This is a genomic window from Nostoc sp. S13, from assembly GCF_029379315.1.
Lineage (GTDB): Bacteria > Cyanobacteriota > Cyanobacteriia > Cyanobacteriales > Nostocaceae > Nostoc.
This window is the reverse complement of sequence record NZ_JAQYWQ010000031.1, coordinates 1-57,671: the sequence shown is the minus strand read 5'-3', so window position 1 is coordinate 57,671 and position 57,671 is coordinate 1. Positions and strand designations below refer to the sequence as shown.

Below are 57,671 nucleotides of genomic sequence, written 5' to 3'. Positions count from 1 at the left end.
TGTTCTTCATCCACATTGCTTCCTGAACCAACTGAAACATATAATTTATTGCGATCGGGCGAGACAACGACATTGCGCGTCCAATGATTGTTATAACCTTGAGCAGGCAAGTCGGCGATTTTTTCCCCCTTACCTGTAATCTTGTTTTGACCTTGAGTATAGGGAAAACGCACCACAGCATCTGTGTTCCCCAGAAAAAAGGAATTATTTGCAAAAGCCATACCAAAAGGTCTATTGAGTCCGTTGTCCCCGCTAGCAAAAGTTTCTCGAACGTCAGCTATGCCGTCAGCATTGCTGTCACGCAACAGACGAATCCGATTTTGCCTGGTTTCAGTCACCAGGACATCACCACTGGGGGTTAAAGCTAGCCAGCGTGGGGCATCTAAACCTTCGGCAAAGACGTTAACTGTGAAGCCTGGTGGTACCCGCAGCACTGGGTTTTGCGGAATGGGCACAACCTCTGGTTGCTTGGAGGCGCTTTCTGTTGCGAAGGGTGCTGGTAAATTCTTCAGATTTATCGAGATGGGTTTAGGTGAAAATGCTTCAGTACGGACAATATTTTTTGGCTGTGTCGGATTGTGTGTCAGTTGAGCAGAAGGTAGAGATGTTTGTGCTGTGGGATTATCTGAGGAAGCGCGAATCTGGTTACACGCTGCTGCCAAGATCAGTAAAAAAACTGGCAGCAAGAAACGTGCAGAGACTTTCATGGCGGTAGACACTATAGACAATTTTTCTACTCTAGACTTGAGACTTAATAATTGTCGCCAGTCTAAAGTTTGATTTTTCTTAGTTAGTCAAACATCTAAGCATTAGTTAGTTAACAAAAGATTTTCAAATTCTGCTACTGGTAATGGAGGACTAAATAGAAAGCCTTGCATAGAATTACAGTTGTATTGCTGCAAAAAAGCCAGTTCGGCTTCCGTCTCTACACCTTCAGCAACTACATCTAGATTGAGATTTTGAGCCATTTGAATTAATGCCTTGGTAATCGCTGATTTCTGGGGATTGTTAGCAACATTATGGATAAAATAACGGTCTATTTTTAATGTGTTAATTGGAAAGTTTGTTAGATAAATTAAAGAAGAGTAGCCCGTACCAAAATCATCGATCGCAATTTTTACACCCAAGGATTGCAATTTGTTCATAGTAGCGATCGCACTATTTACATCTTGCATAATCATACTTTCAGTGAGTTCTAGCTCTAAGTAATGTGGTTCCAAATCATTCATAGCGATTAAGTTAACTATTTTCTGAATCAAATCTGGTTGATTAAATTCCATTACTGACAGATTGACAGTAACAATAAAGGAATAAATTCCGGCATCACGCCAGCTTTTTATTTGTTGACAGACTCTTTTTAAGACCCATTTCCCAAGTGGAACTATTAAACCTGTAGACTCTGCTAACGGAATAAATTCTGTTGGGTAAATCATCCCCATTTCCGTACTTTGCCAGCGCAATAAACTTTCAACAGCTACTATTTTTCCAGAATCAATATCGACTATTGGTTGATAATAAATTTCAAATTCTTTAAAATTATGTTGATTGATAGCCCGATGTAAGCTAATTTCTAGCAACTGCATTTTCGGAGACCAGTTGTTAATTACAGTCTGAGGATATAAATACCTTTTTAAAGTAGCGTACTTTTCCAACCTATTCATGATGGCACTTAATAACTCAGCACGAGTGAATGGCTTAGTTATATAGTCATCGGCACCCATATCCATACCTTGACGGAAGTCAGATTTAGCAGATTTTGCAGTGATAAAAATAAAGGGAATTGTTGCCGTTGATGGATCTTGTCGTAACACTCTTAGCACGCCATAACCGTCAATTTCTGGCATCATCAGATCACAGAGAATTAAATCGGGAACTTCGGAGATAGCCAAATGTATCCCGATTCTGCCATTAGCGGCACCAAGAGTTTCAAAATCCTCAGCTTCTAGTAAATCTAAAATGTTTTCACGAACTGCTTCTTCATCTTCTATTATTAAAATCTTGGGCATAATTTACCTCAATTTATAATGACAAAATAACAACAAATTTTGTACTAAATCCCCATTAGTTCTGGCAAATTTTTCAGCTAAGTAGATATCTATATACTTTTTTCAAATGTACTATTCACAGCAACTCACTCCAATGAAGCGACCTAGTTTGTCGTATCTGTCAGTACCATAGTGCGTGTTAGTAACCATTTATAGTCAGCAAATTTCTTTCACCGAGAATCTGATGTGCTACCTCAAAGGAACCAATACTAGCGTTCCCTCTGGTTTTCTTTGTTTTTTGCGCTAGTGCTTGACAAATACTTTCAGGGTTGACAAGACCAACAACTTGATATTGGTTGTCTATAACTGGCAATAGATATAACTGCTGCTGGCGCAACAGTGATAACACTGATATTCTATGTAAAATTATTGGCAAGTTTAATCTCATGACCGAGGTATGGATAACTTCAGAAATATTGGCTGTTTGCAAACTACTTCCTGAACCTATAAGCAGTACAATATCATACTTGGTGAAGCACACCACTACTTGCAAATATCAAAAAAATAAGATAATCTTGCCCCGTGCTGCCATCAGTGCGTAGGCGTAGCCAGTCGTAGACATTCCATCTAATGTATTGTTAATAGTGTTTCCAGCACAACTATCCGCGGTAAACGGTCAATTATTCACTCTCAGCTTTGTAGCCTTAGAAGTTGAGGTAAGGGTTGCATAGATTTTTACGATAGCTATTATAAGAAAAACTTATATAAAGCTTATTACTTAAGTATTTACCCTTATTGTGACACCAAACAAGTAATAATATTTGGGTTATAAACACAGCAAAAAAGTGTGTTAAGAATTACAAACTAGCTTATATCCAGCTAGTTTGTAATTGGGTATTGGGCAATTCAATTTTGGATTTTGGATTGACGATAGCGCCACGGAGAGCGAGTCCGTGTCCCTTGCGCGTCTGGTAGAGAGCGTCTTTTGGATTAAATTTCAATTCTTTAATCCAAAATCTAAAATCTAAAATCTAAAATTCTTGCTTCCCCTGCTCCCTCACTAAGGACGCAACTGTACGCGCCGTTCGCCGTAACGCAATAGCCTTTCTATAGTTAAAAGTCGATTTTCCCAAACTTTGACTTGATAGGAATTTGACTTAAGCTCTTGGCTCATCAATACCCGAAATTGAGACTGGAACAGAGTTAGAGAGGCTCTGGCCACTACTAAGTTACTCCCAGAAGGGGAAGCAGCAAGCTGATTTAAAGCACTGCGTAAAACTTCTGCCTGGTTGTTAAAATCTGATATTGTCTGAGCAGGTCTTTGTAGTTGGTCATTTTGGAAAACAAATTTCCATTCCCGTTGCAGCGCGGTGTAACGGATGGCGGCAGTTTGAAAAGGCTGGCGGTGAGGAGTCGGTTCACTTGTTGTGGATTGAACCCTACCTTGGGTGCTACTAAAGAGTTTTTGTAGATCGTTGTTAAAATTATCTACAGCAAAGAGTGCATAACCACTAACTGGTAAATCCCTTATCAACTGGAGTTGATCGAATGCTCCAACTGTTGGCAAAGAAAGTAAGCGAATTCCCGGTACTAATAAGGTGGCTCCCAATTGTTTAGAGGCAATCCAGGGTTGGGCTAGTCGTTGAAAGCGAGGAGTATCTAGAGCATAAGTCATGGGAACGATTAAATCTACATCTCCCCGCCTTGCCCAAGTTTCCCAATTTTGTTGAATTTTCTGAATCCGCTCTAGTTCTGGCAGAGGAAATACTGCAACCGACAAAATCAAATTCGGTCGTTTTTGTCGCAACTGCTGTGATACTTGGGCAACAAAGCTATCAATTTGCGCGGTGCGAAATATCGTCCACTTTTGCCACAGTTCTGGTTGGCTAGGGGAAATATTTATCGGATCTACACCAGAAAGTTGCTGAAACTGCGCTCTTGCAGCTTTGCCATAGCCGTAGCTTCGACCTGCTGATGGGTCTTGAAAGGGGTAGCGAATGTAGTCTAGCTGTAGACCATCGACGTTATAGCGAGTGACGATTTCCTCATACAGCTTCAGCAAGTACTGCCGCACTTCGGGGTTGGCTGGGTCGAAGAATGGCTTAGTCTGCCCAAGGGGAATCATGTTGCCAAGGTTATCGTAGTTTGCCCAATCGGGATGAGCTGCCAGTACTGGCCCTGGATAATTAGGATTAACGTTGATAATTTCATTGTGCCGTTGGTTCCCAGCAGCAAAAGTCCAAACCCAAGCGTGTAATTCCATGTCTCGCTCATGGGCTAATTTCACTGCTTCTGCCAGTGGATCCCACCCACGAATTAATGGGTTTTGTTCTTTTGCGACTTGGCTCGGATAAATGGTATAGCCAGCATTAACAGTTTCAAAGAAGACGGTATTAATCCCAGCTTGGGCTAGGCGATCAAAAATCTGTGCCAGTCCCGCCTTGCTAGCCGCACGAACAATCGTCCCCCGATCTAACCAAACTGCCCGAATTTCTGGTTGAGCCAGCCTTCGATCAACAGGAAACTGCTGCCACAAAATCGTCTTCGCTACTAGCCACTGCTGACGAGCTAGAGCGTAGTTTTTTTGTGCAATCAATTGGGGTAAGTTTTTGGCAATTACCCTTACCTGTGCGAAGGCTTGGTCTTTACTTCTCACTAGCCCCCCCAATTTAGTTGAGGCCAATTGTATCGGCTGCTCTTTGACAGATTGGGGGGTGTAGGTGTGCAGATTCCTAGAGGACTGCTTTTGTTCAGATATCCCAACGCCTTCATTAGCCGCATCGGCTGACACCGCTAAATTAGCACTTTCTACCCGACCAATCAGATTATCTAACTCTTGCTGGAGAGCGATCGCTTCGTTGTTGTCAATCGGCTGATTTGAGTTGGGTGCAACATCCAGACGCACCGCTTGTTCCAATTGGTCTATAGCCTCGTGAGAACTTGGGGGTTTGACTATAGTTAGCGGTTTAGGTATGGGAGCGGTGGCAGTTTTAAGAGGAGGGGATGAGGGGGATGAGGAGGATAAACTGCCTCTCTCCACCCCTGCCCCTGGCGCAGCCGCCACTGTTGTAGAGCAGTTTTGGGAACCTCCTGTTACTTTTTTCATCCGATTCGATGGTGCTGGCGCTGTCAAATAGTGATTGAGGGTAGCTTTTAACCAGGCATTATCTAACTCGGCTGCTGAGGCTGTATTTGTTCCCCAGCGCCAGCCCAAAAGAGTGGAACGCTCAGTTGTCAATACTGCGGCAGGATTATCTTTGGAATTCCAAACAGCAGGAGATTCACTGCCCATATCATTAGGAATCATAACGCCGCCGCGTACTTCGCCAAAAAGTTCAGTTTGATTTGCCCATTCTGGGATATTGGTTTTTGTGGGTTTGATCTGTTCTGTATCACTGAGGCTGAATCCCCAATAACCTCCCAAAAGCGATCGCAATAACTGGCGCACTCCTGGCGCTGACAGATTACCTACAGGCCCACTGGCAATCAAGCGCCCTCCCTTACTCATCCATTCTTCTAGGGCGATCGCTTGGGTTGGAGTTAATGTTTCAACATTTGGCAAAAATAATACTCGGCGATCGCCCCAATCTGCCGCACTCTTGACATCATTTAGAGGAATTACACAATATTTCACCCCGATTGCCTGTAAGCGATCGCTTATCCCTGTCCATTGATTGGCATTCTCTTGGCCATATACTACGCTCAATACAGGTTCTTCAGTCGCTGCCCTGACTGGCAAAATACTAAAACTATTTAAAATTAAAAAATTAAAACTTAAAATGAATAATCCAGCTTTTTTTATTTGTAATTTTGCGTTTTTCTGATATTCTTCCTGATACTTCACTCATGACTCCTCAGTGGATTATTTATTAAGCATTACTTCTTCTTTATCATCCAGCATAACCATAAATTACCTCCGAGAAACAACTGAACTTTGATAACTAAACCTGAACCGAATTCAAAAGACACGTTTTGATTAAATCTTCAACTCCTGCTACTGGCAAAATTCGTGTATTTAGTCTGCCAGCTAATTCCTCAATACTCATATCATCTAAAAACACTAATTCACCATTTTTTAACATGATATTCGGTAGCAAAATCCCATCACCTAAATCTTGTCCTTCTAAATTTAAAAGCAAATCATGACCAGTTAACAATCCGGTTACACTGATAGTTTGTCCCCAATAATCACTACATAAAGCACGCATTTTGACTTCTAAACCTTCAACAAAATTTAAGCGTTTCAAAATTGGTTGAAATGCTTTTTCTACGGCGTTGCCTACTACCCAAGTTAATTTTCTTTGAGGATAAACTTTTGGCGGTAGTAATTCTGCCGCAACGATAGCAAATTGCTTGAGAAATAATTGAATCGAACCAACTCCGTTATCAATTTGGGGATATTCTTCATATTCAGATTCGCTGGGTAATTCCTCACCTGCAATCAAAAACCACTCATCGGCTAACCAAACAACGCTAGAACCGAATTGTTGGCGAAATTGCTGTGAGAGCATTTGCACTTGGGAAATCACTTCTTGGGCTTTTTCCCTAGTTACAGGTATGAGTTCATCTTCTTGGGGGCGAAACCGTGTCAACCCAACTGGCACAACTGCCACCGATGCCACCGCCGGCACTTCACTAGTATGAAAGGACACTAAATCTTTGAGAGTTTGTTCCAGATGTTTGCCATCATTTATACCAGGACAAACAACTACTTGAGCATGAATTTGTAGTCGCCTTTGTTGAAACCACTTGATTTGTTGCAAGATTTGTCCCGCACGCGGATTTTTTAGCAGTTTAATTCTCACTTCCGGCTCCGTAGCATGAACAGAAACATACAACGGAGACAAGCGCATTTGTTCAATTCGCTGCCATTCTCTTTCTGGTAGATTCGTAAGGGTAAGATAAGAGCCGTACAAAAAGCTCAGGCGGTAATCGTCGTCTTTTAAATACAAGCTGGTGCGCTTACCTGGTGGCTGTTGGTCGATAAAACAAAATGGGCAACGGTTATTGCACTGAATTAAGCCATCAAATAGGGCAGTTTCAAATTCTAGCCCCAAGTCTTGGTCGTAATCTTTTTCGATTTCCAGGCTATGAGTTTTACCAGCAGCGTCTAAAACTTCTAATTCCAAAACTTCATCAGCACACAAAAACTGATAATCAATTAAATCGCGGGGACGTGTACCATTGATAGCAACGATCGCATCCCCTTCTTCAAAGCCAATCTCTGCGGCTATTGAGTCTGGAAGAACCTTGGTAATTCGGGCAGGATGAATAGTCATGGGGGATTGGGCATTGGGCATTGGGCATTGGGCATGGGGCATTGGGCATTGGGCATTGGGCATGGGGCATTATAGCGCTTCTGTGTTAAGTCCAATACAGACCTAACCCCCAGCCCCTTCCCTACAAGGGAAGGGGAGTAACATTCAAAGCCTCTCTCCTTTTAGGAGAGAGGAATGGAAGTGAGGTCAGATTATATTGCATACAAACGAGCAATCGCTATAGTCATTTGCTTTGGACAAATGACAAATGACAAATGACAAATGACTAATGACTAATGACTATTATCCCTTCCAACCTGCTGCGATCGCCAGTAAGATAGCACTACCGAATGCTAATCTATACCAAACAAAAACTAAAGTGTTTTTGGTTGCTAAGTATTTAATCAAAAATGCAATTGATAGGTAGGAAAAAATAAAGGTTGAAATAATCCCTACAATTAACAGTCCAACAATGTTATCTGGCAACTGGTGGGCTTGAAACAACTTGAATATTTTCAGACTTTTATACAGTGTAGCAATGGTAAGAGTTGGAAACCCTAACAAAAATGAGAATTTCGCTGCTACATCGCGTTCTAATCCTAAAAATAAGGCAGCCGTCAACGTCGAACCAGAACGAGAAACGCCCGGAATCAAAGCAAGTGTTTGCCCCAATCCAACTAAAATCCCATCCCGAATCTGCAATGACTCAAAACCTCGCTTGCGAGTGCCAATTTTTTCTGCCAAACCTAATATAAGTGCCATGATGATTGACATGATGGCAATAATTAATGCACTCTCCGGTAAAATGTCTTTCAAAAGAAAGCCGAAAATTAAAGCAGGCATTGTTCCTATTACAATACCGACCAGAATTTTCCACTCCTCACGTTCCCAGTCTTTATCTTTTAGTGCTTCGATTCCACCCTTGACAATACTGTAAATTAGTGACCAAAAATACCCCAAAATTGCGATAACACTGCCAAATTGAATTGCATCAACAAAATCTTTAGAACCTAGTTCTTTCCAACCAAATATCTTTGTCACAATCAAAAGATGTGCAGTACTGCTGATTGGCAAAAACTCTGTAATGCCTTGAACAATACCCAAAATAAAAGCTTGAATAAACTCCATATGTAATTAATACCTTTTTCTTGTTCTAGACATGATTATGAACATTGTTTAGCTGATGATGTTGTTTTATTGAAAGCGACGGGAAACTCCAACCCAAGAGTGGGTGGAGACGGATAGTCGCCCCGTCGCTTGGGGCATTGGGCATTGGCCAAACAGGTAACTTCTTCCCCATGCCCCATGCCCAAAAACTCCATCCCCTTGTGGGTGGAGTTTTTTATATACTCTCCACTGCACCCAATCTTGTAGAAAATTCAATTTTACGGATCAATAACATCATCGAAGACGCTGACCATGTTCTTACACCCATCTCAATAAGTCAACGCCATTTTGGCAATTCATCAAACTTTAATATTTAGCGGACTGATGCCAGTTCAATTTTTAACCGTTAAACTTACCCTCACCTCTCTGTAGTCCCCCATTTACAAGGGACTACAAAGCTGTAGAATGTGTTACGGCTGACGCAGGACACCATTATCAGGTTTTCAGTGCCGTCCTCTGGCGATAACACACCCTAGACCATGTTCTAATTATTTGCGCCTACTTACTTAGCGCAACTTTAATGGATTAATCTGGCGCAGCATGTTTGGTTTGCGCTAGCGCTCCCCGAAATTTCAGTATAATTAGAATGCCCCGGGGGGGGATTTTCAAATGTGATATATTAAATAAGATAAAGTTTAGTAACAAATATTAAAAACTTTGATTAATAATACACTATCCTCCTACACTGCTTCTAGCCCTTTGATTGATACCGAGTTGAATTTAGCTAATACTGGGCAGAAAGGTATCAGGCAATTGGAGTCTACACTCTCCTTTTCTCCCTCTTCACCCTTATCTATTTCTGCCCAACAAAATTGGTTAGTGTTTGCGGCGGCGGTGTTTTTGGTAACAGTGCCAGTATTTGTAGAAGCACCAATAGTGCGATCGCTACCAAGTCTAAGTTTAGCGCTGACAGGATTTTGGGTGTGGCTAAGTTTTAGCTTAATGTCACGTCCTGCAACTTATGTATGGGGCGATTTGCTCTTAGGGTTTAGCTGGAGTTGGTTAGCAGGAGCGATTTACTGGGGCTGGTTACGTTGGGAACCTTTATGGCATCTGCCAGTGGAGTTTATTGGTTTACCGTTTGCTTGCTGGTGTTTGGCGAAGAATTGGGGCAAGGTAGGTAACTGGTTTTATTTAGGTTCTTTACTCGGTACAGTTTTAACAGATGTATATTTTTATATAGTAGATTTGATGCCCTCTTGGCGGCAAATTATGAGAGTAGATGCAGATTTAGCACCGCAAATCTTACAAAATGCCCTGATGCAAGTACAAGCACCTTGGGGACAAACTTGGGCTATAATTCTCGCCTTAGTGCTGTTAACAGTCGGGATTTTACCTTTAGGTCGAAATCAAAGACACTGGTATGCCTTTAGTGGCGCAGTTTTAAGCACAATTTTGGTAGACAGCCTATTTTTATTAGCTGCGATCGCAGCGTGAAGAAGGCAGGAGGTTACATCTCTTGCCAAAACTTTTCCCAGCCCAATCTACGGCAGATCAAAAATGATGCTGTAGATGATTAATTTAGTTAAGAAATATTACATAACAGTCCATCACCATCAAGTCTTTTTTGGTAGAGTTTTCGGTATTAGACATCGCCAGAATCAGCCACCCCAAAAAGATTTCCTTTACCTGGGAATGCTACCAGGATCATAGATGCAAGGCTATTGCAGCTATGCAGGCACTCTTACCACTATGAAAAATGAAAATTTTTGGCAAAAGTACAGTCAAACCCAGTAACGGCAAATATTGTGGATATTAATACGCTGTATATTAGTTTCTGATGAGTGCTGTGTTGATTAAGCTATCAGGTTTTGTCCAAAGTCCAATTGTCTTTGGCGCTCTGACTAATGACTAATGACTGCTGACGGCTGTTAGCTTAAAACTTTTGTTTCTGTTTGATGGAAAGAGGTAGAAAAATCGTGAAAAGATTAGCGCGTTTATTAACAGTGTTTAGTTTGTTACTTAGTTGCTGGGGATGGTTGGGAACAACTCAGATAGCCCAAGCTGCTAGTTTCAACAGTTTTGCTTTTCCCCAAGTCCCAGTTTTGGCAATTGAGCGGCAGAATCGGGCAGACGCTAAACTAGGAACGGAATTTGGTAAAAAAATTGATTTGAATAATACCAACGTCCGAGCTTTTCAACAGTATCCAGGGCTTTATCCCACCCTGGCTAAGAAAATCATCACAAATGCTCCCTACCAAAAGGTAGAGGATGTATTGGATCTTCCCGGATTGAGCGATCGCCAAAAACAAACCCTGCAAGCCAACTTCGATAAATTCACCGTGACAGAACTAGAGCCTGCCTTCAACGAGGGAGACGATCGCTTTAACAACGGCATCTACAGATAGCTGCAAAATGCAGTTAATGTAGCAAATAGCAGCCCACTCCTGATTTTAAGGAGTGGGATACGATTATGAGTTAGGGGTTATGAGTTATGAGTTAAAAATTCAAAACTCCTAACTCCTGACTCCTAACTTCTAACTTCTCCCTCCTCACTTCTGATTTCTCACTCTCCCCTGTGCTTTTACCTTGCCTCAGATAGATATTCCTAGCCAATTTGATGTCTTAGTAGTCGGCGCTGGTGCTGCTGGACTATACACAGCGCTGTGTCTACCAGAGTCCTTGCGAGTCGGCTTGATTACCAAAGAAACTGTTGCTTTGTCCGCCAGTGATTGGGCGCAAGGTGGCATTGCCGCAGCTGTTGCCCCGGAAGATTCTCCCACACTGCACATTGAAGATACGATCCGGGCAGGTGCGGGTTTATGCGATCGCACTGCCGTAGAATTTCTCGCCCAACTTGCCCCTAACTGCATTCAATCCCTAGTTAACTTGGGCGTTGCTTTTGACCGTCATGGTCAAACCTTGGCTTTAACTTTAGAAGCTGCCCATTCTCGCAACCGCGTTCTCCACGCCGCCGACACCACAGGGAGGGAAGTTACCACCACCCTCACCAACCAAGTATTACGTCGCCCGAATATTCAAGTCATTCAGCAAGCTTTGGCTTTGAGTTTGTGGATTGAACCCGAAACTGGTCGTTGTCAGGGAATAAGCCTGTTTTATCAAGGTAAAATCACCTGGGTAAGAGCTGGTGCTGTGGTATTGGCAACTGGTGGCGGCGGTCAGGTATTTGCCCAAACCACTAACCCGGCTGTGAGTACAGGTGATGGGGTAGCGATCGCAGCTCGGGCTGGGGCGATCCTCCGCGATTTGGAATTTGTGCAATTTCACCCCACTGCCCTGACTAAACCTGGTGCCGATCGCTTTCTAATTAGCGAAGCTGTACGCGGCGAGGGGGCGCACCTTGTCGATAACGAAGGGCGGCGTTTTACCTTTGACTACCATCCTGCCGGTGAACTGGCACCCAGAGATGTGGTCAGTAGAGCAATTTTCAGCCATTTACAACGTACCGCCCTTGATCTGGCGACTGCCCATGTGTGGTTGGATATGCGCCCCATCCCCGCCGACAAGATTCGTCACCGCTTTCCCAATATCATCAAAGTTTGTCAGCATTGGGGTATTGATGTCTTCCATGAACCAATTCCTGTAGCGCCAGCTGCCCATTACTGGATGGGTGGGATTGTCGCGGATCTGATGAATCGCACAAATATCAAGAGTTTGTACGCGGTGGGTGAAACCGCTAGTACCGGGGTGCATGGGGCAAATCGCCTTGCCAGTAATTCCCTGCTGGAATGTATTGTGTTTGGGGCCCAGATGGGCGAAATTGAGTTGGAAAATATTTGGCTGCCATCAGAAACACCAGTACTGCCATTACGGAAATTTAGTGTTGATGCTAGTGAGTGGCACATCCAGCAAGCACAGCTAGAAGCACTCAGAGAGAAGTTACCACGTCTAGTCTGGGAAAGTGCTGGTATTTGTCGGGAACAATCAGGGTTGGAAACTGCGATCGCCACTGTTGAATCTTGGCAGCAAGATTTCGCTATCTTGCCTTTAAGTCAATTCTTGCTTGCGTTACGTCCCGCAGAACCAGCTAGTTTTGACCTACCAGATGTTGAACGGCAATTGGCACTTTGGGCAGAAACCCGCAATTTATTAGATGTGGCTAATTTAATTCTCAAAAGTGCTGCTTTTAGAACCGAAAGTCGAGGCGGACACTACCGTTTAGATTACCCTCAACCAGACCCCACTTGGCAAGTCCACACACTTGTACAAACAGATCATTGGTGGAAATCTCCACTATTGACCGATTAGTTTTTCAGGGTGATGGTTAATTGTTGTGTTCAAGTTACTGGAAATAAAACTTTTGAGCATCGGATGATGAGCATTTGAGAGAGAATAAAGGCTGAAAGTGTTGATTTTACGATGGTTAGTGCGTTCTTCGTGGGGGATGGTAGCGATCGCGATCGCTACTGGATTCTTGAGTGGCGGTAGTAGTGCTGGCTTGATTGCCTTAATTAGCCATGCTGCTAGTAACAGTTCGGCTTCCCGGCTGACATCGATAATTTGGGGTTTTGTCGGGCTAGCAATAGTTGCATTGATTACCAGTATCATTTCCCAAGTGATGCTGATTCGCCTTTCTCAGAATGCAGTTTTGAAATTACAGATGGGTTTGAGTCGCCAAATTCTCGCTTCAAAGTTGAGTCATCTGGAACGCTTAGGGAATCCTCGATTATTGGCAACTCTCACAGAGGATATTCAGGCGGTTGCTAATGCTGTTTATCAGATGCCTTTCATCTTTATTAATTTAGCGATCGTCCTGGGTTGCATAGCATATATAACCTGGCTCTCTTGGTTAGTATTGCTAATGGTTTGTGGTATTTCCGTAGTGGCGATCGCTAGTTGTCAGTGGCTACTCAACAAAGGAGGGAAATTGCTGGCTCTAGCTCGTGAAGATGAAGATCATCTATTTAAACATTTTCGCACCATTACTGAAGGAGTCAAGGAACTCAAACTAAACTACAGGCGGCGTGAAGACTTTTTAGAAGAAAAACTGCAATCAACTGCTACCGAGTTCCGTCATCACAACGTTAACGGTTTAACCCTTTTTGCCATAACTACAAGCTGGGGTCAACTTGTATTCTTTTTTGCCCTCGGTTTTGTACTGTTTGTGCTGCCTAATCTGCTTGCCATCAATAGCGAAACTCTTTCTGGCTACATTTTGACTTTCACTTACTTGGTGTTACCAATGGATAACATCATCAGCAAACTTCCCCTATTAAGCAAAGCCACCATTGCCTTGCAAAAAATCGACTCACTGGGTTTATCTCTAGCTAGTCGAACTGAAATATCTACTGTTCCACCGGCGATTAAATCTGACTGGCACAGCTTGAAATTTCAAAGTGTTACCCACACTTACTACACAGTTAAAGAAGACAATAGTTTTATTTTTGGCCCCATTGACTTGACACTCTATCCTCAAGAATTAGTCTTCATTGTCGGCGGGAATGGTAGCGGTAAATCTACTCTAGCGAAACTAATTACTGGACTTTATATTCCTGATAACGGCGAAATTTGGTTTGATAATGAGTTAATTAGCGAACAGAACCGAGAATGGTATCGCCAGCATTTTTCTGTAGTATTTTCCGACTTTTATTTATTTGAAGAACTTTTAGGATTAAAAAATTATCACTTGGATGCTCAAGCCACAAAATATTTAAAGCAACTGCAACTAGACCATAAAGTGAAAGTTGAAAATGGGCAACTTTCTACCACTGCTCTTTCTCAAGGACAACGGAAACGGCTAGCTTTACTCACAGCCTACTTGGAAGATCGACCAATTTATCTATTTGATGAATGGGCAGCTGATCAAGATCCAGTATTTAAGGAGATATTTTATACTGAACTTCTACCAGAACTGCGATCGCGGGGCAAAACAGTGCTGGTGATTAGCCACGATGATCGCTATTTTCATTTAGCAGACCGAATTATCAAACTTGACTATGGACAAATAGAGTATGACAAAACTTAACCTAAGCGTATTGGGTTAAAGCAGGGTTGTTTCATTTTTCATTTAATTGAAGCACATATGTGTAGGGGCACAGAAAAAGCTCATACGTGTCAACTTAATGTGAAAGTTAGTTTAGAAGCAGCATTTAGAGATTGTCTCGTTCACAGTCTCCGACTGGCAATGTATAATGGGGGCTGCCGCCTCAAGACTAGCGGCAGAGCCGCAATTGAAGAGCATTTCCAGCTAGAGGCTGGAAACGAGATTTTAAAAGGGTTTTGCCTTAAGTTGACACCAATAAGCTTTTTCTGTGCCCCTAACGGGTGGTCTATTTAAGACGAAAAGCGATCGCCACAGCCTATTCCCTAGCAATAACTATATCGTTGGACTTAATAACGGCATAAGCCTCTTTGCCTTCAGACAAATCTAACTCTTCTACCGATACTCTGGTGATAATCGAAGTTAACACAACTTTGTGAACAATCTCCAGCGTCACCTCACTATTAACGGCTCCAGTGACAACTCGTTTAACAACACCCTTCAGAATGTTACGAGAGCTAACTTTGAGTGATTTCTTTTGAATACTAATTTCTATCTCGGGCTTTTGAGCGTAGATATTTTCCTCTTCTGTGTTTATAGTTGGTAGCGAGTTGGATGGTGAAGAGTGTTGATTAAGACCACGTACCAATTCCCGAAGAATCTCGGTCTTAGTTCGCTGAGACTGGTCACAAAACTCTTCCAAAATCTTTCGCTCCTCTTCTGAGGTTTGAAATGTGACCCACCCTTGTTCTTTTCTAGGCATAATTTTACTGATATAATTGGGCAAATTTTGGTATTATTGTTACGATTCTACCTAGCATCAATTTTAGAAAAAAACCCCTCAAACACTTTTTCTATGAAAAGAAGACAAATTTTTAGCTTCCTGGGTATAGCGGTTGCTGGCTTGATGCTAGCAATTGGTTTACCGTTGATTACTCCTTCTCCTGTAATAGCACAGTCAAACACCAGCATACTCGTGTCCGCAGCCGCCAGCTTAAAAGAGGCACTTGAAGAAATTAAGCCTTTGTACCAACAAAGTAAATCAGATGTCAACATTAGTTATAACTTTGGGGCTTCTGGTGCTTTACAGCAACAGATTGAGCAAGGTGCCCCAGCAGATATCTTTATTTCAGCTGGCAAAAAGCAAATGGATGCCTTGGAAGAAAAAGGACTATTGCTACCAGGTAGCCGTGCTAACCTGGCAAATAACCGTCTAGTCTTGATTGTGGCTCAGGATGTTGTTGGTATCAATAGCTTCTACGATTTAAAAGATAGTAAGATTAAAAAAATTGCGATCGGTGAACCCAGAAGTGTACCCGCCGGTCAATATGGGGAGCAAGTCTTAAAAAAATTGAAACTTTATGAGCAGGTCAAGTCAAAATTGGTTTTTGCTAACAATGTGCGTCAAGTTTTGGCAGCAGTAGAAAGTGGTAACGCCGAAGCGGGTTTAGTTTATGCCACTGATGCCAAAATTTCTAACAAGGTAAAAGTCGTAGTCGCTGCTGATGATAAGTTTCACTCACCGATTGTCTATCCGGTAGCAATAATTAAAAGCAGTAAAAATACTTCTGCTGCCAAAGAGTTTGTTGAGTTTCTATCTGGCAGTCAAGTCAAAACTGTACTCAAAAAAGATGGTTTTATTGTGCCTTAAAGAGGAATGCAGATATAGCGGTTTCCAGGTGTATGAAGTACATATCAAAACCACCCTCTCTCCGTGAGTTCGGACAGGGGAAATAAACCACAGCTTTACCGGGGTGAGGTTAAGCTGTACCTCATTTTTATTAGGAAATGCTATAACTTGGGGCTTAAGCCCCAAGTCTTGTTAATTGAGGTCTAAGAAGCTGTGGACTGTAATTTTTCTAGTCGTGTCAGCACTTCTGAACTGTGAATCGTTGGGTTGACTTTGAGAAAAGTCTCGCGCAAGACGCCCTGAGGATCGATGATAAAACTGTGACGCATAGATAAAAAGCCGAGCCACGAACCGTAAGCTTTACTTACTGAACCATCAGTATCAGCCAACAGGGGAAATTTTAGTCCCTCTGAATCACAAAATTTGGCGTGAGAATCAATGTCATCAGCACTTACGCCAATAATCTCGGCGTTTTTTTCGAGGTATTGGGGTAAGTCTTGCTGAAAACGACGAGCCTCTATAGTACAACCAGAGGTGAAGTCTTTAGGATAAAAGTAGAGGACTAGCCACTTACCGCGCAAGTCAGAGAGGGAAATCTTACCATTACCTGTGTTGGTTGGCAAAGTAAACTCTGGTGCAGGTTGATTAATTGCAGGAAGTTTACCACCAAGAGCATCAGCAGTAGGGGTAAAATTCAGCCAGCTGATGACAGAAATACAGCTGGCAAATAATATGCTTAAAAAAGTGCGGCGGGAAATCATGGTGCAAACCAGAATCACAACTTTACACAAGTTTACAATTGTTAGTTACTAGTAATCTCACTCTAAATGAGATTCGGGTGGGGTATCTGTGCTTTCGATATATTGGCTATCTAGGAGAAAAGCTCCTCTAGTAAAGCGAATACCCCAATATCCACCCGGTCTACGGTCAATCACTATACCCTCTTCGCCAATGTGAATTACATTAGGTGGGCGTAGCATCGGCATAGGTTCAGCAGTTTTGACGTAGGCTGGTAGTGCCACGACACGGACTTTACTACCAATTGCGAATTCTTTGGACATCTTGATCAAGCTAGGAGTTTTGAATTAACTCATAACTCATAACTAGCTTGAAAGTCTACTAAATTGGGCATGGGAATAAATAGGGAAAGGGAAAGGGGATGAAGTTTTTCCCCTTTCCGCATCTTCTGCAAGAAGTCTATTAATTTTTTAGTATGGAAAACAATGTCTGGACATTAGTCAAGGGTGAGTGCCAGAGTAATTCTGCTTGGCAACTATCTCGGTCAAGGTGCGAGTGACGACCGCGTTAGTATGCTTGCCAAATGTCTGCCCCAGGTAAATTGTTGTTATATCTTCGGATGAGATGGGCGGCACTGCCCACCCCAGATTTATTAACTATTTTTGATTATTGGGGATTGCCTTGTTGACGGCGTGAAGGAGCATTTTGACGGAATTGCTCTAGTTTTTGGCGCTGTTCGGGGGTTAAGACTGCTTGAACTTGTTGTTTTTCAGACTCCCGAATTTGTCGGATTTCGGTTTTTTGTACTTCACTCAAATTTAAGTCAGCAAAACCACCTTTTCGGCCACGATGATGCTCACCTGGTTGCCCTTGACCTTGACCTGCTTGCCCCTGTGCCTTACGCGCTTGCCACTCAGCCCGACGTGCTTGCTTCGCCGCATCTAATTTTGCCTTTTGTTCTGGGGTGAAAACTGCGTCTATTTTGGTGCGGCTATCGCGGTGAATTGACTCAATTTGGGTTTTTTGGGCATCTGTTAGACCCAATTCTTTCCAAGGGCCTCTTTCTTTTTGTGGAGTTTGTGCAAGTAACACGGGTGAAGGAGAGGCTGTTTGGGCGTTAACAGCAAAGGAGGTTGCAGTTAAAGTTAGAGCGATTGCTCCAGCAACTAGCGATAATACTTTGAGTTTCATTACTTGTCTCGTGGGTTTTTCCTGGTTGGATGCCACTATCATAAGAACTTATCTTCAGTAGTCACATGAGGAGAAAGTCATGGTTTTACCCATGACTTTAGTCATGATTGAATTTTGACAAAGATGATTGACAATAAATAGTTAGAAGGTAGGAGTTAAGAGTTAGAAATGATGAAGATTTTTATTATGATTATTTTATATAGCAATCCTATCTGAATTGTGAAAATTGTTTTTATATCCTGCATTTACTCTTAACTGCTCAGTCAGCTAAAAGTTTAAACGACGGAAGTTGCCGCTCATACAGCAGAATTCAGAATACATTCGTCAAAATGGGCTACGATCCACTCCGCTAACAGAAGTAAAACAGGCTTTATACCTGGCTTTTAGACGAATCGTTGTGTACTTCACCTTCCTTGAAATCTGCTGTATATTCGGAACTCCTGACCCTTAACTTTTAACTCCTAATTCCTAACTCCTAACCCTTAACTTTTAACTCCAAACTCATTCATAACTGGAGCGAAGCAACTAATGAGTCGTCCAATTCAAATTAAGAAACATCCTTTTCCGTCTCTGCTTTATCTGGAGTGGACACTACTAGCGATTGCTGCATTGACAGCAGTTATACCACCTCCGTTACGGCCATTTGGTCATAAGCCTCCAGAACTATCAATTTGTAGTGTATTTCCAGACTTGTCAGTTTGTAGCATCTTGCCACAACTGTCAATTTATAGTCTGATTATTTTTGCGTTAATGGGCTTAAGATTACCCAGGAGTAACCAGATAACTAAAGTAATCTACACAGCCATTGAAATTTTATTGATTTTAACAACTGGACTTTTTGGTGAGAGATTTGCTCGCCTTTTCCCCGTTCTCTACATAATTTTAGTTACTCGCAGTTGCTTAATTTTTCAGTTACCTGGGCGTTTATTCATTACAACTTTATCATTTACCTTATTTTTAGTTACTACACAGCTAAAATACCAGCTATTCAATTTTCAAGCATCACCACAAGCACAAGCACAAGTACAAGAGCGATCTCGTTTTTTTAGCTTAAATTGGTCGCTGACATTTGGCTTAAGTTTAGTTTTTGTGTTGTTGATGATGAATGCAGTATTATCGGAACGGCACAGTCGAGAAAAGTTGGCGATCGCTAACGAAAAACTCCGTCAATATGCCATGCGAATCGAAAATCAAGCTACCTTGGAAGAACGTAACCGCATTGCTCGTGAAATTCATGATTCATTAGGACACTCTCTGACTGCTTTAAATCTGCAATTAGAAACTGCTTTAAAACTGTGGCAATCTAACCCAATTAGGGCTGAAACATTTCTAGCAACCGCAAAAGAATTAGGTTCAAAAGCGCTAAAAGATGTCCGCCAATCTGTTTCTACTATGCGTTCTAATCCCTTACAAGAGCAATCTTTAGAACTGGCGATCGCTAGTCTTTCGGAAAATTTCCATCGCTTCAATGGCATTTTACCAATTTATCAAATTAACCTGGAATATTCTCTACCACCTGAAATCAATACCGCTATTTACCGGATTACTCAAGAATCATTGACAAATATATCTAAATATGCATATGCGACAGAGATTAAATTAGAACTCACTACGATCAGAGAAAATTTACGATTGATAATTCAGGATAATGGTAGAGGTTTTGATTTAAGGCAAAATACTACTGGTTTTGGACTTCATAGTATGCGCGATCGCACTTTAGCAATTGGAGGTGAGTTTAATATTAATAGCGCTCCTGGTTCTGGTTGCAAAATTACAGTTGATATTCCTTTAACAAGGTTGACATAATGATTAAAGTGTTGCTGGTAGATGACCAAAGTTTAATTCGTCAAGGCTTAAAAGCTTTATTGGAACTAGAACCAGATATAGAGATAGTGGGAGAAGCAGAAAACGGTGAACAAGCGATTAATTTAATTGCTGAATTACAGCCAGATCTAATATTGTTGGATATTAGAATGCCGATTATGGACGGAGTTGCAGCCACGCGGGAGATTCAAAAACGTTTTGGCAAAACGAAGATTTTAGTACTGACGACTTTTGATGATGATGAATATGTGTCAGCAGCGTTGCAAAATGGAGCAATGGGTTATTTATTGAAAGATACACCATCAGAAGAATTAGCTGTTGCTATTCGTGCTGTTCATAAAGGATATACTCAACTAGGCCCAGGTATAGTTAAAAAACTGTTGACTCAGTTTTCTCATCCGACACCAACCCAGTCACTGCCTGTACCATCTAGTTTAGCTGAACTTACTCCTAGAGAAAAAGAGGTTTTGCAGTTAATTGCTACAGGCGCTAGTAACCGAGAAATTGCTCACCAACTCTATATTTCTGAGGGGACAGTAAAAAATCATGTTACAAATATTTTAAACAGGTTGAATTTGCGCGATCGCACTCAAGCTGCAATTTGGGCAAATACATATTTATCCTATTTAAATGAGCCAAGTTAAATAATTCGTAATTCGTAATTCGTAGTTCGTAATTTTAACCTCTAGATTAGCTGTAGGGTGTGTTATGCATAATTAATGCGGTAACACACTATTTTGGTTTTTCGGTGCGTTACGGAAGCCGTAACACACCCTACATCTGGAAAACTATAATTTTTTGTTGCAGCTTATTTAAATAACTCCAAACATTCATTTTTTAAAACACCTTTTGTGACTTTGATGTTTCTAAATGACTTAGCAATCACTTCTTCGCAAGATATATTAATTTGTGATTGATTTACCGAGATTAAATCTTGAATTGAAGCGCCATATACAATTTCTGATAAACCACTCCAAACACAAGCAGTTGCACACATCGGACAAGGTTCGCCAGTTGTATATATGCTATAACCTTCTAAAGAAGGGTTTTGAAGTTTAGCTGTTAAACTACGAATAACGTTGATTTCCGCATGGGCTGATGGATCATTGTCTCTACTAACAGTATTATGAGCTACGGCCATGATTTCGTTATCTTTAACAATCACAGCACCGTAAGGCGCATCGCCTTCTTTTGCTTCTGCCAATGCTAAACGCATAAAATATTGTGGTTTCATCTAAGCTGGAGCTAATATAAGGATAATGGTTAATAATATCGTATTTCTAATGCTATAACTGGAAATTATGATTAATTAATGGTCGAATATGTTACTGAGCAGACAAGAAACAGAATTTTATTTAAAAGACCTGGAAACACCAATAGGTAAAGCAATTAATTTAACACTTGCCTCATTGGTACTAATATCATCAGGAATTTTTGTGGCAGAAACATATAATATTCCTGATTATACGCGGTTTCAGTTAAATGTCGCTGATACTGCGATCGTGATCATCTTCGCGGTGGAATATTCACTCCGCCTCTGGAGTGCAGAAAACAAAATTAAGTATATTTTTAGCTTTTATTCGATAATTGACTTAATGGCGATTTTGCCATTCTTTCTAGGAATGGTGGATATTAGCTTTATCCGCTTACTAAGATGGTTTCGGATTTTACGATTAATCAGATTTATAGATAGGAAATTTTTATTCGCCACAATCAGCACCGAAGATGGAATGATTTTTACGCGAATATTATTTACATTATTTGCAATTGTTTTTATTTATTCTGGCTTAATTTATCAAGTCGAGCATCCGGTTAATCCTCAAAATTACGGGACATTTTTGGATGCCTTTTATTTCTCTGTTGTCACAATGACAACTGTAGGATTTGGCGATGTGATTCCAATTTCTGAATTAGGGCGCTTGCTAACAGTACTGATGATTTTTACAGGAATTGCGCTGATTCCTTGGCAGGTGGGGGATTTAATTAAGCGAGTGGTGAAAACTGCTAATCAGGTAGAAACAGTTTGTTTAGGTTGTGGTTTGGCTTTTCATGATGTAGAAGCTGTGTTTTGTAAAAGGTGCGGGACTAAGTTGCCTAGTCGCAGGATTGATTAAGACGCGATCGCACCCCCGATTTGATCGGGTTGCACGTCGAGATCCTCTTACAATTGCTCCAAATTACTTACTGTAAATATGCAACGTTGCATTTCATTCACATTTGCATCACATTGCTGTTAACTTCTGCTAGTTTGCTCGTGAACAAATCTTTTTGTGTAAAGTCCAAGATTTTAGTCTAAACTCCAGAAATAACTAACCAGCGTCAAACCTTGATTTCACAAAACTGTCACATTGAGGAAATAAGCAAAATGTCAGGCAACAGACAACTCCAAACTACTGAAGAGGAATCCTTACGCCCTCAAGAGTTATTCAACCAACAATGGAAAGTTTATCAGAAGTTACTCAACGAAAATTTCATGAAACATCGTGATATTTACGACATACTGCACAACTTCCTAGTTAATTACTTTCCACAAGCCTTTAAAATGCTTGACTTTGGGTGTGGCGATGCCAGCTACACTGCCCAAGCTTTACTAAACACTAACATTGCTGCCTATAAAGGTGTAGACCTTTCCACACAAGCATTAGAAATTGCTAAAGAAAATATGGCCATAATTCCATGCGAATTAACCTTTATCCAAGGCGATTTTTCTCAATTAGATTCTGAATTGATTAACCCCTACATTCAGGAGGATAAATTTGATGTAATTCTCATTTCTTTTGCTCTTCACCACTTCCAACTTGAGCAAAAAGAAGATTTTATTAGTCAACTGAAACACCTTCTTAAATCTGGTGGTGTTTTTATTCTTATTGATGTTTTTCGTAGGGAAGAAGAAGACCGAAAAACCTACCTTACACGATACCGAGATAATTTAGCGAAATATTGCTCCACACTCACAGCGCAAGACTATTCAATGATTGAAAACCATATTTCTTCATGTGATTTTCCAGAAACGCAACAAACTTTATATGAGATATCTCAAAAACAAGGTTTCAATAAGTTTGAATGCCTCTACCGCGACGATAACTTTGACGCGTCACGATTATTATGCATGTACAAATAAAGCTAATTATAATCGTAAGTTCAGTGTAAACCGTGGTTAGTTCATGCGATCGCTTGGGTTTTCCTCTTTGAACGCCCCGCTTCCAGCGTTCGTTAGCAGATAGCAAATTCGATGTAGTCAAATAATAGCGTGCTACCAGGTAGTTCACGCTAAAATAATCATTCTCAGCCGCTCAGGAAAGAGAATATAACCAATGCCTAACCTCAACCTCATTTCAGAATATAAAAGCTTTGGTGGCAAACTCGGCTTTTACAGTCATCACTCCTCCACCTGTAACAGTGAAATGCGCTTTGCTGTCTATCAACCACCACAAGCAACCCAAAAACCGGTGCCGATTCTCTATTTCCTCTCTGGATTGGCTTGCACAGAAGAGAATTTTATGGTTAAGGCAGGGGTGCAACGCTTTGCGGCTGAGTACGGTTTGATATTGGTTGCACCAGATACTAGCCCGCGTAATACTGGCATTGCAGGTGAGAATGATGGCTGGGACTTTGGCACGGGTGCGGGCTTTTATGTTGATGCTACAGAAGAACCGTGGCATCAACACTACCAAATGTATAGTTATGTCGTCCAGGAATTACCTGCTTTAATTACCGCAAATTTCCCCGCCCAATCTGAAAAACAAGGCATTTTCGGTCATTCAATGGGCGGACACGGGGCGCTAGTCTGTGCGATGAGAAATCCAGAACTCTACAAATCAGTATCAGCCTTTGCACCGATTACTGCACCTATGCGTTGTCCTTGGGGTGAAAAGGCTTTCAGTGGCTATCTTGGCAGCAATCAAGAAAGTTGGCGTGATTATGATGCTAGTGAATTAGTCAAAAAAGTCGGATATCACAGTTCAATTCTGATTGACCAAGGGACTGCTGATAAATTTTTAGCTGAACAATTACTGCCAGAGGTGTTTGAGCAAGCTTGTGCAGATGTTAACCAGCCGCTAAACTTGCGTTACCAAGAAGGCTATGACCACAGTTATTATTTTATCGCCAGTTTTATTGAAGATCATATCCGCCACCATGCGATCGCTTTATTAGAGCAGTTTTCATCTATTTAGATCCCACAATTCTAAAACTCCAATGCGATCTTGTTTTGGCATGATAATAAGTGCGAGAAAAGCGACAAAAATAGAGCGCAAGAGATATGAAGAAGGAATCTGAGTTCCCTTTCGAGAGGGCGAGGCGAGTCACACCAGAAGAAAGTGAGAAATTCAGAGAAGCAATTTCTGAACAGTTTAGCATGAATTTGAGAAAGCGGGGTAGACCAGCAAAACATGAAGATGAGAAGTATAAATTAATTTACCTCAGACTTCACCCGAAAGTCCTAGCCTGGGCAAAAGAAGAAGCCCAAAAAAGAGGTATTGGCTATCAAACAGTTATTAATGAGGTACTGCTAGAGCAAATTAGCTGATAGAGTGCGATCGCCCAAGTAGCAACTGCGATCGCCCAAGTAGCAACTGCGATCGCCCAAGTAGCAATTGCGATCGCCCAAGTAGCTTTTGTGATCGCCCAAGTAGCTTTTGTGATCGCCCAAGTAGCTTTTGTGATCGCCGAAGTAGCAATTGCGATGACCGAAATAGCTTTTGCGATCACCGAAATAGCTTTTGCGATCGCCGAAATAGCTTTTGCGATCGCACCCTTGGGTTGGCAATCGTCAACTGTGATTAGAGGGCAATTCAGGTTGAGCGCCAATGCAATGTACAACGAGTCATACAAAGCCAGTTGACTATTAAAATCTAAAATTCGGTCAGCAGTGCATAATCTGCCTGCATTGTATTCAAAACTTTTGACCAGAGGCAGCAGCCATCTCGGAATAAATTCCCAGTCTTAAGACTCTTAACTAGGCGAACCCCTACCCCAGCTATTCAGATAAAGCATTTGGGCGCTCTACACAAAATTTAATGCAAAATTATCAAAGATGGCATTAATTTATAAAATGTGTCAATCATTACGCGCTTTATTTACCAGCAGGGCTAGGGTTCTCGGTTGAGTACTTGGATGTGTAATTGTCTTTGTCTCTGATGGATGCGCTGGAAGTTAACACAGAACAGATGGGCGAAAAAATCTTTTGATCACAGGGTAGGTTGAAACCCCACCCCAAGTCTCTGGCTTAGTTTCTCTGTTAAGAGTTAAGAGTTCGTTCCCTTTCATGTGATATTATCCGTCCCATTGCTGAGTGCATAGCAGTCAACCGCCGCACAATCTGATCAATCTCCAAATCTAATATGCTGTAATCAATCACTGCCTGACGAATCGGTGTATGTCCTTGATTGATAGCTAGTTCTTGAATCCGGGCTGTACGCAGTGCTTGTAGGTGCGGTTGGATTTTTTGCAGCGTTTCTTCCAAGTCAGGCAAGGGCGGTGGGGTAACTTCCCGCTGTACTGAATCAGCTAACTGCTCTAACAGTAACGAAATTTGGCGGACAAAGGTTTCTAATTCCGGGAGGGGCACTGTTGCTCGAAAATGTTCCAGATGTACTGCCAAAACTGTCACCGACTTAGTAAAACGTCCCATGTACGCCAGCAGCGTCATTACTGGTTCGACTAATTCTTTGTGCATTTGGGGTTCGCGCAGCAATCCTTGAAACGAGGCTTGAGCATTGCCAATTGCCAGTCCAGTTTGTCGCCGTTGACTGATAATGGTAGAGTCACGCTCCTTTGTCCCCTGATAAACAGCCATCACATCGCTAAAGTAGTTGTGACATTCTCGCAGCGCTGTGGCGAGTTGACTGGGTAAACGATCGCGTTCCCAATTTGGCCAGATAAAGTAATGACTCGCAAAAGCTAGTCCCGCCCCAATTAATGTATTCAGCACCCGAAAGCCAGCAAATTGCCAACCAATCGGATGACCAATATCGATAATCAGTAAGACAAATATTGACAAGAAAACCACCGAATACCCATAGTTGAAACGGATCAGCGAAACGCCAAAAAATACTGTCAGCAGAATAATTGTGTCTAATACAGGCTGACTCGTGATGGTTGCAAGTAGGACAGCAGCTAACACAGCTCCCAAGATAGTCCCGCCAACTCGTTGGAAAAACCTCTGGAAAGTTGCACCCAAGTTCGGTTTAAGGACTAGGATGATGGTCAGCGTTACCCAATACCCCATTGGTAAATTGGTAATGCTGTATAATATTACGCCTACAGCTAGACTCACACCAATGCGGAGAGCATGGCGAAAGATTGCTGAATCTAAGGTGAGGTTTTCTTTGAGTAAATTTAACAGCGATCGCTGTTCGTTTTCAACTAAAAGAAGTTTATCTACATCGCGTTGACTGATCTTGCTGTGATCTGCCAGAGATTTAGCTGTCTGAGCCGTGTATTGTAACTGCTTGATCAGCTTTTCGATCATCAGCACCAGGTTACTGAGAGCAACCAAAGTTGTGTAATCTGTCTCACTCCCAGCAATTGCTTTTCTTTGCAGACTTTCTTGTTGCTTCAGCGCCTCATAGATGCGGTTGAGATTTCCCAGATCGATGCTGACAGGCTTGCGAGATATGACTTTTGCTATGGCTTGAAGAATGACTGATATTTGTTCGAGTGCATCGTCTACTAATTGCTGGACTGCGTGATATTGTTGTTGTTGGAAGTGAGTTTCTAGTAACTCTGTTAAGGCAATAACTGAGCCAAGCAAGCGATCGCCATCCTGAATTAACACCAATAATTGCTCATTCATCCAACTCCGAGCCGACTGTCCAATCCGTAATGTACCTAAAGTAGTCCGTGCTATCTCTAATGCCTGTCTAATTTCGAGAATATTTTCAGTTGTTGCTACTTTACCTCCAAATGCCTGAATGTAGTTGGCGATCGCACTGAAGCAAGAAGCCAAAGCTATCCGTAGTGGGTCATAAGGTCTAAAAGGCCACATTACTAAGGAAAGTAGCATCGCCCATCCACCTGCAATTAGACATAATAGCGATCGCATGAGTGCAGTTTCTAAGTCTCCTGGCTGTGCGATCGTGGAAATAAATGATATCCCTACCACCAGACCGACATTTGCACCAGCATTACCGTACAGGGATGCAAAACCGGAAGCAAGTCCCCAGAGAAATGTCAGCACCACAGCTAGGGCTGGAACTTTAGCGACTAGAGTAGCCACAAATATTGAAACAGCTATTCCCAAAGTAGCCGTCACCATCGCCTTAGCTTTGATCTGGTAAGGGCCACCAACATTCGCTAAGTTGACAAAGTGAGCCATTAAACCAAGCAATAATCCGTTTTCCCTTTGGTTGATGAGTTGCCCAATTAGCATGGGAACCCCCAATGCTAACGCGGCTCGCAAACCGTTAGATATTGCTGGTTTTCCTGGCTCTGACTGGATCAGAAACCTGAGAAAACTACTTTGATTCATCTGGATTTTCTTAATATTCTTATATATATAGCCGTTCTGGAAGCGATAAGATCAAAAATAAATTCATGTTGTGTTTATGGCAACCCAACTCAGTGAAGCCAAATCCCAAACTGAACTGGTAATCTCTTGGGAAGCCTTACCCAAGGATTTTCAACTAGAGGATGAACCAGTGGAGAATACAGGTCAGCCACTATTGGCTGGTGCTTTGCGTGAAAGCCTAGAAATCAGTGGATTCATCCAACCCCAGATGTTGATCGCTTCAAACTTTGGTCTTTGTGCGACAATCAACGGCCAATTTATTGCCAAAGCACCCGACTGGGTTTATGTGCAGTCGGTTAATGAAGTTGTGGGCAATCGCAAAAGTTATACACCCAATTTAGAAGGAAATATCCCAGCGATCGCCATCGAATTTTTATCCGAGACTGAGGGTGGAGAATATTCCGTAAAGCGAGCTTATCCACCAGGAAAATGGTTTTTCTACGAACAGATTTTGCAGATTCCCATCTACATAATTTTTGAACCAGATGGCGGTTTATTAGAATATTATCAACTGGAAAATAAACGCTATGAGTTAAAGTTACCCGACGAAAATGGTCGTCATTGGATTGATGTAATGGGCTTATTTTTGGGAACTTGGCAAGGAACAAAAGAAGCACGAACTGGTTATTGGTTGCGCTGGTGGGATCAAGCTGCTAATTTGTTACCGTGGGCTGTGGAACAGATTGAACAAGAACGCCAACGTACTCAACAAGAACGCCAACGTACTGAACAAGAACGCCAACGCGCCGAACAAGAACGCCAACGCGCCGAACAAGAACGCCAGCAAAAAGAACGACTGATTGCTTATTTGCAATCTCAGGGTATTGACCCGAATAATTTGCCCCAGTTCGAGTAGAAAGTAAAAATCGCGTTTCTGAAATTCTAGCTGTTTTCATTTATTTGAACCCCACCTGTAGTAGGGGCAATTGATGAATTCCCCCTACTACGAAAATTATGCGATTTTGCAAAACAAACCAGTTTACTAATCAAGCATTCACAATATAAGGTGAGTTGATCGCTGCTACACGATTAGCATCTACCAAAGCTTGATATACCATCACCGCTACCTCAGCACGTGTAGCATCGCGGGTAGGATTGAGTTGTTTGAGGTTCGGGTGATTGACGATAATCTCCTTTTGAATAGCCTTGATTACTTCGTCCTTAGCATAATCAGGAATCTTTGCTTGGTCATCGAAAACTTTAATAGTTGCTGTACCATCACCAGATAATCCCAATCCATTCACTAGGGAGACAATCACTTGCACGCGCTGGATATTTTTGTTGGGGCTGAAGGTATTGTCGGGAAAACCAGAGAGAAATGAACCTTGATATGCTTGCTGAATTACTTTAGATGCCCAGAAGTTTGCTGGTACATCTTTGAATTTGATCGCAGGGCGGTTTGGCGATGGGTTGAAAGCTTTTACCAGTAATGCAGCGTATTGCGCCCGTGTCATCGTCGCATCCGGTTTAAATGTGCGATCGGGAAAACCATTAACTATCTCCAATTTGACTAATTCCCGAATAAACGCACCTGCCCAATGATTCGCAATATCGGTTAATTCGATAGTAGGCGTTGGTGTTGGTGTTGGTGTTGGTATCGGTATTGGTGTTGGTATTGGTGTTGGTGTTGGTGTTGGTGTCGGTATCGGTGTCGGTGTTGGTATCGGTATCGGTGTCGGTGTTGGTATCGGTATCGGTGTCGGTGTTGGTGTCGGTGTCGGTGTCGGTGTCGGTGTTGGAACCGAACTATCTGCAAACTCTACATTTCCCGTAACTTTAGACGCATCTATTTTATTTCCCACAGAAACCAGCTTGTTGGAACTGGCATTTTGCAAATCAAATTTAGCGTTATTGTGTAGAGTATTGCCTCCTGGGCTATTGGTACTGCCGATATCCGGTAGGGCAGTTCCAATTATCGTTATACCATCGTCAGTGTTATTTTCACAGACATTATTACGCAATATGGGACGAGAACTACCAGAGATGACAATCCCAGAACGGTTTTCGGAAATTTTGTTATCTCGAAGTATGGGTGATGCAGTATCACTAATAGCAATGCCAAAACCTGTTTTAAAATAGGTGTTATCTAGAATTTGACCTTTGGAATTTTTAGCGATCGCAATCCCATTGGCTGCATTTTGACTGAACACATTACCTACAATAACTGGATTAGCCTCGCCTGTAGCAAATACTCCCTCACGCTTACAGTTAGTGAAGGTGCTATTAGCAACAGTAGGAGCAGTTGATTCAATCCAGACACCACTACCACGGCTAGCCAGATTTGTTACAGTCACTCCTCGGAGTTCGGCTTTATCCAGCAGCACAAATGTGACATTCTGACCAGCAAAAGTACGGCTCAGATAGTTACCACTTCCTTCAATCAAAATGCGATCGCCTTTGTTGGCTTCATCACCCACCACTGTCACACCAGATGCGATCGTTAACGGAAAGACTTCACCGCTAGCAGCATTATAATTTCCACCTGCCAGTTGAATTTTAGTGTTATCTTTAGCTACCTTCAGGGCTTGAGTAATAGTTTTGAATGGGGCTTGTTGGCTACCAAGGTTGGTATCGCTGCCTGTTACTGGATTTACGTAAAAAGTTTGAGCCATATTTATACTTCAAAAAACACATAGCTATCCTAGCGCTAACCATAAAAGTCGATAGCGGTTGATGCATATTGAAGTAAAGGACTTCCAAAAAATCAAATCACCAGGAATTCATAATGATAATGATTATTTTGAGAAAGGCCAGCCATTGGCGACCCTTCCCCAACTTGTAGTAAATTCAATTTAGATTCAAATTTTTGGGTGTTTTTTCAAGAATATTCTTTGGAATTCTTTCGATCAGAGAAAATTATTTTTTATTAACTTCAGAAAATGCCCTATGCTGGGCACTCTAGGGAACGCTGGCTGTAAGTAAGTTCTTAATCGCGTTGTTCCTTGCCCTCAGACTAGCTGAGTAGATGACTCGCTGTCCTCAAGATCAGCTCCGTCATCAAAGGAAGCCGAATATTTTCCTGCTTTGTATAGAAACAGTATCTCATACTTTCTCGTGTTTGATACCAAGTCTCACCTGCGGTTATTTTTTTCTCCCATTTCCAAACTTTATTCAAGACTTGCGGCTCGTTTATTGCCAATTGGAAACCATTACGTAGAAATCGCTCCGAACACTCTTGAGCACTGTGAGAGCTTTGTATACTATCAAATAATTGCTTTTGATTTGTCACTGCTTGTAAACAGATTCCGTACTTAACAACTCGATGCAACTCTTGCATGGCTAGATCGATATCGCTATCAGGAATCTGGTAGAGGCAGGTATCATATACAAAATCGAAATAGTTGTCTGCAAACGGTAGAGCGCGTATATCAGCAAGAAGATTTTTATGTCTTAGCTTTCGGTGCGTCTGTTTGTGAATGTACTCGTTATTCTCAATTCCCCAAGCGTCAATGCCTTCTTTTGCCAAGGCAGCCAGAGTCAGTCCGTTAGCCGCACCTGAATTTAATAGTCGATAAGGAGGCTTCCTTCCCCAGACAATATCAATCAGCTTAATGATATATTTCTTGTCAAAATATTCTTCAAGTACTTTTTGCTCGTGCCGCTTGCCATTGGAGTCATCAAAATCAGACTTGTTAGTACTACTAGTCTTGGCTTTTTTCTCGTTGGTAGGCGTGGAGTAAAGCTTTTGTTTCTTGAAGTAGTTTAGGATCATATCTGTGGCGATATCTGCTGAATCTAATACGCCATTGATGGTGGAATCGAATAGATAGTCACCGACTACGAACAGTCCAGGATGTTCTTGAGGCTCTGGTAAATGTCGAGCTTTAGAACCTTTAATTGGATGACCGCCAGGTTGAGCACTGACTGTTCCAAGCCAGCGATGAACGTGACCTTCAATAAATAAGTCTTGTCCTTCCATCAATGATTTCGGGAGTGTTTCCAGCACCTTACGGATTAAAACCTGATCCTCATAGTTGCTCATAATTAGAGCATCGCTACCACCTAAGAGCCAACTGAGAACACCGTAAGTACCCGCATCATATCTTAAGCTTTCATCATATACACAGCAGCCGCCAAAGGCATCTAATTGAAAATAGGAATCGGTAATTAGGTTTCGCCAGAATGGCTTTTGAAAGAGAATGCTGACCCGGAGATAGTGCGCGGGGCTGTCGTAATATGCGTGATGCTCTTGCATGGCCAAAGCTAATCGCTTTCCACCCCACTCAATCCGTGGTAACCAATAATTTGGTAAAGCTAACACTACAGTGTCGAAATCATTTGACTCGATTTGTTCATTGTGACGGAAAGAAACACAGTAGGTATTGTAATTAGTCTTTTGGACACGCACTACCGGAGAACTGAGCTGCACTCGGGCAGAAATTTGCTGTTTCAGCGTCTGAGGTAGACGTTCTATCCCACCTGCGATTGTATAAAGTCGTAGATAACGTGGATCATCCATCAGACAGTTCTCTAAACCAAATAGGCCATTGGTCAGATGTGGTTCAATGGCCAAATCGCTATGCACCGCTACCTGCAAAAAACGTCTAGCCGCATCGTCAGGAATCTTCGCAAGTACTGATTGGAACGAACGTTGTGCCCAGATATGCTGATTGTCATCAGGCCAACCCGCGTCATAATAATTTTGTGGGCTAAGAAGCGCACTACCACGTTTACGAAAGTTATCTATAGCTTTAACCGTCTTCTTGCCAAAGTGACGTTTGATGTCTCCTTTATGCCGCATGATGCGATCGCCAAATACAACTGTTTGTCCGAACATATTAATTGTCGGTAGCCCCAGTTCTGCAATCAGATGCCGCAAGGGATCGTGTCCTAAGTGAGAATAATCATAGATTTCTGCCACACCAGCTTCGTAAGTAACTGCGGCTGTATCAAACTGTCTTGTCAGGATTTTTCCACCAACTCTTTCGTTGGATTCAAACAGAGTGATGTCTAAATTCTCTGAACTTTTCTTCTCTAATAAGTAAGCTGTGATTAGTCCGCCAGGACCACCGCCAATAATTGCAATTCTTTTCATAACTCTGCAATAAATTTTTACAAGGTTAATGATTTTGACTTGGATTCTTTGTATTCCAAGGCAGCCAAGTATGCTTTAGGACTAGCCCTTTCAAGGTGACTCATAAAATAAGATTGTTTTTCTCAGCGCTCTTTGTGCCTCTGCGGTTTAAAAGTAATTTATTTAACCGCAGAGGCACAGAGAAACCAGTGCGTTGGGCGGGTTCCCCGACTTGTACTGCTAAAGCGGAACCCGCAGGGTAGCAACTGGCGCAACACAGAGATAAGAGCTTAAAGAAGAATTTATGCACTAAAATTTCCACCCACCTTGAAAGGGCTAGTCCTATGCTCTTATTTGTTATCCAGCAACACAGCATCGAATTGATTTACTAACTTGATATGTAGGCTGTAGTTTTTATGTACTATTACATAAATTTTTGTTCCAATTCTGACGTTGAAGAATACAAAAATGTCGTGTGCTGTATATTATCATGCAGTTAACCTATGATTAACATTAAATTAAAAGTTTAAAAAACTCAGTAAATATTTGTTAATTGACTAGGTAAGCCGATAGTGATAAATCACTTCATTTAGGCACATAGGAAATTGGGGTTTCGATAAGTATCGTCAGAGCTTAAATAGGAGGTGCAATATTCATGACAGCCATGAACTACACACTGAATCAAAAACTAGAATTGAGAGTTGGCGAAAGATTGCGAATAAAGGTTCGGGAACCTAATGGTCACACAAGCGCTCAGGCTGACCAACCAGGAAACTATACACCTATAGATTACGTTGGACAGATAGAACAGGTGGATTACGAAAATATAACGGTGAAGATTAAAGTCCGCTGGCATCTTCCCAAATCATTTGGGTATGACACCTACAATGGGACTACTTCTACGCTAATACACATTGCTAACGGAGTGTGGTTAGAAACAAGGAAAAAACCGCGAAATGTAGTGGCAACTATTGAAAGGATCACAGAAGAAGAATTTATTACAATGGTTGATCAAGCGGCAAACAAGTAACTGAAATCTGTACTTAGTGGCAGAATTCAGGGGAGGCAGTGCGATGGACGGGTTAAGAGGCATCAAGCAACTGCCGTTCACAAGTTAGGAGTCAGGAGTAAAACAGTCTCTGCATCTGGCTTTGAAGCTGAGATTTTTTGCCTGACGCTGGTTGCAAACTGCTGTATAAAAGTAGGAGAGCGTCATGGAAGCTATAAAACGCCGCAAAATACTGAATTTAGCTGTTTTAGGCTCCCTGAACTGGGCACTTGGATGCGTGCTAAAAGCACCACTGGGGCAACTACCACCTCTTCAGCCGACTTCTCTTAACGAGCAAAGGACTGCTTTGATGAAAGATACTGTCCTGGTAATTGGTGCTGGTATCGCTGGTATAGCAGCGGCCAGAATTCTCCACTCCCAAGGATTGAAAGTGACTGTACTAGAAGGACGCGATCGCATCGGTGGTCGCATCTGGACTGACTATTCTTGGCCAGATACACCCATTGACTTGGGTGCTTCTTGGATGAATAGTATGAGTAATAATCCGATCGCTAAACTAGTTAATGAATTTAAAATCAACATAACCCAGACCCAATATCACGCACCGGCATCTATCTATACTATTGATGGCAAGTTACTGACAGAGAATGAGCAGGCGGGGATAAGAACCCGCTTTCAGCAAGTAATGTCTAAGTTGAATAGAGAACGGGAAGCGCTCAATCAAGATCGGGCATTAAGTACAGCATTTGAAGAGGCAATCAACTCTCAAAATCTCCCAGTTAAACAGCAGCGTGAACTAAGACATTTTATCCACGCACTTGTTGAACAAGATTATGCAGCCGATGCTAAAGACCTTTCTCTGTGGTATTGGGATGAGGGTGATGACTTTTACGGTGGAGATGCGATCTTTCCGGGTGGCTACGAGCAGATTATCAATAAACTCGCAGCCGGGTTAGACATCAAACTAGGGCAGATTGTTCAAAAGATTGAGTACAACGACAAAGGAGTCAGACTAACTACCAATCAGGAGATTTTTGAAGCCAGACGTGCCATAGTTACAGTGCCATTAGGAGTATTGCAGAGCGGTGCAGTGACATTTTCACCACCTCTACCACAGCGCAAAGCTGCTGCAATTAAAAACCTGCGTATGGGTGTACTCAATAAACTTTGGCTGCGCTTTCCTAAATGTTTTTGGCCCAAAGATAGCGAGTGGTTTGAATATATAGGTTCAGAAATCGGTATTTGGTCAGAGTTCTTTAACTTCTTCAAGTATTCTGGCAAACCTATTCTCGTCGCTTTGAATGTCGGCACATCCAGCCGGGAACTTGAGAAATTATCAGATCAAGTAATTGTAGCTGAGGCGATGAAAGTCCTGCGCCAAATGTACGGAAAATCAATTCCTAATCCTGACGGGTGGCAGGTAACGCGTTGGGCGTCCGATACCTTTACTGGTGGATCTTACTCCTACATTCCACCTGGTGCTACAGGTAGAGACTATGATGCGTTAGCTGCACCAGTGGGTCAAAGTCTCTTTTTTGCTGGGGAAGCAACACATCGAAAGCAATATGGAACAGTTCAAGGTGCGTACCTCTCTGGAGTACAAGCTGCAAAAGCGATTGTAGAACTAGCGATTGCTAATAGTCCGGTGTTGATTGCGTCGAAGAACTCAAGAATTTACCACATTTCTCCAGACTGTTTGGACGTGCAAAATATCCCACTAGAAAATCGAATTGAGGGCGCAGCAGCTAGCAAAGGTCGCAAGCGCCATCTAGACTGCCCGAGAAAGCTAAGTACAGCAGAAAAATAACTGTGTGAACTTTTTAAAGTATTTCTTGATCAAAATCTAGCATCTACCAAAAATGAAAATTATCAAGGCAACTGAAAAATATGAGGATTGGCTAGGCGATCGCCTACCTTTGATCCAAGAAGACTTGGAATTGAAGCACGAGTATATGGCAAGCGATCTCTACGATTTTATGCGAGCCACATTTTATCGCTGGATACAAATATGGTTAGAAAATGCCGCTGACCTTGATTCTGCGCCAGTTGTGCTGGCTGTAGGAGACCTACACACAGAAAACTTTGGTACGTGGCGTGATATCGAGGGTCGCTTGATTTGGGGAATCAATGACTTTGATGAAGCTTACCCACTACCCTATACATTTGACCTAGTTCGGCTGGCAACCAGTGCCTACATGGCCATCAGCGACGATGACAGCTCGATTGAGATGCAATTCATCAGTAACGCCATTCTCGCTGGTTATAGAAAGGGGTTGAAGTCTGGCGGCGAACCATATGTGCTAGCTGAGTATAATACATGGCTGAGAGACTTGATGCTAGACAGTCTTAAAGATCCACTAGATTTTTGGGAAAAGCTCGACATGCTTCCGACCTTAAAAGAAAATTTACCTGAGGAGGCCAAGCAAGCTCTTGAAAGTACTCTGCCAAGACCAAAAATACGTTATCGACCAGCACACCGTACCGCAGGTTTGGGTAGCTTAGGAAGGCGTCGGTATGTGGCCCTAATCAAACTCTGTCGTTCCCATGCAGCCCGTGAAGTCAAAGAACTAACAGCCTCAGCCTGCTTATGGGCGTTGGGCGACAAAGGTTCAAGTACAATCTTCTACACGAATATCCTGAATAACGCTGTTCGCTGCCCTGACCCATTCTTAAAAGTGTCTGATCGCTGGGTCGCCCGTCGCCTGTCGCCAGATTACTCTCGTGTTGAACTGACATCTTTATCTGAGAACAATCTTTACAAGCTTCTTGAGGCTATGGGTTGGGAGACGGCTAACGTGCATCTAGGTAGTGAGGCTGATGTAATTAAGGAAATTCTTAAGGACTTGAAGAACCGAGAGGAAGATTGGCTAAGTAAAGCAGCCGACAAGATGTGGGAAGTAACATCTGATGACTTTAATGATTGGCAGGACTATTGGGAGGGACAGGTGATAGAACCGACATTCCGCAGGTTGGTGACTTCCAAAGAATAAATTGCTCAATAAAAATCAAGAGTTCACAGCCATAAAAAGAAACAAGGGAGATGGGGAAGACAAGGGAGAAAATTTTACCTTGTCTCCCTCATACTCTCTTAATAGGGCCACTTCCAGTCACGAATTTCCGGCATATCGTCGCCGTACTTTTCAATGTAATGTTTGTGTTCGATCAGCTTCTCTTGCGTTCCAGCTTTAGCGGTTCTCTTAGTAGCGGATTGTCAAGTAGATATATTTGCCCAACGGAAAGGTAGTTAGCTGCACGCCAGTAGGCATTTATTTTACGTAATTCTTCATCTGTTAAAGGCTTTGTTTGTGGAGTCGTAGCTAATGTCATTTCGACACTCCATTCCAAAAGGATTTTGACCGGTTCATCCGTATGTAATTTTACTTATTTTTCAGATGATGTCCATCTACCCATGATGAATTTTCTCAGCCTTTGTAACTAAATTTCTGTCTCTTGGCACAGGATGGAAAGCGATGTCTACGATGGTCACTGAGCGGCTGGTGAGCGCGGTCGAACCATGTCCGCGCAGCGTCTCGTAGAGAAGTACGGGCGACGGCTACACTATTGATTAATGCTATTAATACTGCATTTTGTTCAGCTTCTTTTCTACATTAATAAATTAAGTTGCTTTGTCTTGAAATTATGAATTATGAATTAATAATTATTTGCTCAGAATAAAAGATGTTGAATGTGTCAAAAAATTAGTTATGTTCATTGGTTTGAGGAGATAATGTTATGTTAACTATTTTAGGCTTTTTAAAGGTATAGTCAACCAAAGGTTTAGCTTTGATTGATTCCATGAATTATCATAAGGAATTAAAACTACATCTTGAAATTGATGATAGAGGCGACGAGTATATGTTTCATAATCCCAAATCTCTAACTCTCCTGTTCTGCCTTGAGTATAGCCAGTACCGACTAATGGCTGTTATTCCTTCTGCTGCAACACGGTTAGCTCAGAATATGTTTAAGTTGAAATATTACCCGCTTGAAAAATCTGTTGGGCAGTTAAATTTAACTCTGGAAATGTTAGGGACTCGATGCGGTCTGTATCCCGAAACTTGCTAACTTGATACTCACCTTCATCCAAAGAACAAACCAAGATAGTAGGTTGTTTTGGTTTGCCAATAAACTCCCTACCGCCTAAAGCAGCATAATCAACAATCCAGTATTCAGGAATTCCCATTTCCTCATAATCTGCATATTTTTTGAGGTAATCATCACGCCAATTTGTACTAACAACTTCAACAATTACAAGAATTGATGCAGGTTGAATAACAGTAGATTCTTTTTTCCACAGAGGTTCATTTATCAAATTAGGGCGATTCAACAACAGTACATCTGGCGAGTAACCTGATTCATTTACAGGTGGTTTGACTAGTGCTGTCTTGGGTATGAAGTAGGAGAGATTTAAACGGATACATTCTCTAGTCAGTTCAAAGGCTAAAAATCCTGTTACCTCTTCATGATCTCCTACAGGTTGAGGCATTTTAATAATTGTTCCGTTGTGCAATTCATAGCGCTCATTTTCTGGCTTCCACTTAACAAATTCTTCAAAAGTTACGATTTTTGGTAAAGCTTGAGTCACGTCGCTTGGCTCCGAATTCAAAATTCAAAATTCAAAATTAATAATCACCATTCAACTAATGACCTAATTATTAATTTCCAACAACCCAGGCGGTGGCGTAATTTCAATCCGACCAGATGGTAAGTTTACCACTGGTGCGATCGCGTGCACAAATGGAATCAAAACAGTCTTTTGCTTTTTGTCCGTAGCAAATGATTCATGCAACTTGACTTCTAACAAATCATTCCCAGCAGAGATGATATCTACCACCGTACCAACGAGTTCGCCAGATGCTTGCATGAAGACTTCCAAACCAATCAAATCTAAGACATGATATTCATCTTCGCCTAATTGGGGGCGATCGCTTGCTGGCACCATTAACTTACAACCCCGCAACGCGTCCGCCTGATCGCAATTTTCCACACCAGCTAATTTGATCACATACAAGTTTTTGTTACTGATATAACGTCCTGTCAATAATTCCATTGGTTGCGGTTCTGTCTCACCAGAACGCAACAACCAACGTTTTCCCGGCACCTCAAATCTTTCGGGGAAGTCTGATACAGGATAAACCCGTAATTCCCCAGACAATCCTTGAGGGGCAACAATCTTACCAATTTCTAACCAATTATCTGATTTGTCATTTGTCATTTGTCATTGGGCATTGGGCATTGGGCATTGGGCATTGGGCATTGGGCAAAGAATATCTTATAACTCTTAACTCCTAACTCCTAACTCTTAACTCCTAACTCCCCCTCAAGCACTCACAGCTGCACGCTGATAAGCTTCTTCAGCCACCTTTGCTAAACGTTGCATCGCAGTGGTAATCTCCTCATCGCTACCGGTGAGGCTGATGCGGAAACATTCGTGCTTGTGCGCCCACTCTTCCTCTAAACCAGGGAAGAAGCTACTTCCAGGGACAATAATCACACCTACTTGCTTGAGTCGTTGGTAAAATTCCCAATCACTCATAGGTAAATCCTGTAACCACAACCAAGCAAAAATTGCTCCTTCACCCCGATGGAGGAACCAAGGTAAATTTTTGGGCATCGCTTGTTCTAAGCTGGTTTCTAAAACGGTAAATTTATTTTGGTAAAAGGGACGGATGACAGTATGAGAAATTTCCACTAAAGCACCAGAATTGATTGCAAAAGCTGCGATCGCTTGGCCGTAACGTGAAGAATGGAGACTCATATTTGCCTGGAAACACTCCAGCACCTCAATCCACTTTTCATCTCCAATCGCAATACCAATCCTTTCTCCTGGTAATCCCGCTTTTGATAAACTCATGCAGTGGAGGATATTATCACCAAACACTGGTGTCATTTCGGTAAAGTTCAATGCTGGGAAGGGAGGCGCATAAGCCGAGTCAATTAACACGGGCAGATTGTAAGGCGCAGCCAGGGCAGCAATCTTTTTCACCTCATCATCCGTGAGGACGTTACCAGTGGGATTACAGGGGCGAGAGAAGAGGACACAACCTGTGTTTTCTGTAATCGACAGTTGGCTAAAGTCGGGGCGATATTTAAATCGGTGGGCAGCTGTATCAATATCAAGAGTTGGCTTGTAGGCGATTAAGGCTTTTGGAACTAAGCAGATACCGCCGTAACCTGTGTAGTCAGGACTGAGGGGCAAAAGGATTTGTTTTAACTCGCCGCTAGGGGTGTAGCCACCGAAGGTATTGGCAGCGTAGAAGTAGAGGGTTTGACTGCCGGGGGTGATCAAGATATTGCGAGCGCTCAAGTTTAAACCGTAGCGTTTGTTAAAATCATTAGCGATCGCTTCCACAAATGGTGCATAGCCCTGACTTGAGCCGTAGCGACAAACTACCTCACCATATTCTGGACTAGCGAGAAGTTGTGCAGTACAATCACGCCATAATTGCTCTACCTCTGGCAAAATCAACGGATTACCAGCACTCAAATTAATAAACTGCTGCCCTGTACCCGCTCGTAATGTTTCTATAATATCCTTCATGATTGCTCTGACGCCAGTCAGGTTGGACATTTGAGCGCCAATTTGAGTTAGGGCAGGGTTCATAAGTTGTGACAAAATGTATTAATTGAGGGGTGGACAAATTATTTGGGGGCTGCTGCTGACATCCAGTTTACATTGTTGTCAAAACAGCTGTTGCCGCCTTTAACCAATCTAGCTACAGAATTATATTTTAAGGGAAAGAATCCCCGTGCTTCAGCATTGGGAAGAACATCAAAAAACTATACAGGAGGGCTGAAATTGCAAGTTAAAGCAGCAGTAGCTTATAGTGCAGGTAAGCCGTTGACGATTGAAACCGTTCAACTATCGGGGCCACAAGTCGGTGAAGTGTTAGTTGAGGTTAAAGCCAGTGGGGTTTGTCATACCGACGCCTTTACCCTATCTGGTGAAGATCCCGAAGGTTTGTTTCCGGCAATTTTGGGGCATGAAGGCGCTGGTATGGTAGTGGAGGTAGGCGCTGGTGTTACCAGCGTCAAACCAGGGGATCATGTAATTCCCCTCTACACTCCCGAATGTCGTCAGTGCGAATATTGTCTGAGTTTCAAAACTAATCTCTGTCAAGCCATTCGCTTAACTCAAGCACGCGGCGTCATGCCCGATGGCACCAGTCGCTTTAGTCTCGATGGACAGATAATTCATCATTATATGGGTACATCCACTTTTGCCAACTATACGGTGCTGCCGGAAATCGCCGTGGCAAAAATTCGGGAAGATGCCCCATTTGATAAGGTTTGTTACATTGGCTGTGGTGTGACAACTGGTGTTGGTGCAGTCATCAATACTGCCAAGGTGGAACCGGGAGCAAATGTCGTGGTTTTCGGCTTGGGTGGTATTGGCTTAAATGTCATCCAGGCGGCGCGGATGGTAGGAGCGAATATGATTGTTGGGGTGGATCTTAATCCCAGTAAACGCGCCTTGGCAGAAAAGTTTGGCATGACGCACTTTGTCAATCCCCAGGAAGTCGAGGGTGATTTAGTTCCCTATCTGGTTGATTTAACAAAAGGTGGTGCTGATTACAGTTTTGAATGTATCGGTAATGTCAAAGTTATGCGTCAAGCATTAGAATGCTGCCACAAAGGTTGGGGTGTCAGTGTGGTTATTGGTGTTGCTGGTGCTGGACAGGAAATCAGTACTCGTCCTTTTCAATTAGTAACTGGGCGCGTTTGGAAAGGTTCAGCATTCGGTGGCGCTAGAGGACGTACAGATGTGCCGAAAATTGTTGATTGGTATATGGAAGGTAAGATAAATATTGATGATTTGATTACCCATGTAATGCCTATTGAACAAATTAATGATGCTTTTGAATTGATGCATAAAGGTGAATCAATTCGGAGTGTGGTGACTTTCTAATTCGTAATTCGTACTTGATGCTTATGCAGATAGTCCTGTTTCAAAGAAGGTTTAAATCTCTATCTGAAACATAATTATGAATTATGAATTTTTCAATTATGTAGACACTACAAACCTGAAAAACGGCAAAAAACCTGATGCAAAACTTCTATGAAGCAGACTTCTACAGTTGGACTCAAGAACAGGCTAACCTTTTGCGTCATCACCAATGGAACCAGCTTGACCTGCCCAATTTAATTGAGGAAATAGAATCTTTGGGAAGAAAGGAACGCCAAGAATTGAGAAATCGTCTTGGTATATTAATTGGACATTTGCTTAAATGGGAATATCAACCAAAGCAACGGAGTCGTAGTTGGTTAGGGACAATTAGAGTACAACGACGGGAAATTCTCAAGTTGTTGAGGGAAAATCCTAGTCTGAAGCCTTACCTTGAAGAAGCACTCCAGGAATCATTTCAAAACGGTAGGGATTTAGCATCAGGAGAAACAAATCTGCGACTCTCAACTTTTCCCAAGCAATGTCTATATCCTTTTGAAGAAATTCTGAGCGATCGCTTCTATCCGGGTGAACCTACCACAGATGATTTAATGGATTGAGTTCCTTGTGCTGCTGCTTGTCTTGCTAATCAGAAATTAGCAAAATTTGTCAACTTGATAATACTCTATCAAGGTATCGATCAATTTCTACCGTAAGTACATCAAAATCTACAGGCTTGGTCAAGTGACATTTAAAACCAGCCTGAAGCGCCAGCTCCTTATCCTCCTGGCCACCGTAGCCGGTGAGCGCAATCAGAATTGAGTCAGTAAATTTGGAATCTTTACTCAGTTCCTGTGCAACAGCGAATCCATCCATTTCGGGAAGTCCGATGTCACAAATAATCACATGAGGCTCAAACTTCCTTGCAGTTTCTACCCCTAAAATTCCATTATTGGCAATGGAAACTTCATGCCCGAAGTACTCAAGCACTGCTTTTAATGTTATGGCTGAATCCTCGTTATCTTCGATGACTAAAATCTTCAACGATTTTTTAGCCGCCTCTATAATCTCCTGATCGTTGTCAAAGCCTGTAATCTCTTCGCATACAGGGAGAGTAACTTTGAATTCTGCTCCCAAATTGATCCCTCTACTTGAGGCTTGAACATTACCACCATGAAGTTCTACAAGGCTTTTTACTATTGAGAGTCCCAAACCTAGCCCGCCCCTCGAACGGTCTAAACTGCGATCGGCCTGGGTAAATGGCTCGAAAAGTTCTGGTAATATTGTCGGGTCTATCCCTATGCCTGAGTCTCTTACAGATAAGACGGCTACACTGCCTGAGCCATTCTCACCTGGAATAAATGAGAGATCCACCCAGATCATCCCATCTGGCTTTGAAAACTTTAAGGCGTTATCAAGAAGGTTCCCAAAGACTTGGAAGAACCGGGTCGGGTCAACATAAGCCCACACTGGCGTGTTTGGTAGGTCTTGTATTAGGGTAAGGTTCAATCTCTTTATTGCTTGTGCATGGTCATTGAGACTTTGGCGAACCAATTCCCCCAGATTAACCTTCTCAAGGTTTAATGAAATCTTCCCGTAGGTGATGGACGATACGTCAAGTAGCTCATCGATCAATTTCGAGAGATGCTTAATCTGGTGTTGCATCATTAAAACTGTTTCCCCAACTGCGCCAGTCTCGCCCAGCTTCAACTTCAGAAGTTGAACCCCGTTGGAAATGGGGGCAACGGGATTCCTCAGCTCGTGAGCTAGCATCGCAATAAATTTGTCTTTAAGGGCGTTTTGGTTCGTTAGTTTCTGGAAAAGTTGAACGTTCGATATTGCAACTGCCGTAGTGTCGGTCAAAATCTCAAGCAGTCCGATTTCTTCGGGTGTGGCTCGGTGTCGTGTACTCCAGTAGGCTCCGATCGCACCCAGTGGTTCAGAAACCCGTATAGGAACCATCACTAAACTCTTGACAAAAGTAACTTTATATGCTTCAATAGGAATTCGAGCATCCTGGTAAATATCCTCAATTACGGCTGCTTGTTTATTGAGCATTGCCCAACCGGAGATGCAAGACCTGAGCGGAAAACGCATACCTTTCCAAAGTGGCCCAATTGCGTTTTCATCGACATAGTGGCAACATTCACCATCCCGCAGTACAAAAGTGACTCCATCAGCATTGGTGAGATCGCGAGCAGCCAAACGCACAATTTCAATAATTTCCTCAATAGTTCGCACACAAGCCAAATCCTTCACGACCGAAAGCAGCCTGTTGTAAGACGATATATTATAGCTCTGATGTGAATTCTGTTCTTGATAAATGGAGGTTTGTAATATATTTTTCATAAAGAACTCCGAACAAAAGGGATATCTGTATAAAAACTCACGTAAAGCGGGTAAGTTTCAGCAAACACCTACTCTTAATCGTAATCTGAACTTTGATGTTAGGAGTACGACATAATTACCGGATTTTTTGTTCTCCTCTTTTTGAGTATAAATATCTTTAATACTGCTGAGTAAATATTCTTAATTTATTGTAATTTTTACTATAATTGATGAGATTTAATATACTAAATTAATCAAAGTAATTAGGTGTGAATAATTAAAGGTTTATAGTAAGGGCTGAAGCCCTTACATTTTACGTTCTCAGTGCGTAAGTCCTAATTAATTTTTCAACGCAGACAAATTATTTGGCAATCGATAGATAATACTCAAATCGCTGCCGGAGTTGTTTAACTGTCAAATTTTGAGTCCAGTATTCCACTAGGGCGTGACCAAATGCCCAGGCGTTGCGATCGGGTGAAGCGGAGTTTTCCAGCAGTAGCGGCCAGAGGGATGCCAATTCAAAGTTAAGCGGGTTAAGGTTGCCTCTATTCAAGAGCGAGAAAAGCTCATATCCCATTTGGAGTTTACCAATCACAATCGGCAACTGTTCCACCGGAATTTGCTCTGCCAGCATATATGCTAGGGCTGGAGATCCGGTTGAGAGGGTAGAAACAAACTGGAGGACGGGACTTTTAAGCAATGCCGTTAGTCCCTGTGTTGTCGTCATCTGGAAGGTATAGTGGTCGATGATTTTGGCTGCGGCGATAGTACGGGCTTCTAGGTTACGCAAAAAACGGGCGAGACGGAGTTGCTTGGTAGGCGCGATCGCATCCACTAATCCCAACGATAAAGCCTCCACTCCCCAAGCGGTTCGACTTGTTTTGCTATCACTTGTAACCATAGGTAAAACTAGATTACAGAAGTTTCCCAGCTGTTTGGCGCGATACTCAGTGGCTTCGCGAATGGCAATTTCCTTGGCGCGATCGCCCCATTCCCAATCATAAGGTGGTTGCCACTCGCGGATGGGACGCAGACGATCTACCTGGGTGACGATCGCGATCGCCGGTAAATCTGCAACTTCTGCTTTGATATCTTGCAAAAAGTCCACATCCATTTGTAGGGCAGGATCGAGGGCAGGGGTAGCTAACAGCAGCAAGTCTGCGTTGATGGCATAATCAAGCACTATATTTCGGAGATTGGCACGGTTGACTTGTTCATAGCCAGGTGTATCCAAAAGCGTCAAAGTTTCGCCACTTTGAGTCTGCCATTGATAATTCTGAATGCGATCGGTACTGGGTAAAACATCAACGGCTGCGAGATCCGCCTGAAATAGCGTGTTAATCAGGCTACTTTTTCCCGACCCCGTGCGCCCCACCAGCAGAATATTTACGGGTTTTTGCTCAACTGCCTCAGCTGGTTGAGCTTGGGTTAAGATTTCTCGGAGTGTTTGAGTTTTTGCCTTGGGTAAAGTTGGTGTAGGTGAAGATACTGAAACTGGTAATGTGCTACGTCCGTAGAGAGCGATCGCTTGGCGACATAAGTTTCTCAGGGCAGCTTCCCGAAATAACTGACTCAAATTCCCCAATAATTGCTGAGTTGCCTGGTTACTAGAACCCTGGCTGGCTTGTTTTGCCACCGCCGCCACCGGATTTAAGACCCACTGTGCCCAGTTCCAAGCTTTCCAAAATTTCCGAGCCGATGGCTCCAACTTCCGGTAGACCTCGTATCCTTGGTATGCTTGCCCAACCGTCACTTGATTGAGGAGTGGGGATAACTTTTGCATCCACTGATCCATATCATCCACCGTTCCGCGAATCAGCCCATAAGCTTGGGGGACGTAAATGTTCAGCAGAGGATATTGAATCTGAGGATTGTAGATATGAGCGATCGCTACAACTAAATCTTGGCATCGCGTCCAAAACGTTTGCCAGTCTTCCCAAATCGGGCGATCGCTTTGTGCTGCTTGCAGAATTTCTTGGAGTGCGGTTTCTGCTTGCTTTGTAACATCACTTCCCACTGGTGGCCTTACTGTATCCTCTGCTGTCGATTCCAGTTCTTCGCGGACTTGGGCTAATACAGCTTCCACTTGGTTAACAGCTGGTTGAGTCCATTCTACCAACAGCCAACGCCAACCCACGAATAAAAGGGTGAATACACCCCAAATCCAATTAATGCCCCACGCATGAATTTGTGAACCGGCGGCTACCAGTAAGAAAATGATGATAAAAGCGATCGGGATTGCTAAGACGACCCATTGCCACAGTTTTAATCGCACCATTGCCCCATACCTGTTTTGAAATGTTGGGAAATTCGAGTTTTTGCAAAAATTACTCTTATAAAAAGTCTATCGTCTCCAATCTAGGCAGGATGTTTGATATTCTGGGATTAGTGCTAGACTCCTAATTATTAAGGATAAATGTTTGATTTTGCTGTGGGCAGCTAAATAAACAACTGGACATTTATATTTATATTTCTAGATTAGAAGAAGTTTTAAATTACTCAGTTGCTTATGGGAGCAAAATTTAGTAACCAAGCTATGGAAACCATTACCGACATTGGCACGCTGATTGTCAGTACACCGGGAACCTGTGGTGGTCGCCCTCGGATTGCGGGACACCGAATTAGGGTACATAACATTGCGATCAACTTTAACGCAGGCATGAAACCGGAAGAGATAGTTGCCCAAAGACCACAGCTAATGTTGGCACAAGTTTATGCAGCGCTAGCTTACTATTATGCTAACAAGGAAGTAATTGAGACGGAGATTGCCGCAGAAATTTAAGAATACGACCGTTTGGAAGCTGAATATACGGCGAAGAGACAGTGAGCCAAATTCGTTTGTAACGAAAAATCAAGGTTTTAACCCACGGAGGTGGGTTTTGTCTGTGTAGCCGCGACTTCCAGTCGCCAGGGCTAGTAATAAATTAGACTTTTCAAATATTCTCTTAGACCACTGTCAGGGTTTTAATTAATACTAGGCTTCATCAATAAAACTGCTATCTTAATAAAGATATCCTTGAAGTGATCTCGTATGTTATCAGCTAATTGCAAGGCAATAACTAAATCTGGAGAAACATGTAAGCTCAAAGCTAATTATTCTGGATACTGTCATATACATGATCCTGAAAAAATTGCTGAATCCGAGGCGAAACAACATTTACTTGAAATGTTCGCAGTTGAGGTTTCAGCCAAAACCTTTAGCCAACGACGAGGCTTGAACCCAGTATCTGAGATTATCCAAATTGATAGTATAAATCATGCTCTACGCAATTCTCTTTGGAATGTATTAAGTGCAAATTTCTTTTTAAAATACTCAAAATCCATATCCAACTATATGTACTCGGACAGATATGTAGATGACTTTATTGTATATGTTTGGGAAAAATATTTTAAGTATCTTTTGGATGACTTCTCGGCAACACCAAGAGAATCTGTAAACTGGTTATTAGAATATTTTCAAAATTGCCAATGGTATGAAGTTTACGACTTTCTTGAGTTCACTATGAACTATTTCAAATCTCCGAAACTTGTAGAAGATATAAACTCTGTATTAGAAAGAGAACTGGCTGGTTATAGATTTGTCGCAGGTGTATTCACAGATATCACCAATGAGCAAGAAATTGAAATGCTTGAGCAAGCAGTAGATGATAAAAGTTTTCCTGCTGTGTCCAGCCATTTGAAGCGCTCCCTTGCTTTAATGAGTGACAAAGAAAATCCTGACTACAGAAACTCTATAAAAGAATCTATTTCCGCAGTTAAAAGTCTTGCAAAAGCTATTACCGGAAAACCAAAGGCAACTTTAGGAGAAGCCCTGAAAGTTCTGGAAGTTTCTAATAAGTTACATCCAGCTTTAAAAAATTCATTTTTAAATCTGTATGGATATACAAGTGATGAGGGAGGTATCAGACATGCTATGTTGACTGAGCCTGATTTAACTATTGCTGATGCAAAGTACTTTTTACTTTCATGTACGTCTTTCACAAATTACCTGAAATCGAAGATTTAGAGTGCGATCGCTTTTTAATTAGATATTGGGAGATCAGGAGCGATTGTCTTCGATACATTTAGCGATCGCAAGCAAGAATAAAGATAGCGATCGCCTATCAGAGAGACTTAAAATACTAATAATGCTATACTTTACTTTTTTAGCATTTAAGGAGTAATGGCTGTGGCTTGCATTACTGGCTTGGGCTAAAGCTTAGAACAATTTAAAGGCAAGCCGAACTGATAAAAGTCCGGCTAAGTTTTATCAATCATCTATACGCAGTAGCTTGCGGTAAAACGGTTGTGAAAAATCGGTCACGCGATGACGTTTATAGTTGTCCATAAGTTCAATTAAAAAATTAATAAACTCGAAACTAGCTATCATCAGTTCGTAACTCAGGTCAGCGTTGCCATCAAACTGAATTCGGCAACGGGTTAAGTCTGAGGGTAAGGTACCAACATTCCAAGAGGCGACAAAGGGGACATGTTCACTGGCTTCTATCTTGCGGTGTCCCTCCAATACCCCTTTTTGATAAAGACTGATGGCATAGGGTAAGAAATTGCGCCTAGCGCCCTGAACGTAAGGTAAGTAAACACTAGCTTGTTGTTGAGTGGCAGGCTGGAGTTGCTCAATAGACATTGTTAAATATTTCTCAAGTTAGTTGGAAACTGGGGATATTAGTGGCTGTTAGTAGTATTCCCAAAAGATGTATCTAAAGCACATAGGGAATGGGGAGTGGGGAGTTAGGAGTTAGGAGGACAAGGGAGACAAGGGAGAATTTGTCCAATGCCCAATGCCCCATGCCCCATGCCCAATGCCCAATGCCCAATAAATGAAGTTACTGCTAAGAAATATTAAAATTTCGGTTACAATGATGCTGCATTAACTTTTATCGAAGCTGGGAACGATAACACTAAAAATCCCGACTGTAAAGTGGTGGATGCCGTTATTGCAGTTTCTCCCAACAATAAGCTGCTGCTACCTTGCTATTACTTTGCCCAAATCCAAGTTCTGATTGGAGAAAGTCCGACTCTACAAGCTTCCTGCCCAAGTGGCTATCAAAGGAATCAAGCCTCTGTGTGAGAGTCGCAAACGTGGTTAATGTGAGGTAATTACGCAGAGTGGCGGTAACAACAAAGGTAGTCCCAGCAGCTTTTGGCTTAGGGATAGCGGGTATTGCAGTTTGCCCATTCCGATTAATATCGGGAAAAGTAGCTTAGGGATATTTGTCCGTAAAATTACTAACTGTAGACAAATACTGGTTTTTGAATCAAGTAACCTAACCTATGCCAGCGAATTCCTGGCCCGAAGAAGATTCTTATCAAGAGCTTGATCCGCTCAACTCCTTATTGTCTGACCTATCAGTAAATGAGGAGTCAGTGTTAGAGACAGATCCTGTGTCTCTAACACCCCGGTTTCAAGGTCGTAGACGCAAAGCAGCTCTAGTCTTGACTATCGTCTGGAGTGGCACGATCGCTCTACATTTAGTTTCTTGGGCTTCCATATTTATTCTAGGACTGACCACCATTCTAGGATTTCATGCTTTGGTGGTAGTGTTTACTAAATCTCGTCGCTATCCAAAAGAAATACAGGGAGATTTGCCCTCTGTATCTTTGCTAGTGGCTGCGAAAAATGAGGAAGCGGTAATTGCTAAATTAGTCAAAAATCTTTGTAATCTGGAATATCCAGGTGGACAGTACGAAGTATGGATAATTGACGATCACAGCAGTGATAGCACCCCACATTTATTAGCAGAACTAGAACAGAAACACCAGCAACTGAAAGTACTAAGGCGTTCAGCAGCAGCTAGTGGTGGCAAATCGGGGGCGTTGAATCAGGTATTGCCACTGACAAAGGGCGATATTATAGCAGTATTTGATGCTGATGCCCAAGTAACACCAGACTTGCTACTACAGGTAATACCTTTATTTCAAAGAGAAAAGGTGGGGGCGGTGCAGGTGCGAAAAGCGATCGCCAACGCTAAAGAAAACTTTTGGACTAAGGGTCAAATGGCGGAAATGGCACTTGATACCTGGTTTCAGCAACAGCGAACTACCCTTGGTGGCATTGGCGAACTGCGGGGCAATGGTCAATTTGTCAGGCGTTCAGCCTTGGAAAACTGCGGTGGTTGGAATGAGGAAACTATTACCGATGATTTGGATTTGACAATCCGTTTACATTTGGAAAAATGGGATATTGAGTGTGTTTTCCATCCAGCCGTGCAAGAAGAAGGAGTGATAAGTGCAGTTTCACTCTGGCATCAGCGTAACCGTTGGGCAGAAGGCGGTTATCAACGCTATCTGGATTACTGGGATTTAATTCTCAAAAACCGCATGGGAACGCGGAAAAGCTGGGATTTGCTGATTTTTATGCTGATTATGTATATCTTGCCTACAGCAGCAGTACCAGATTTATTAATGGCGATCGCTCGTCATCGTCCACCAATGTTAAGTCCAATCACAGGCTTGTCCATTTCTATGTCGATGGTAGGGATGTTTACAGGTCTGAAACGGATACGTCAAGATCAAAAATTCCCACTTTCTACATATTTTCTGTTACTGGTACAAACCCTGCGCGGCAGTTTATATATGTTGCACTGGTTAGTCGTCATGAGCAGTACTACTGCCCGAATGTCGGTAAGAGAAAAGCGCCTAAAATGGGTGAAAACTTTGCATACTGGGAATGGGGAATAGCCCCCAAGGGGGAATTAAAAATTAAAAATTAAAAATTAAAAATGCAAAATTACCAAAAATAATTTTGCAATTTTTTATTCATCATCAACTTCTGATTCTTCTACCCACTCAGGTGTAGTCATGGAATCGGAGAATTCTGTTGAATCCTCTGCAAAGCGGATAATTTGTCCGTTGAAGAATTCTGCTAAACGCTGAGCTGCGATCGCTACTTCGTCAGGTTCCCAATCAGGTGCAGGTGTTCGCTGTGGCGGTGGAGGCAAAGCTTGCACCCCATTTCCATTTGTCCGATTACCATTTGCCCCATTACCATTTGTCCCATTTCCATTTGTCCGATTACCATTTGTCCCATTGCCATTTACCGCATTTCCGTTCCTTGCTGCTGTCGGTGTCGGTGATGGATTGGTTGGCTCTGGTACTGGCGCTAGAGGGGGAATTTGCTGGTTATAACTGGCAGTTGGTGGCTGCTGAACGCGAGTAGAGTCTTTTGGAGGAGGATTTTTTTTGGCTGAGGTAGAGTTTGAAGAGGTTCCTTTTTCTATATTTATCTGGATTTCACGCTGGAAAGTCTGCTGGAAAGCTGCCGTAATCATCGGTAGATAAGATTTACCCTTGTCATACCATGCCTGTTTGATCGCAATTCGAGCCACAGTACCATCGAACTCTACGAGATGGCTCATTTGACGCAGCATTTCTTGCCTTGATTTTGGCTGGAGGTTAGCAAGTACCTGTTGCCAAACCTGAGTTAAGTCATATTGTGGCGCATCAACAACTTCTGAAGTTACTGGTTCAACGTTCGCCGGTGGCACAGGGACAGATACAGGTTCTGGGGTTGGTGGTGAAACTGAGTTAGCAGCAGAATTGTGATTTGTTTGCCGTTCAACTGGGGGAGATGAAGTGACGGGCTGATTTTGGGATAGAGAATTATGATTTGTTTGTGGTTCAGCTAGAGGTACAGAAGAGACTGGGTGATTTTGGGTAACTGCTGGAGGATAGCTTGCAGATACAGCAGGTGTATTAACTCGCGGTGCAACGCTTGGGGCTTGTGGCTGAATATTCGTCGCACTGGGTAACAATCCTAATAATGTTACTTCCAACCACAAACGCGGCTGGGTGGTATTTTTAATTTGCACTTCTGATGTTCGCAGGTGTTGCTGTCCTGCCAAAATCGCGCTTATATCCAAGTATTGAGCAAACTCAACCAGCGCTGTCCAGGTTTGCTGAGTACAAGCAACTAAATTGTGGCGGTTGGGTGCTGTTTTGGCTATGAGTAAATCGCGGTAGAAGGCGGCGAGATTTTGCAGAATAGTTAGCGGTTCTCGACCACGATCTAAAATGTTGTGGGTACAATCTAGAACTGCTTCTGGTTTATCTTGAGCGATCGCATTTAAAAGCCCCAGCAAGTCCTGTTCGCTCACCGTCCCCACCAAATCCCAAACTCGCTCTGGTGTCACTTCACCCGCTAACAAACCCAATTGGTCGAGCAAACTTTCGGCATCTCGCAACCCTCCCTGAGCAAGTTGGGCTACCAGGGTTACAGCGTCGGGTGAAATATGAATGTTTTCATAAGATGCGATCGCACTTAAATGCTTGACCATCGCTTCTAACTGAATGCGTCTAAAATCAAACCTTTGACAGCGCGAAATAATCGTTGGTAACACCCGTTGCGGGTCTGTTGTTGCCAATACAAAAACTACCTGCCTCGGTGGTTCTTCTAGTGTCTTCAGTAGCGCATTGAATGCCTGAGTACTGAGCATATGACACTCATCGATTACATAAACCTTGTAGCGACACTGCACAGGAGCAAACTGGGCCTTTTCAATCAACTCGCGGATATTATCGACACCAGTGTTGCTAGCGGCATCGATTTCAATTACATCTAAGGCGTAGCCCTTGGTGATTCCTTGACAAACCTCACACACGCCGCAGGGTTCAGCAGTGGGCTTATCACCTTTGAGACAATTGAGGGATTTAGCCAGAATCCGGGCGCTAGAAGTTTTCCCCGTACCTCTAGGCCCAGTGAATAAATAGGCGGGGGCGATTTTGGATGTGCCGATCGCGTTGGTGAGGGTAGTAGCGATCGCCTCTTGTCCCACCAGTTCAGCAAAACTCTTGGGGCGATATTTGTGGTGCAGGGGTTCGTAAGACATGAAAATATAGACTTCAATGCCTTTCAAAGTTAATTAGTAGCACCGAGTCGAGTTTAGGATTCAATTATTTTAAACTCTCGTACCTGCTTTGTTTGTAGATGTTGCCATAGCCCTTGCACTCAACTAATGCCGTATATTTTGGCACTCAGGAAAGCAAGCGACCACAGCTTATCCTCTACTATGATTTCAACATCAAGGATATCGGAATTATAGCATACCATTTAGTACATTTGTTCTAGTCAAGATGAGTGGGGAGTGGGGAGTGGGGGTTGAAAGAGGCAGGAGAGAAAAACTCTTGACAAATGACCAATGACAAATGACAAATGACTATACGTTAATCCAGTGCGATCGCTACAATTTTAGGATAAGCAATATTCGATGGTGCAGCAGATGCTTAAGCGGCTATTTCAATGGCTCAAAAAGCTTTTTCAGAGCTTGTTTGGTGGAAAACAGACTGCCTCAAAATCCCGGGGGAATGTGCAAAAAGAACCAGCACCACCCTTAAGCGATACGGATCTGGAATTTCTCTTCAACGAACTGTTGCAAGGAGTACATCAAGCACGAGGGGAAGCATGGGCACGGAAGTGGCTGCATAATATTGAACATCGCATCCCAACTGAACGCTGGGTTGAGTGGTTAGGGCGCTTTGGCGACAGATTGCTGGCATCACCTACACCCAATAATGAAATAGCTGCGCGGTTAGTGCAGCTGGGTGAGTTGAACATCGGAGAAATTGGAGATGTTGCCTATAGTATCGGGATGCAGTTATTGACACGCAATCAAGGCGAACCAATTTGGGAATATGAAGGGCCAGATGCTGTTAGCACAACTTTCCTCTCTGAGCCAACCGCCCCAATATCAGAGTCAGCAGATGCGCCAGAGAACCTCCCAGAGGGAGAATCCCAAACTGTCACCCTAGAAGAGTTGTTTGTGATGTTGCAGGAGGATGAAAACTTACGCCAGCAGATTGCTCAACAGCTTGCCGTAGAAACAGATGATCCACAAGTGCTTGTCCAGGCATTGATTAATCAATTATATCCGGCTGGTCAATCGACTACAGAGCAAACAGAAAATTAACTGCTTCGCAACGCAAAGTCACCAGATTTTGGATTTGAAATTTTCGATTAAGCGAAAATCTCAAATTTAAAATTGGCGTCTTGAATCTGGAAATTGTAACGTTGTAATGCTATTGTCTTGAAGTTTTGTATATTTTTTGCTAGTCTGCTACGGAAGCGGTGTCTGGATCTAATGGATTTTTACGTAATTAATGATTTTTTGAACACAACGATGGCTACAATCTAGAAAAACAAAATCCAAGAGTGTGGCAGATGCTCAGGCGGATATCGCAGTCGCTTAAAAGGTTTTTAAAGCGCCTCATTGCAAGTAAGCAGACTCGTCGTTCTCTCAAGGGTGGGAGAGGACGTAATCTGGTGGGGGTACTACCAGAACTAACCAATGCGGATCTAGAACAATTGTTTATCCAATTGTTAGAAGGCGTGCATCAAGCACGAGGACGACAGTGGGCATTGAGGTATCTGCAACGGATCGAAAATCGCATTCCGGCTGAACGCTGGATAGATTGGTTGGTGATGTTTGGTGAAAGCTTGTTAGCTTCACCCGCACCGAATCCTCTGTTAGCAACCCAGATGGTGCAATTGGGGGAACTTGGTGTTGGCAGAATTGGTGATGTTGCCTATGACATTGGCATCCGGCTAATGCAAAACTCACCCATACAGAACTCCCCCACACCAATAGAGTATGAGGACAATCAGGCGCAAGATGGGGTAGAAATCACTCCTGGGCAAGAACTGATTCGCAATTTAGGTGAACAGTTATGGGAGTATGATGAGCAAAATGTAATAGAAACTACTCCTGGGGAAGAACTGATCCGCAATTTAGGCGAACAGTTATGGGAGTATAGTGAGCCAGATGTCGTAGAAACTACAACCGATGAAGAAATTCTTGCAACTTCTCCTGGGCAAGAGCTAATTCGTAGTTTAGGTGAACAGTTATGGGAATATGATCTGCAAGATGTTGAACCAATAACGTCAGCACCCGAAAATGTCTTTTCTGAGGAAGGATTGACCGAGAATTTAGAGGAACCGGTATTGGAATATGAACGAGAAGACGCCCAAACCACAATCAGAGAAAATTTTCCTCTCCCCGCCGCAGAAGATTCTATCACCTCATTAGCTCAACTGAAGTTCGGCGATGAAGAAGAAGTCACTCCAACTAAAATACGACCAAATCTCCTTTCCACTAGAGAAAAAACTGAATTAACAACGTCTGACTCAGAGTCAACCTGGGATAAGACTTTGACGAATTTAGAGCCAAATGTGGCTTCTACGCTAGATGAGTTGTGGGTGAGGTTGGATGAAAGTACTAATTTAGTCCAGCAACTTGCTTCTAACTTGGCGGTTCAAAGTAGTAATTCCCCTGGTATTATTGAGCGACATAGCGATAATCCTGTTACCCAGGCTCAAGCGTGGTTTTACCAAGGTCTTCAGGAAGCTAAAACAGGTGATTTGTTAGGCGCGATCGCCTCTTATGACCAAGCCATCGAACTTCAACCCGAATTCCCAGAATATTGGTTTAACCGAGGCTTGACGTTGTTTCATTTAGAACGTTTTGATGAAGCGATCGCATCTTACCAAACAGCCACAGAACTAAAACCCGACTTCTACAAAGCTTGGTACAACAGAGGTCGAACTCTCGGAGAATTAGGATATTTTGAAGAAGCGATCGCTTCTTTTGACAAAGCCATAGAAATTAAACCAGACTACCAAGAAGCTTGGTCTAGCCGGGGTTTGGCGCTGCTAAAGTTAGGTTGGCTACCAGAAGCTATTTCTAGTTATGACCAAGCGCTGCATTTGGAACCAGAAGACCAGGAAAACTGGTATTACCGAGGTATAGCACTAGCTGTAGGCGAACAATTTGCCGAAGCGATTATATCTTACGACAAAGCACTAGAAATTGACCCAGAGTATCACGAAGTCTGGATAGACCGGGGTGTAGTGCTGTTTAATTTAGGAAAGTGGTCAGAAGCGATCGCCTCTTGGGATAAAGCACTTTCAGTTCAAGGCGACTTCTACTTAGCTTGGTACAACCGAGGTATAGCCTTAGACAACTTAGGACGCCGCGTTGAAGCGATCGCCTCCTATCGGCAAACGATTGCCATTAAACCCGACTTCCACTTAGCTTGGTATAATCAGGCAGTAGCACTGTTTTATTTAGAACAATTTGCCGAAGCGATCGCTTGTTATGACAAGGCTTTGCAAATTAAACAAGACTATTGGGAAGCTTGGATTGGTCGGGGAACTGCGATCGATAATTTAGTGGATTCTGAGGCATTGCTGAATTTGTCGAGTACTATCACAGCGACAAATCCCGCCTTACAACAGGGTGGCTACGAAGGAAAATTAGCCAGCTACGAGGAAGGGTTAAAGCATCTGCGGACAGATACCCACCCAGAAGGTTGGGGTAGATTGCATGTTGCGATCGGTAATACTTACTACGACCGAGGCAAAAAATATCCCAATACGCGCGATTATTGGCGCAAAGCTGCATCTGAGTACCATCAGGCGCTGTTAACCCTCACACTAGAATATTTTCCCCAGTTGCACCTAGAGGTTTTGCAATCTCTAAGCAAAGTGTTGATGGGTTTGGGACAAACAACACAAGTTCAAGAATTGCAGCAACGCGGTACAGATTTATTGCAACAATTGCTGAGTGAAGAAACTCGCTCAGACGAAAGTAAAAAACAGCTAGCTCTGAAATTTACAGGTTTTGACCAATTAGCAGTTGATTTAGCCGTAGAGTCCGGTGATTTAGTTGAAGCTTGGCAAATTGCCGAACAAGGCAAAAATGCTTGTTTAAACTGGCTGCTTTCTGGCTGGAATAATGATATTTACTCACCTAATTATGGCGCAATTCAACAACTATTCAATCCCACAACAGCAATTATTTACTGGCATATTAGTCCGGTTGCCCTACATACTTTCATTCTCAAAGACCAAGCGCCATCACCAATCCTCCTGTTTACACCCATGCAAGATCCTGGAGCAATACCTTTAGGAGAAGAAGCTATCCGTCTAAATGAATTGCCTCTACCTGAAGCGGTGCAACGCCTAATTGAATTTGAAACTTGGCTAGAAGATTGGCATCAACAATACCAAGAATATCGCAGCACGGCTCAAGACAAAGAAAGTAAAAGCCAGCATTCTTGGCGAGTTGATATGGAACAGAAGCTGTTGCAACTGTATGAAATCCTGAATATTTCCACAATTGCCCAGGAACTCGAAGGCATCACCCAACTGGTATTAATTCCTCACCGTGACTTGTACAGATTGCCCATTCATACCCTTTTCCATCTTTCTTCCCCATCGCCGGAAGAGTTGCCGAATGTGGAGTCAAATTTCACCGTCACCTATCTGCCTAGTGCCCAAATAGGTTTATCAATAAAAACTGAACAGATTTCGCAGTGGCAAAATCAGTTATTGCTCAGTGTTGAACATCCTGAGAGTGCAGCTTATCCTACAGTAAAATTCGCCAAAATTGAGTCTGAAATTGTTAGCCAGATGTTCAGTAATATCAAACGAATTCAGGGGTCAGAAGCTAGAAAAAATATTGTCGAAAACGCCTTATTTGATAATAATTACAACATCTTTCATTTTACGGGTCATGTCACTAATAATTTGGTTGAACCGAAAAAGTCAGAATTAGCATTAGCAGGTGAAGAAAAACTTACTCTAGATGAAATTTATCAGCAAAATCTAGCAAGTTACAACCTTATTACTCTATCTGCCTGTGAAAATTTAAGTCCTAGCAACTACACTATTAGCAGCGAATATGTGAGTTTAGTGAGTGGTTTTGTGAGTCAGGGCGTTCCTCATGTAGTGAGTACTCTCTGGAGTGTAGAATCTTCCGCTAGTGCCTTGGTAATCATCGAGTTTTACCGACGATTACAGCCCAATAAATCAGCAGTTACTGCCTTAGCAGAAGCAACCCGATGGCTGAAAGAACTAACTGCTGGAGAACTGACAAAATGGTATGAGGATGTCTTGAATAATCTGCATCCAGAGGAATTACGAATTCAAACTTATTTAGCAACACAACTATATAGAAATAGTAAAATGGCATCAGATAAAAATCTTTATAATCATCCTTACTACTGGGCGGCATTCACGATTACGGGTAAACCGAATTAATCTTTTGTGCTGCTAAAACTGCTGTTTTATTCCCCGCCGATTCTGGCTTCTTATAGCTAGAAGTTGTATTTCCAGAGGCAGGACTAGCTGGAGCAACAGCGTACTAAGTAGCTCAACCTAATTAAATGTAAAACGCTCGACTTGGTACTGACCTTGTAT

At 42.5% G+C, this 57,671-nt stretch carries 48 protein-coding genes and 1 pseudogene (1 of these 49 running past the window's edge); 24 read left to right on the top strand and 25 right to left on the bottom strand.

The features are described 5' to 3' along the window. The 7 genes from PUQ00_RS12545 to PUQ00_RS12515 all read right to left on the bottom strand — a co-directional run. A protein-coding gene (locus tag PUQ00_RS12545; RefSeq protein ID WP_300416607.1) for a sorbosone dehydrogenase family protein crosses the window boundary here: on the bottom strand, positions 1-707 show its 5' portion. The gene continues 637 nt to the left of window position 1, outside the view; only the first 707 of its 1,344 coding nucleotides appear in the window; the start codon lies at positions 705-707; its stop codon lies beyond the left edge, outside the window. Between the two features lie 102 nt (positions 708-809). Next, positions 810-2,006, bottom strand: a complete 1,197-nt coding sequence (locus PUQ00_RS12540; protein ID WP_300416591.1) for an EAL domain-containing response regulator — start codon at positions 2,004-2,006, stop codon at positions 810-812. Between the two features lie 178 nt (positions 2,007-2,184). Beyond that, positions 2,185-2,475 (bottom strand): hypothetical protein, encoded by a 291-nt coding sequence (locus PUQ00_RS12535; protein WP_300416587.1) that lies wholly within the window; start codon positions 2,473-2,475, stop codon positions 2,185-2,187. A gap of 570 nt (positions 2,476-3,045) precedes the next feature. Continuing rightward, complete coding sequence (locus PUQ00_RS12530) at positions 3,046-5,829, bottom strand: family 10 glycosylhydrolase (RefSeq protein ID WP_300416584.1); 2,784 nt, start codon at positions 5,827-5,829, stop codon at positions 3,046-3,048. A gap of 97 nt (positions 5,830-5,926) precedes the next feature. Further along, positions 5,927-7,264: a TIGR03279 family radical SAM protein gene (locus PUQ00_RS12525; protein WP_300416604.1), complete on the bottom strand. Its 1,338-nt coding sequence runs from the start codon at positions 7,262-7,264 to the stop codon at positions 5,927-5,929. Positions 7,265-7,546: 282 nt separating this feature from the next. Beyond that, positions 7,547-8,371 (bottom strand): undecaprenyl-diphosphate phosphatase, encoded by an 825-nt coding sequence (locus PUQ00_RS12520; protein WP_300416581.1) that lies wholly within the window; start codon positions 8,369-8,371, stop codon positions 7,547-7,549. Positions 8,372-8,406: 35 nt separating this feature from the next. After that, positions 8,407-8,550 (bottom strand): hypothetical protein, encoded by a 144-nt coding sequence (locus PUQ00_RS12515; RefSeq protein WP_300416579.1) that lies wholly within the window; start codon positions 8,548-8,550, stop codon positions 8,407-8,409. On the opposite strand from PUQ00_RS12515, the gene PUQ00_RS12510 reads away from it, so the two are divergent. The 5 genes from PUQ00_RS12510 (at position 8,542) to PUQ00_RS12490 (ending at position 14,336) form a co-directional block, all read left to right on the top strand. Further along, positions 8,542-8,727, top strand: coding sequence for a hypothetical protein (locus tag PUQ00_RS12510; protein ID WP_300416577.1), 186 nt, complete (start codon positions 8,542-8,544; stop codon positions 8,725-8,727). The two genes, PUQ00_RS12515 and PUQ00_RS12510, sit on opposite strands and share 9 nt — an antisense overlap. 340 nt (positions 8,728-9,067) lie before the next feature. Continuing rightward, positions 9,068-9,847, top strand: coding sequence for a DUF3120 domain-containing protein (locus tag PUQ00_RS12505; RefSeq protein ID WP_300416575.1), 780 nt, complete (start codon positions 9,068-9,070; stop codon positions 9,845-9,847). Positions 9,848-10,329: 482 nt separating this feature from the next. Continuing rightward, a complete protein-coding gene (psbU, locus tag PUQ00_RS12500; RefSeq protein ID WP_292833066.1) occupies positions 10,330-10,758 on the top strand; it encodes a photosystem II complex extrinsic protein PsbU in 429 nt (142 codons plus the stop codon). A gap of 181 nt (positions 10,759-10,939) precedes the next feature. After that, entirely contained in the window at positions 10,940-12,619 is a 1,680-nt protein-coding gene (gene nadB / locus PUQ00_RS12495; RefSeq protein ID WP_300416570.1) for an L-aspartate oxidase, read from the top strand. Positions 12,620-12,716: 97 nt separating this feature from the next. Next, positions 12,717-14,336 carry a cyclic peptide export ABC transporter gene (locus PUQ00_RS12490; RefSeq protein WP_300416567.1) on the top strand — a complete coding sequence of 540 codons (1,620 nt, stop codon included), beginning with the start codon at positions 12,717-12,719 and terminating at the stop codon, positions 14,334-14,336. 334 nt (positions 14,337-14,670) lie between these two features. Here PUQ00_RS12490 and PUQ00_RS12485 read toward each other — a convergent pair whose 3' ends face one another. Further along, complete coding sequence (locus tag PUQ00_RS12485) at positions 14,671-15,114, bottom strand: molybdopterin-binding protein (RefSeq protein ID WP_300416564.1); 444 nt, start codon at positions 15,112-15,114, stop codon at positions 14,671-14,673. A gap of 93 nt (positions 15,115-15,207) precedes the next feature. On the opposite strand from PUQ00_RS12485, the gene modA reads away from it, so the two are divergent. Continuing rightward, a complete protein-coding gene (modA, locus tag PUQ00_RS12480; protein WP_300416561.1) occupies positions 15,208-16,002 on the top strand; it encodes a molybdate ABC transporter substrate-binding protein in 795 nt (264 codons plus the stop codon). 182 nt (positions 16,003-16,184) lie between these two features. Here modA and PUQ00_RS12475 read toward each other — a convergent pair whose 3' ends face one another. The 3 genes from PUQ00_RS12475 to PUQ00_RS12465 form a co-directional block, all read right to left on the bottom strand. After that, positions 16,185-16,742, bottom strand: a complete 558-nt coding sequence (locus tag PUQ00_RS12475) for a peroxiredoxin (RefSeq protein WP_300416558.1) — start codon at positions 16,740-16,742, stop codon at positions 16,185-16,187. A 57-nt stretch (positions 16,743-16,799) separates the two neighbouring features. Continuing rightward, on the bottom strand, positions 16,800-17,042 hold the full coding sequence (gene sipA, locus PUQ00_RS12470) for a regulatory protein SipA (protein WP_292851957.1): 243 nt from the start codon (positions 17,040-17,042) through the stop codon (positions 16,800-16,802). Between the two features lie 343 nt (positions 17,043-17,385). Beyond that, positions 17,386-17,910: a P pilus assembly/Cpx signaling pathway, periplasmic inhibitor/zinc-resistance associated protein gene (locus PUQ00_RS12465; protein WP_300416556.1), complete on the bottom strand. Its 525-nt coding sequence runs from the start codon at positions 17,908-17,910 to the stop codon at positions 17,386-17,388. A 528-nt stretch (positions 17,911-18,438) separates the two neighbouring features. Here PUQ00_RS12465 and PUQ00_RS12460 point away from each other — a divergent pair. Together PUQ00_RS12460 and PUQ00_RS12455 are read left to right on the top strand one after the other, a co-directional pair. Continuing rightward, positions 18,439-19,716, top strand: a complete 1,278-nt coding sequence (locus tag PUQ00_RS12460) for a sensor histidine kinase (protein ID WP_300416553.1) — start codon at positions 18,439-18,441, stop codon at positions 19,714-19,716. After that, on the top strand, positions 19,716-20,378 hold the full coding sequence (locus tag PUQ00_RS12455; protein ID WP_300416550.1) for a response regulator transcription factor: 663 nt from the start codon (positions 19,716-19,718) through the stop codon (positions 20,376-20,378). Before PUQ00_RS12460 ends, PUQ00_RS12455 begins: the two co-directional genes overlap by 1 nt. Before the next feature lie 164 nt (positions 20,379-20,542). Here PUQ00_RS12455 and PUQ00_RS12450 read toward each other — a convergent pair whose 3' ends face one another. After that, complete coding sequence (locus PUQ00_RS12450) at positions 20,543-20,968, bottom strand: nucleoside deaminase (protein ID WP_300416547.1); 426 nt, start codon at positions 20,966-20,968, stop codon at positions 20,543-20,545. Positions 20,969-21,056: 88 nt separating this feature from the next. On the opposite strand from PUQ00_RS12450, the gene PUQ00_RS12445 reads away from it, so the two are divergent. The 4 genes from PUQ00_RS12445 (at position 21,057) to PUQ00_RS12430 (ending at position 24,262) form a co-directional block, all read left to right on the top strand. Beyond that, positions 21,057-21,848, top strand: coding sequence for an ion transporter (locus tag PUQ00_RS12445; RefSeq protein ID WP_300416544.1), 792 nt, complete (start codon positions 21,057-21,059; stop codon positions 21,846-21,848). 251 nt (positions 21,849-22,099) lie between these two features. After that, on the top strand, positions 22,100-22,855 hold the full coding sequence (locus tag PUQ00_RS12440) for a class I SAM-dependent methyltransferase (protein WP_300416541.1): 756 nt from the start codon (positions 22,100-22,102) through the stop codon (positions 22,853-22,855). Between the two features lie 193 nt (positions 22,856-23,048). Further along, a complete protein-coding gene (gene fghA, locus PUQ00_RS12435; RefSeq protein WP_300416538.1) occupies positions 23,049-23,909 on the top strand; it encodes an S-formylglutathione hydrolase in 861 nt (286 codons plus the stop codon). 86 nt (positions 23,910-23,995) lie between these two features. Next, positions 23,996-24,262 (top strand): BrnA antitoxin family protein, encoded by a 267-nt coding sequence (locus tag PUQ00_RS12430; RefSeq protein WP_300416536.1) that lies wholly within the window; start codon positions 23,996-23,998, stop codon positions 24,260-24,262. On the opposite strand, the gene PUQ00_RS12425 is transcribed toward PUQ00_RS12430, so the two are convergent. Then, positions 24,220-24,567: a hypothetical protein gene (locus PUQ00_RS12425; protein WP_300416533.1), complete on the bottom strand. Its 348-nt coding sequence runs from the start codon at positions 24,565-24,567 to the stop codon at positions 24,220-24,222. The two genes, PUQ00_RS12430 and PUQ00_RS12425, sit on opposite strands and share 43 nt — an antisense overlap. 406 nt (positions 24,568-24,973) lie before the next feature. Then, positions 24,974-27,205, bottom strand: coding sequence for an FUSC family protein (locus PUQ00_RS12420; protein WP_300416530.1), 2,232 nt, complete (start codon positions 27,203-27,205; stop codon positions 24,974-24,976). A gap of 76 nt (positions 27,206-27,281) precedes the next feature. On the opposite strand from PUQ00_RS12420, the gene PUQ00_RS12415 reads away from it, so the two are divergent. After that, positions 27,282-28,100, top strand: a complete 819-nt coding sequence (locus tag PUQ00_RS12415) for a Uma2 family endonuclease (protein ID WP_300416527.1) — start codon at positions 27,282-27,284, stop codon at positions 28,098-28,100. Positions 28,101-28,230: 130 nt separating this feature from the next. On the opposite strand, the gene PUQ00_RS12410 is transcribed toward PUQ00_RS12415, so the two are convergent. Together PUQ00_RS12410 and PUQ00_RS12405 are read right to left on the bottom strand one after the other, a co-directional pair. Further along, entirely contained in the window at positions 28,231-29,856 is a 1,626-nt protein-coding gene (locus tag PUQ00_RS12410) for a DUF1565 domain-containing protein (RefSeq protein WP_300416525.1), read from the bottom strand. 341 nt (positions 29,857-30,197) lie between these two features. After that, a complete protein-coding gene (locus PUQ00_RS12405) occupies positions 30,198-32,279 on the bottom strand; it encodes an FAD-dependent oxidoreductase (protein ID WP_300416522.1) in 2,082 nt (693 codons plus the stop codon). 634 nt (positions 32,280-32,913) lie between these two features. Here PUQ00_RS12405 and PUQ00_RS12400 point away from each other — a divergent pair. The 3 genes from PUQ00_RS12400 to PUQ00_RS12390 all read left to right on the top strand — a co-directional run bounded on the left by PUQ00_RS12400 (position 32,914) and on the right by PUQ00_RS12390 (position 36,257). Next, complete coding sequence (locus tag PUQ00_RS12400) at positions 32,914-33,288, top strand: hypothetical protein (protein WP_300416519.1); 375 nt, start codon at positions 32,914-32,916, stop codon at positions 33,286-33,288. 184 nt (positions 33,289-33,472) lie between these two features. Next, complete coding sequence (locus PUQ00_RS12395; protein ID WP_300416517.1) at positions 33,473-35,074, top strand: FAD-dependent oxidoreductase; 1,602 nt, start codon at positions 33,473-33,475, stop codon at positions 35,072-35,074. Between the two features lie 52 nt (positions 35,075-35,126). Beyond that, complete coding sequence (locus PUQ00_RS12390) at positions 35,127-36,257, top strand: DUF2252 family protein (protein WP_300416515.1); 1,131 nt, start codon at positions 35,127-35,129, stop codon at positions 36,255-36,257. A 98-nt stretch (positions 36,258-36,355) separates the two neighbouring features. Here the strand turns inward: PUQ00_RS12390 and PUQ00_RS32795 are convergent, their stop codons facing one another. The 5 genes and pseudogenes from PUQ00_RS32795 to PUQ00_RS12370 all read right to left on the bottom strand — a co-directional run bounded on the left by PUQ00_RS32795 (position 36,356) and on the right by PUQ00_RS12370 (position 39,871). Next, a complete protein-coding gene (locus PUQ00_RS32795; RefSeq protein ID WP_366145956.1) occupies positions 36,356-36,430 on the bottom strand; it encodes a hypothetical protein in 75 nt (24 codons plus the stop codon). A gap of 14 nt (positions 36,431-36,444) precedes the next feature. Then, a pseudogene (locus PUQ00_RS12385) lies at positions 36,445-36,594 on the bottom strand (hypothetical protein); the annotation flags it as partial. Between the two features lie 637 nt (positions 36,595-37,231). Next, positions 37,232-37,852: a Uma2 family endonuclease gene (locus PUQ00_RS12380; RefSeq protein ID WP_300416513.1), complete on the bottom strand. Its 621-nt coding sequence runs from the start codon at positions 37,850-37,852 to the stop codon at positions 37,232-37,234. Between the two features lie 63 nt (positions 37,853-37,915). Beyond that, positions 37,916-38,482, bottom strand: coding sequence for a ribosome maturation factor RimM (gene rimM / locus PUQ00_RS12375; RefSeq protein ID WP_300416511.1), 567 nt, complete (start codon positions 38,480-38,482; stop codon positions 37,916-37,918). 105 nt (positions 38,483-38,587) lie between these two features. Further along, a complete protein-coding gene (locus tag PUQ00_RS12370) occupies positions 38,588-39,871 on the bottom strand; it encodes a valine--pyruvate transaminase (RefSeq protein ID WP_300416509.1) in 1,284 nt (427 codons plus the stop codon). A 195-nt stretch (positions 39,872-40,066) separates the two neighbouring features. Here PUQ00_RS12370 and PUQ00_RS12365 point away from each other — a divergent pair, with 195 nt between their 5' ends. Both PUQ00_RS12365 and PUQ00_RS12360 read left to right on the top strand, forming a co-directional pair. Continuing rightward, positions 40,067-41,176 (top strand): S-(hydroxymethyl)glutathione dehydrogenase/class III alcohol dehydrogenase, encoded by a 1,110-nt coding sequence (locus PUQ00_RS12365; protein WP_300416601.1) that lies wholly within the window; start codon positions 40,067-40,069, stop codon positions 41,174-41,176. Positions 41,177-41,313: 137 nt separating this feature from the next. After that, on the top strand, positions 41,314-41,772 hold the full coding sequence (locus tag PUQ00_RS12360) for a DUF29 domain-containing protein (RefSeq protein ID WP_300416507.1): 459 nt from the start codon (positions 41,314-41,316) through the stop codon (positions 41,770-41,772). A 49-nt stretch (positions 41,773-41,821) separates the two neighbouring features. Here the strand turns inward: PUQ00_RS12360 and PUQ00_RS12355 are convergent, their stop codons facing one another. Both PUQ00_RS12355 and PUQ00_RS12350 read right to left on the bottom strand, forming a co-directional pair. Beyond that, positions 41,822-43,501, bottom strand: coding sequence for an ATP-binding protein (locus PUQ00_RS12355; protein WP_300416505.1), 1,680 nt, complete (start codon positions 43,499-43,501; stop codon positions 41,822-41,824). Positions 43,502-43,841: 340 nt separating this feature from the next. Next, positions 43,842-45,758 carry a GTPase family protein gene (locus PUQ00_RS12350; protein ID WP_300416503.1) on the bottom strand — a complete coding sequence of 639 codons (1,917 nt, stop codon included), beginning with the start codon at positions 45,756-45,758 and terminating at the stop codon, positions 43,842-43,844. A 231-nt stretch (positions 45,759-45,989) separates the two neighbouring features. On the opposite strand from PUQ00_RS12350, the gene PUQ00_RS12345 reads away from it, so the two are divergent. Together PUQ00_RS12345 and PUQ00_RS12340 are read left to right on the top strand one after the other, a co-directional pair. Next, positions 45,990-46,262, top strand: a complete 273-nt coding sequence (locus PUQ00_RS12345) for a DUF433 domain-containing protein (protein ID WP_335030013.1) — start codon at positions 45,990-45,992, stop codon at positions 46,260-46,262. Positions 46,263-46,511: 249 nt separating this feature from the next. Beyond that, on the top strand, positions 46,512-47,486 hold the full coding sequence (locus PUQ00_RS12340) for an AbiJ-NTD4 domain-containing protein (protein WP_300416501.1): 975 nt from the start codon (positions 46,512-46,514) through the stop codon (positions 47,484-47,486). Between the two features lie 243 nt (positions 47,487-47,729). On the opposite strand, the gene ebsA is transcribed toward PUQ00_RS12340, so the two are convergent. Continuing rightward, complete coding sequence (gene ebsA / locus PUQ00_RS12335) at positions 47,730-48,104, bottom strand: type IV pilus biogenesis protein EbsA (protein WP_300416499.1); 375 nt, start codon at positions 48,102-48,104, stop codon at positions 47,730-47,732. Positions 48,105-48,398: 294 nt separating this feature from the next. On the opposite strand from ebsA, the gene PUQ00_RS12330 reads away from it, so the two are divergent. Further along, the gene (locus PUQ00_RS12330) at positions 48,399-48,548 is read left to right on the top strand and encodes a hypothetical protein (protein WP_300416498.1); all 150 of its coding nucleotides are present in this window, start codon (positions 48,399-48,401) and stop codon (positions 48,546-48,548) included. Positions 48,549-48,751: 203 nt separating this feature from the next. Beyond that, complete coding sequence (locus tag PUQ00_RS12325; protein ID WP_300416496.1) at positions 48,752-50,158, top strand: glycosyltransferase family 2 protein; 1,407 nt, start codon at positions 48,752-48,754, stop codon at positions 50,156-50,158. 74 nt (positions 50,159-50,232) lie between these two features. Here PUQ00_RS12325 and PUQ00_RS12320 read toward each other — a convergent pair whose 3' ends face one another. Continuing rightward, complete coding sequence (locus PUQ00_RS12320; RefSeq protein ID WP_300416494.1) at positions 50,233-52,305, bottom strand: DNA polymerase III subunit gamma/tau; 2,073 nt, start codon at positions 52,303-52,305, stop codon at positions 50,233-50,235. Positions 52,306-52,695: 390 nt separating this feature from the next. Between PUQ00_RS12320 and PUQ00_RS12315 the strand changes: the two genes are divergently transcribed. Both PUQ00_RS12315 and PUQ00_RS12310 read left to right on the top strand, forming a co-directional pair. Beyond that, positions 52,696-53,382: a hypothetical protein gene (locus tag PUQ00_RS12315; RefSeq protein ID WP_300416596.1), complete on the top strand. Its 687-nt coding sequence runs from the start codon at positions 52,696-52,698 to the stop codon at positions 53,380-53,382. 251 nt (positions 53,383-53,633) lie between these two features. Next, positions 53,634-57,512: a tetratricopeptide repeat protein gene (locus PUQ00_RS12310; RefSeq protein WP_300416492.1), complete on the top strand. Its 3,879-nt coding sequence runs from the start codon at positions 53,634-53,636 to the stop codon at positions 57,510-57,512. Positions 57,513-57,671 lie beyond the last annotated feature (159 nt).

Bases quoted from the DNA above. Each gene is read 5' to 3' on its own strand.
- PUQ00_RS12540 (WP_300416591.1), bottom strand. From the start codon at position 2,006: ATGCCCAAGATTTTAATAATAGAAGATGAAGAAGCAGTTCGTGAAAAC.
- PUQ00_RS12525 (WP_300416604.1), bottom strand. From the start codon at position 7,264: ATGACTATTCATCCTGCCCGAATTACCAAGGTTCTTCCAGACTCAATA.
- PUQ00_RS12520 (WP_300416581.1), bottom strand. From the start codon at position 8,371: ATGGAGTTTATTCAAGCTTTTATTTTGGGTATTGTTCAAGGCATTACA.
- PUQ00_RS12510 (WP_300416577.1), top strand. From the start codon at position 8,542: ATGCCCCATGCCCAAAAACTCCATCCCCTTGTGGGTGGAGTTTTTTAT.
- PUQ00_RS12515 (WP_300416579.1), bottom strand. From the start codon at position 8,550: ATGGGGCATGGGGAAGAAGTTACCTGTTTGGCCAATGCCCAATGCCCC.
- PUQ00_RS12485 (WP_300416564.1), bottom strand. From the start codon at position 15,114: ATGCCTAGAAAAGAACAAGGGTGGGTCACATTTCAAACCTCAGAAGAG.
- modA (WP_300416561.1), top strand. From the start codon at position 15,208: ATGAAAAGAAGACAAATTTTTAGCTTCCTGGGTATAGCGGTTGCTGGC.
- PUQ00_RS12475 (WP_300416558.1), bottom strand. From the start codon at position 16,742: ATGATTTCCCGCCGCACTTTTTTAAGCATATTATTTGCCAGCTGTATT.
- sipA (WP_292851957.1), bottom strand. From the start codon at position 17,042: ATGTCCAAAGAATTCGCAATTGGTAGTAAAGTCCGTGTCGTGGCACTA.
- PUQ00_RS12465 (WP_300416556.1), bottom strand. From the start codon at position 17,910: ATGAAACTCAAAGTATTATCGCTAGTTGCTGGAGCAATCGCTCTAACT.
- PUQ00_RS12460 (WP_300416553.1), top strand. From the start codon at position 18,439: ATGAGTCGTCCAATTCAAATTAAGAAACATCCTTTTCCGTCTCTGCTT.
- PUQ00_RS12455 (WP_300416550.1), top strand. From the start codon at position 19,716: ATGATTAAAGTGTTGCTGGTAGATGACCAAAGTTTAATTCGTCAAGGC.
- PUQ00_RS12450 (WP_300416547.1), bottom strand. From the start codon at position 20,968: ATGAAACCACAATATTTTATGCGTTTAGCATTGGCAGAAGCAAAAGAA.
- PUQ00_RS12445 (WP_300416544.1), top strand. From the start codon at position 21,057: ATGTTACTGAGCAGACAAGAAACAGAATTTTATTTAAAAGACCTGGAA.
- PUQ00_RS12440 (WP_300416541.1), top strand. From the start codon at position 22,100: ATGTCAGGCAACAGACAACTCCAAACTACTGAAGAGGAATCCTTACGC.
- fghA (WP_300416538.1), top strand. From the start codon at position 23,049: ATGCCTAACCTCAACCTCATTTCAGAATATAAAAGCTTTGGTGGCAAA.
- PUQ00_RS12430 (WP_300416536.1), top strand. From the start codon at position 23,996: ATGAAGAAGGAATCTGAGTTCCCTTTCGAGAGGGCGAGGCGAGTCACA.
- PUQ00_RS12420 (WP_300416530.1), bottom strand. From the start codon at position 27,205: ATGAATCAAAGTAGTTTTCTCAGGTTTCTGATCCAGTCAGAGCCAGGA.
- PUQ00_RS12415 (WP_300416527.1), top strand. From the start codon at position 27,282: ATGGCAACCCAACTCAGTGAAGCCAAATCCCAAACTGAACTGGTAATC.
- PUQ00_RS12410 (WP_300416525.1), bottom strand. From the start codon at position 29,856: ATGGCTCAAACTTTTTACGTAAATCCAGTAACAGGCAGCGATACCAAC.
- PUQ00_RS12405 (WP_300416522.1), bottom strand. From the start codon at position 32,279: ATGAAAAGAATTGCAATTATTGGCGGTGGTCCTGGCGGACTAATCACA.
- PUQ00_RS12400 (WP_300416519.1), top strand. From the start codon at position 32,914: ATGACAGCCATGAACTACACACTGAATCAAAAACTAGAATTGAGAGTT.
- PUQ00_RS12395 (WP_300416517.1), top strand. From the start codon at position 33,473: ATGGAAGCTATAAAACGCCGCAAAATACTGAATTTAGCTGTTTTAGGC.
- PUQ00_RS12390 (WP_300416515.1), top strand. From the start codon at position 35,127: ATGAAAATTATCAAGGCAACTGAAAAATATGAGGATTGGCTAGGCGAT.
- rimM (WP_300416511.1), bottom strand. From the start codon at position 38,482: ATGACAAATGACAAATCAGATAATTGGTTAGAAATTGGTAAGATTGTT.
- PUQ00_RS12370 (WP_300416509.1), bottom strand. From the start codon at position 39,871: ATGAACCCTGCCCTAACTCAAATTGGCGCTCAAATGTCCAACCTGACT.
- PUQ00_RS12360 (WP_300416507.1), top strand. From the start codon at position 41,314: ATGCAAAACTTCTATGAAGCAGACTTCTACAGTTGGACTCAAGAACAG.
- PUQ00_RS12355 (WP_300416505.1), bottom strand. From the start codon at position 43,501: ATGAAAAATATATTACAAACCTCCATTTATCAAGAACAGAATTCACAT.
- PUQ00_RS12350 (WP_300416503.1), bottom strand. From the start codon at position 45,758: ATGGTGCGATTAAAACTGTGGCAATGGGTCGTCTTAGCAATCCCGATC.
- PUQ00_RS12345 (WP_335030013.1), top strand. From the start codon at position 45,990: ATGGGAGCAAAATTTAGTAACCAAGCTATGGAAACCATTACCGACATT.
- PUQ00_RS12340 (WP_300416501.1), top strand. From the start codon at position 46,512: ATGTTATCAGCTAATTGCAAGGCAATAACTAAATCTGGAGAAACATGT.
- ebsA (WP_300416499.1), bottom strand. From the start codon at position 48,104: ATGTCTATTGAGCAACTCCAGCCTGCCACTCAACAACAAGCTAGTGTT.
- PUQ00_RS12325 (WP_300416496.1), top strand. From the start codon at position 48,752: ATGCCAGCGAATTCCTGGCCCGAAGAAGATTCTTATCAAGAGCTTGAT.
- PUQ00_RS12320 (WP_300416494.1), bottom strand. From the start codon at position 52,305: ATGTCTTACGAACCCCTGCACCACAAATATCGCCCCAAGAGTTTTGCT.
- PUQ00_RS12315 (WP_300416596.1), top strand. From the start codon at position 52,696: ATGCTTAAGCGGCTATTTCAATGGCTCAAAAAGCTTTTTCAGAGCTTG.
- PUQ00_RS12310 (WP_300416492.1), top strand. From the start codon at position 53,634: ATGCTCAGGCGGATATCGCAGTCGCTTAAAAGGTTTTTAAAGCGCCTC.